The sequence below is a fragment of the Kitasatospora sp. NPDC059973 genome, assembly GCF_042737525.1.
Classification (GTDB): domain Bacteria; phylum Actinomycetota; class Actinomycetes; order Streptomycetales; family Streptomycetaceae; genus Kitasatospora.
The window spans coordinates 1-57,671 of sequence record NZ_JBHWUI010000018.1; the positions used below are offsets into that span (position 1 = coordinate 1).

General features: G+C 70.1%; 42 protein-coding genes (1 of these 42 running past the window's edge). 31 read left to right on the forward strand and 11 right to left on the reverse strand.

The window, feature by feature from the left end:
* Positions 1–137: 137 nt before the first annotated feature.
* Positions 138–542 (reverse strand): winged helix-turn-helix transcriptional regulator, encoded by a 405-nt coding sequence (locus ACFWA9_RS07750; protein WP_380384291.1) that lies wholly within the window; start codon positions 540–542, stop codon positions 138–140.
* 53 nt (positions 543–595) lie between these two features.
* On the opposite strand from ACFWA9_RS07750, the gene ACFWA9_RS07755 reads away from it, so the two are divergent.
* Both ACFWA9_RS07755 and ACFWA9_RS07760 read left to right on the forward strand, forming a co-directional pair.
* A complete protein-coding gene (locus ACFWA9_RS07755; RefSeq protein ID WP_380384294.1) occupies positions 596–1,483 on the forward strand; it encodes an NAD(P)-dependent oxidoreductase in 888 nt (295 codons plus the stop codon).
* Positions 1,484–1,780: 297 nt separating this feature from the next.
* The gene (locus ACFWA9_RS07760; protein WP_380384297.1) at positions 1,781–1,909 is read left to right on the forward strand and encodes a DUF6408 family protein; all 129 of its coding nucleotides are present in this window, start codon (positions 1,781–1,783) and stop codon (positions 1,907–1,909) included.
* A gap of 56 nt (positions 1,910–1,965) precedes the next feature.
* Here ACFWA9_RS07760 and ACFWA9_RS07765 read toward each other — a convergent pair whose 3' ends face one another.
* A complete protein-coding gene (locus ACFWA9_RS07765) occupies positions 1,966–4,041 on the reverse strand; it encodes a DUF2075 domain-containing protein (protein WP_380384300.1) in 2,076 nt (691 codons plus the stop codon).
* A gap of 450 nt (positions 4,042–4,491) precedes the next feature.
* Between ACFWA9_RS07765 and ACFWA9_RS07770 the strand changes: the two genes are divergently transcribed.
* Positions 4,492–6,408, forward strand: a complete 1,917-nt coding sequence (locus ACFWA9_RS07770; RefSeq protein ID WP_380384303.1) for a DNA/RNA helicase domain-containing protein — start codon at positions 4,492–4,494, stop codon at positions 6,406–6,408.
* 112 nt (positions 6,409–6,520) lie between these two features.
* On the opposite strand, the gene ACFWA9_RS07775 is transcribed toward ACFWA9_RS07770, so the two are convergent.
* Positions 6,521–7,393 carry a phosphorothioated DNA-binding restriction endonuclease gene (locus ACFWA9_RS07775; RefSeq protein WP_380384306.1) on the reverse strand — a complete coding sequence of 291 codons (873 nt, stop codon included), beginning with the start codon at positions 7,391–7,393 and terminating at the stop codon, positions 6,521–6,523.
* Positions 7,394–7,955: 562 nt separating this feature from the next.
* On the opposite strand from ACFWA9_RS07775, the gene ACFWA9_RS07780 reads away from it, so the two are divergent.
* On the forward strand, positions 7,956–9,161 hold the full coding sequence (locus tag ACFWA9_RS07780) for a PP2C family protein-serine/threonine phosphatase (RefSeq protein ID WP_380384309.1): 1,206 nt from the start codon (positions 7,956–7,958) through the stop codon (positions 9,159–9,161).
* A gap of 368 nt (positions 9,162–9,529) precedes the next feature.
* Positions 9,530–10,018, forward strand: a complete 489-nt coding sequence (locus ACFWA9_RS07785) for a hypothetical protein (RefSeq protein ID WP_380384312.1) — start codon at positions 9,530–9,532, stop codon at positions 10,016–10,018.
* Positions 10,019–10,570: 552 nt separating this feature from the next.
* On the opposite strand, the gene ACFWA9_RS07790 is transcribed toward ACFWA9_RS07785, so the two are convergent.
* On the reverse strand, positions 10,571–11,164 hold the full coding sequence (locus ACFWA9_RS07790) for a TetR/AcrR family transcriptional regulator (protein ID WP_380384315.1): 594 nt from the start codon (positions 11,162–11,164) through the stop codon (positions 10,571–10,573).
* Between the two features lie 123 nt (positions 11,165–11,287).
* On the opposite strand from ACFWA9_RS07790, the gene ACFWA9_RS07795 reads away from it, so the two are divergent.
* The gene (locus tag ACFWA9_RS07795; protein WP_380384318.1) at positions 11,288–12,397 is read left to right on the forward strand and encodes an FAD-dependent oxidoreductase; all 1,110 of its coding nucleotides are present in this window, start codon (positions 11,288–11,290) and stop codon (positions 12,395–12,397) included.
* Between the two features lie 301 nt (positions 12,398–12,698).
* Here ACFWA9_RS07795 and ACFWA9_RS07800 read toward each other — a convergent pair whose 3' ends face one another.
* On the reverse strand, positions 12,699–13,598 hold the full coding sequence (locus tag ACFWA9_RS07800; protein ID WP_380384321.1) for a ribosome-inactivating family protein: 900 nt from the start codon (positions 13,596–13,598) through the stop codon (positions 12,699–12,701).
* Positions 13,599–14,191: 593 nt separating this feature from the next.
* On the opposite strand from ACFWA9_RS07800, the gene ACFWA9_RS07805 reads away from it, so the two are divergent.
* The 21 genes from ACFWA9_RS07805 to ACFWA9_RS07905 all read left to right on the forward strand — a co-directional run bounded on the left by ACFWA9_RS07805 (position 14,192) and on the right by ACFWA9_RS07905 (position 38,609).
* Entirely contained in the window at positions 14,192–14,872 is a 681-nt protein-coding gene (locus tag ACFWA9_RS07805; protein ID WP_380384324.1) for a TMEM175 family protein, read from the forward strand.
* A 503-nt stretch (positions 14,873–15,375) separates the two neighbouring features.
* The gene (locus ACFWA9_RS07810) at positions 15,376–16,038 is read left to right on the forward strand and encodes a hydrolase (RefSeq protein WP_380384327.1); all 663 of its coding nucleotides are present in this window, start codon (positions 15,376–15,378) and stop codon (positions 16,036–16,038) included.
* A gap of 5 nt (positions 16,039–16,043) precedes the next feature.
* On the forward strand, positions 16,044–16,565 hold the full coding sequence (locus tag ACFWA9_RS07815; RefSeq protein ID WP_352291881.1) for a DoxX family protein: 522 nt from the start codon (positions 16,044–16,046) through the stop codon (positions 16,563–16,565).
* An 87-nt stretch (positions 16,566–16,652) separates the two neighbouring features.
* The gene (locus ACFWA9_RS07820) at positions 16,653–17,258 is read left to right on the forward strand and encodes a Dps family protein (protein WP_380384330.1); all 606 of its coding nucleotides are present in this window, start codon (positions 16,653–16,655) and stop codon (positions 17,256–17,258) included.
* Positions 17,259–17,289: 31 nt separating this feature from the next.
* On the forward strand, positions 17,290–18,033 hold the full coding sequence (locus tag ACFWA9_RS07825; protein ID WP_380384333.1) for an acetate uptake transporter family protein: 744 nt from the start codon (positions 17,290–17,292) through the stop codon (positions 18,031–18,033).
* Positions 18,034–18,094: 61 nt separating this feature from the next.
* A complete protein-coding gene (locus tag ACFWA9_RS07830; RefSeq protein WP_352291885.1) occupies positions 18,095–18,820 on the forward strand; it encodes an alpha/beta hydrolase in 726 nt (241 codons plus the stop codon).
* Between the two features lie 174 nt (positions 18,821–18,994).
* Positions 18,995–20,323 (forward strand): ABC transporter substrate-binding protein, encoded by a 1,329-nt coding sequence (locus ACFWA9_RS07835; protein WP_380384336.1) that lies wholly within the window; start codon positions 18,995–18,997, stop codon positions 20,321–20,323.
* Positions 20,323–21,288: a carbohydrate ABC transporter permease gene (locus tag ACFWA9_RS07840; RefSeq protein WP_380384339.1), complete on the forward strand. Its 966-nt coding sequence runs from the start codon at positions 20,323–20,325 to the stop codon at positions 21,286–21,288. The genes ACFWA9_RS07835 and ACFWA9_RS07840 overlap by 1 nt, the downstream gene beginning before the upstream one ends.
* The gene (locus tag ACFWA9_RS07845; RefSeq protein WP_380384342.1) at positions 21,285–22,199 is read left to right on the forward strand and encodes a carbohydrate ABC transporter permease; all 915 of its coding nucleotides are present in this window, start codon (positions 21,285–21,287) and stop codon (positions 22,197–22,199) included. The genes ACFWA9_RS07840 and ACFWA9_RS07845 overlap by 4 nt, the downstream gene beginning before the upstream one ends.
* Positions 22,196–25,009, forward strand: coding sequence for an ATP-binding protein (locus ACFWA9_RS07850; protein WP_380384344.1), 2,814 nt, complete (start codon positions 22,196–22,198; stop codon positions 25,007–25,009). The genes ACFWA9_RS07845 and ACFWA9_RS07850 overlap by 4 nt, the downstream gene beginning before the upstream one ends.
* Positions 25,010–25,074: 65 nt before the next feature.
* Positions 25,075–25,911 carry an alpha/beta fold hydrolase gene (locus ACFWA9_RS07855; RefSeq protein ID WP_380384347.1) on the forward strand — a complete coding sequence of 279 codons (837 nt, stop codon included), beginning with the start codon at positions 25,075–25,077 and terminating at the stop codon, positions 25,909–25,911.
* Positions 25,912–26,082: 171 nt separating this feature from the next.
* Positions 26,083–27,180: an LLM class flavin-dependent oxidoreductase gene (locus ACFWA9_RS07860; RefSeq protein ID WP_380384349.1), complete on the forward strand. Its 1,098-nt coding sequence runs from the start codon at positions 26,083–26,085 to the stop codon at positions 27,178–27,180.
* Positions 27,177–27,791, forward strand: coding sequence for an FMN reductase (locus ACFWA9_RS07865; protein ID WP_352291898.1), 615 nt, complete (start codon positions 27,177–27,179; stop codon positions 27,789–27,791). The genes ACFWA9_RS07860 and ACFWA9_RS07865 overlap by 4 nt, the downstream gene beginning before the upstream one ends.
* 115 nt (positions 27,792–27,906) lie before the next feature.
* Positions 27,907–30,750, forward strand: a complete 2,844-nt coding sequence (locus tag ACFWA9_RS07870; protein ID WP_380384352.1) for an AAA family ATPase — start codon at positions 27,907–27,909, stop codon at positions 30,748–30,750.
* A gap of 138 nt (positions 30,751–30,888) precedes the next feature.
* A complete protein-coding gene (locus ACFWA9_RS07875) occupies positions 30,889–32,136 on the forward strand; it encodes a helix-turn-helix domain-containing protein (RefSeq protein WP_352291902.1) in 1,248 nt (415 codons plus the stop codon).
* Positions 32,137–32,339: 203 nt separating this feature from the next.
* Positions 32,340–33,191 carry an alpha/beta fold hydrolase gene (locus ACFWA9_RS07880; RefSeq protein WP_380384356.1) on the forward strand — a complete coding sequence of 284 codons (852 nt, stop codon included), beginning with the start codon at positions 32,340–32,342 and terminating at the stop codon, positions 33,189–33,191.
* A gap of 88 nt (positions 33,192–33,279) precedes the next feature.
* Positions 33,280–34,152, forward strand: a complete 873-nt coding sequence (locus ACFWA9_RS07885; protein WP_380384426.1) for an AraC family transcriptional regulator — start codon at positions 33,280–33,282, stop codon at positions 34,150–34,152.
* A 19-nt stretch (positions 34,153–34,171) separates the two neighbouring features.
* Positions 34,172–34,885, forward strand: a complete 714-nt coding sequence (locus tag ACFWA9_RS07890; RefSeq protein WP_380384359.1) for an alpha/beta fold hydrolase — start codon at positions 34,172–34,174, stop codon at positions 34,883–34,885.
* Positions 34,886–35,037: 152 nt separating this feature from the next.
* Entirely contained in the window at positions 35,038–35,466 is a 429-nt protein-coding gene (locus ACFWA9_RS07895; RefSeq protein WP_380384362.1) for an SsgA family sporulation/cell division regulator, read from the forward strand.
* Positions 35,467–35,791: 325 nt separating this feature from the next.
* Positions 35,792–36,625 (forward strand): alpha/beta fold hydrolase, encoded by an 834-nt coding sequence (locus ACFWA9_RS07900; protein WP_380384365.1) that lies wholly within the window; start codon positions 35,792–35,794, stop codon positions 36,623–36,625.
* 73 nt (positions 36,626–36,698) lie between these two features.
* Positions 36,699–38,609 carry an amidohydrolase gene (locus ACFWA9_RS07905; protein ID WP_380384368.1) on the forward strand — a complete coding sequence of 637 codons (1,911 nt, stop codon included), beginning with the start codon at positions 36,699–36,701 and terminating at the stop codon, positions 38,607–38,609.
* A gap of 1,771 nt (positions 38,610–40,380) precedes the next feature.
* Here ACFWA9_RS07905 and ACFWA9_RS07910 read toward each other — a convergent pair.
* On the reverse strand, positions 40,381–45,711 hold the full coding sequence (locus ACFWA9_RS07910) for a sacsin N-terminal ATP-binding-like domain-containing protein (protein ID WP_380384370.1): 5,331 nt from the start codon (positions 45,709–45,711) through the stop codon (positions 40,381–40,383).
* A gap of 374 nt (positions 45,712–46,085) precedes the next feature.
* Here ACFWA9_RS07910 and ACFWA9_RS07915 point away from each other — a divergent pair, with 374 nt between their 5' ends.
* The 4 genes from ACFWA9_RS07915 to ACFWA9_RS07930 all read left to right on the forward strand — a co-directional run bounded on the left by ACFWA9_RS07915 (position 46,086) and on the right by ACFWA9_RS07930 (position 50,238).
* Positions 46,086–47,447, forward strand: coding sequence for a tyrosine-type recombinase/integrase (locus tag ACFWA9_RS07915; protein WP_380384374.1), 1,362 nt, complete (start codon positions 46,086–46,088; stop codon positions 47,445–47,447).
* A gap of 160 nt (positions 47,448–47,607) precedes the next feature.
* Positions 47,608–48,123, forward strand: coding sequence for a hypothetical protein (locus ACFWA9_RS07920; RefSeq protein ID WP_380384376.1), 516 nt, complete (start codon positions 47,608–47,610; stop codon positions 48,121–48,123).
* 10 nt (positions 48,124–48,133) lie between these two features.
* Entirely contained in the window at positions 48,134–48,961 is an 828-nt protein-coding gene (locus ACFWA9_RS07925; protein WP_380384429.1) for a helix-turn-helix domain-containing protein, read from the forward strand.
* 299 nt (positions 48,962–49,260) lie between these two features.
* Positions 49,261–50,238, forward strand: a complete 978-nt coding sequence (locus ACFWA9_RS07930) for a phosphoadenosine phosphosulfate reductase (protein ID WP_380384379.1) — start codon at positions 49,261–49,263, stop codon at positions 50,236–50,238.
* A gap of 36 nt (positions 50,239–50,274) precedes the next feature.
* Here ACFWA9_RS07930 and ACFWA9_RS07935 read toward each other — a convergent pair whose 3' ends face one another.
* The 5 genes from ACFWA9_RS07935 to ACFWA9_RS07955 form a co-directional block, all read right to left on the reverse strand.
* A complete protein-coding gene (locus ACFWA9_RS07935) occupies positions 50,275–50,793 on the reverse strand; it encodes a hypothetical protein (RefSeq protein ID WP_380384381.1) in 519 nt (172 codons plus the stop codon).
* A 190-nt stretch (positions 50,794–50,983) separates the two neighbouring features.
* Positions 50,984–51,817, reverse strand: a complete 834-nt coding sequence (locus tag ACFWA9_RS07940) for a phosphoadenosine phosphosulfate reductase family protein (protein ID WP_380384384.1) — start codon at positions 51,815–51,817, stop codon at positions 50,984–50,986.
* On the reverse strand, positions 51,814–55,425 hold the full coding sequence (locus ACFWA9_RS07945; protein WP_380384387.1) for an ATP-binding protein: 3,612 nt from the start codon (positions 55,423–55,425) through the stop codon (positions 51,814–51,816). Before ACFWA9_RS07945 ends, ACFWA9_RS07940 begins: the two co-directional genes overlap by 4 nt.
* Positions 55,426–55,427: 2 nt before the next feature.
* Positions 55,428–56,534, reverse strand: a complete 1,107-nt coding sequence (locus ACFWA9_RS07950) for a DUF4007 family protein (RefSeq protein WP_380384390.1) — start codon at positions 56,532–56,534, stop codon at positions 55,428–55,430.
* A 59-nt stretch (positions 56,535–56,593) separates the two neighbouring features.
* Positions 56,594–57,671, reverse strand: the 3' portion of a protein-coding gene (locus ACFWA9_RS07955) for a cysteine desulfurase family protein (RefSeq protein WP_380384393.1). Its footprint extends 101 nt past the window's final position; the window shows 1,078 of its 1,179 coding nt (coding positions 102–1,179); the start codon falls outside the window, past its right edge; it ends in the stop codon at positions 56,594–56,596.

Consider the following 57,671-nt stretch of genomic DNA (forward strand, 5'->3'; position numbering starts at 1 on the left):
ACACCCACTGCCACGTGCGGCCTCGCACGTGGCAGTGGGTGTGGTGCGACGCACCCCTACCCGGTAGCCACCTTTTTGTGCGTACTGGGCAGCGAGGCGCGACGCGAGGAGACTGGTTCCAGGGAAATGACAGCAAGTCAGAAAGCCGGCAGTTCGACCTGTCCGACCTGTCCGACCCGTTCCACCTGCTCGGCCTGTTCCACCTGCTCGGCCGCCATCCGGTCGAGCCGCTCGTGGCCCAGGTCGGAGATCGGGCCGAGCGCGTCGGAGAGTCGGCGGCCGAAGTCGGTCAGGGAGTAGACCGTCTTCAGCGGAAGGACGTCGTGCACCTCGCGGTGCACCAGGCCGTCGGACTCCATCTCGCGCAGGGCCTGGGTGAGGACCTTCTCACTGAGGCCGGGCAGCAGTCGGCGCAGTTCGGCGGGGCGCTGCGGGCCTGCCTCCAGCAGCCAGAGCAGGGATGTCTTCCACTTGCCGTCGATCACGGCGACCACGGCGGTCACCCCGCACACGTTCGGGTCCACGGCCTGACCGCGCGTCATCTCTTCCCCCCGGAGTCGTCGCTGTCCACCACCATGTCTACAGGAGATGAAGTATGTCGACCAACCTCACCCGGCCCACCGTCACCGTGCTCGGTCTCGGGCCGATGGGACGCGCCCTGGCCGGCGCCTTCCTGGACGCCGGCGCCCACACCACGGTCTGGAACCGCACCCCGGGCCGGGACGCCGCACTGGTCGCCCGGGGCGCGGTGAGCGCGACCACGCCCGAGGAGGCCGTGGCCGCGAGCGAGCTGACCGTCATCTGCGTGGTGAACTACGACGCCTCGGACGCCGTGCTGCACCGCGAGGAGGTGGAGGCCGCGCTCAAGGGCCGGACGCTGGTCAACCTGACCGCAGACTCGCCGGACCGCGCCCGGGCCACGGCCGCCCGGGCGGCGCAGCACGGCATCGGGTACCTGGACGGCGCCATCATGACGCCGGCCCCGAGCATCGGCACCCCGGAGGCGGTCTTCATCCACAGCGGGCCCGCCGACCTCTACGAGCGGTACGCGCCGGTGCTGGCGGCGCTCGGCGGCACCCACACCCACCTCGGCGAGGAGATCGGCCGGGCGGCCGGCTTCGACATCGCCCTGCTGGACATCTTCTGGACGGCGATGGCCGGCTTCGTGCACGCGCTGGCGCTGGCCAAGGCCGAGGGCATCACCGGGCGGGACCTGGCGCCGTTCGCCCAGGGAATCGGTGCGATCCTGCCCCCGCTGTTCGCCGAGTTCGCCGAGGACTTCGACAGCGGCAGCTACTCGGGCGCGATCAACCCGCTCACCTCGGCGGTCTCCACCATGGCCCACGTCGTGCACACCGCCGAGTCGCACGGCATCGAGTCCGGACTGATGCGCGCCGCCGAGGGCCTGGTCCGCCGCACCATCGCCCTCGGCCACGGCACCGACGGAGTAAGCCGCCTCGCCGAAATCCTGACCCGCACCTGACCCCAAGCACTCCGCTCCCACCCGCCAACGGCCCGGTCGCCGGCACCCACCACGACGGCCGCGATCGACGTGCTCTTGCTGATTTCGATCGCTGGTCCCCGACGCCAACGCGTCCATGCGATAAAATCGCTGCGCCGCGCACCTTCCCGGAGGGTACGAGGCCCAGGTTCTGTGCGCCCTCAACAGGCGGCGATTGACGAATGGTTGTGCTCGTCAGATGGTCAACATCTGACGTGAGCGTGGCTGCCCGGTAGGGCGCCCCCTGCCATTCCACTATCACTTCCTGGAGATGGCCGCATGACCTCGATCGAGTACAAGCCTGCGCGTCGTGGACGGATCCGCGAGATCCTCACCGACATCGCCGTCGGAGTCGCCTCCAACATCCTGGTGGCGGCGCTGACCTCGGTGGCGCACCTGCTCTTCTGACGCAGGTCAGTGGCGGGCCCGGTGAGCCCGCCACTTCCACCTTTCCACACCTTCTGTCAGAACAACCGAAGGTCGTTCTTGGGCTTCTTCCGTCCCCGCTTCGGACGGGGGTGATGCCATGGCAGGCTCTCCCGAGTCGGCCGCAGTCCGTGGATCTCGGTCTCCCCGACAAGGTTCTTGAGGTAGGCCCGGGTCTCCTCGTCCGTGGAATAGAGCACCGTCGCCCGGCTGGCCCGGGTCATCAGCACGTGGTAGGCGTGCCGAATCAGGCGGGCGAACTCCGCGTCACCGACGCTGCTCGCACTGACCTTCGGATCGAGCGAGCCTGGAACTCTCACTCGTCTCACACCTTCCGCCGACTTCTCCGTTTCCTTGCCTCGGCGGAACATCCACTGGTCACCTCGGCGCACCATGTCATCGCCCATGATCACTCCGCACCAGTCCCACTCGAGGCCCTGGGCGGTGTACACACAGCCGATCTGGCCGATGCCGTTCTCGTGCATCGACCACCTGACACCGGGCGGGACGCCGTCCGCGCAGAAGCTGTCGCTCTTCGCGTTCCACGGCTGGTGCCAGTCACCGATCCTGACATCCCGCTCCAGTCGCTTCTCCCGACCCAGAGGCTCGGTCCAAGGCCAGCAGTAGCCTGCAACCATCCGCGCGGATGCCCCGGCGCGCTCCTCGCCGAGGATGATCTCCCTGAGCGTGTCCGGCGTGTCCACCACCTCGACATGCATCAAGCCGTCCGGCGTCCAGGGCTCAGGTTCGTCATCCGAGATACCGAGCAGCGCATGCACCCAGCGGACGTACGCGTCACTGCCACCGCATCGGAACTGCTCGCGGAGCCCGTACGACACCACCTCGGCTCCGCGGCGCTCGGCCGCCCGCTGGATCAGGCCGACCGTACCGACCTCCTTCGGACGAACGACCTGGCCTTCGTCGAGGAAGAACACCGTCAGCCGGGACGCATCGAGGAGTTCGTCCACCTGCGGCCGAGACCCCTGCTTCTCCGGCGGCCAGAACCGGTTCTCGGAGCGGTCACGGAGTCGGTGCGCCTCGTCACAGATCAGCACATCGAGCAGCGGGTCGGGCGTCGTGCCGTAGTCGAAGAAGTAGGTGAAGGTCTCCTTGAACTCCCGGTCCCCGACACCTACGTGCTCCTGCATGGCCGCGTTGAAGGCCCTGCTCCCGCTCGCGTAGTTGACATTCCGACCGGTGGCCTCCAGCTCCGCCTTGATCTGCAGGCCGATTGCGCTCTTGCCGGTGCCTGCGCCACCGGTCACCAAGAAGACCACTCGTCGCTCGTCCGGAACCAGCGCGGCCTGCTTCGAGGAGGGCAGGACCTTGGCAGCCGTCTCCAGGATCTGATCAGCCACCTCCTTCTGCCGCCCACGCAAGGTGAAGACCGTGTCCGTGCCCCGGGAAACCATCATCGCGTCGAGCAGCGGTGTGTTGCGCACACCGATGCCCTGCAGCAGCAGCTCGGCCTCGGTGCCGCCGCCGTCGGCGGCAAAGTGTCCTTGCAGGTCGGTCAGCAACTGGCGGCGACGATCACCGGTGTACACGTGCGCATAAACACCCGTCGGCGCGTCCACGTCGATCAGCGGACGGACCGAGTCCTCGGTGGCGTTGTGCAGGTAGGCAAAGCCGCCGCACTCGATGTCGACCGTACCGAAGGGGCCTCGGCTGCCGGTGAACGCATGGTAGTAGTCGCGCAGCTGCAGCGCAGGGTGCTTCTTGGGCTTCGCCAGGCCCGCCACGTAGATCCGGTCCGCGATGGCCCGCTCGATCCTGGTCACCGTCGACCAACGCTTCAGCTCCACCAACTGGACGGACGGCCGATGCTCGCGCGGGTGGCGGCCCACCAGGACGACGTCCACGAGCCTGGGACTGCTTCCTTTGATGTCCTCGTCGGCAGTCGCCGCACACTCGACGACCATCTGCACATTGCCACGATCAGCGGCGACCAAATCGTTCGCCAGACAAATCAGACTCTCCGCCCACGCGAAACGCTCCGTCTCCGAAGCCTCGTGCTCCCGAAACTTTCGCCACCGTTCGGCGAGATGCGGCACCATCCGGCGACGTGAGTTCAGCGTGAGCAGGTCCTGTGCCGACAACTTCAGCAGGAGCATGGGCACGAAGGGACTCCCCAGACCAGACCACGAGTGATTCGTGCGGGTTGGGGGCATGTCCTCAGCGGAAGCCTGTCGGGCCGCAAACAGTACCGGCGATCTTATGTGCAGAAGCGGCCGTCAGTACACAGTGCTCAGCGGCGATAGCTACGTCAAGAGATCATTCTCATCCCGGGCCCAGGTCCGGCCGCGCAGGACCCCCAGTCATCTGGCGGATGAGGGGGCCTCCTCCCTGGGTAGGCGGGGATGCTCTGGGGGCCGGTCGACCACACAGGTCATCCTCGTCAGCCATCAGCGCCCTCCCTGCGTCGGCGAATACTCGGGCGTTCGGGTACGAGCCCAGAGCCCCCGTTGTAGGTTTGGCCCTGTCATCAGCGCGGCCCGCCGGGCTTCCCTCCAGGGACATGCCCCCACCCGCACGAGTTACTTCGTGCTGCCTGGGAGCATGTCTTGCTGTTCCGCGACTCCGTGTCCGCGGTCGCCGCCGAGAGCCTGGCCGGATCACTGTTCGTGCGCCTCATCGACCAGTTCGTTCACAAGCACGGCCACAGGCCGAGCCCGTCCGAGGTGCGTTCCTGGGAACGGAGCATCCCGGTCCTGACCAATGCTCTGCTGGACGCCGGGCTCGGCATGGTCGAGGTACTCCTCGAGTACTCGCTCCCGCTCAACAGCAAGCGCGCTGATGTCATACTCGCCGGCGTCCACCCGGGCACGGGCGAACCGTCGTACGTGGTGGTCGAGCTCAAGCAGTGGAGCAGCGCGCTTCCGGAGGACGGTGATCCGCTGCTCTGCCGGGTCGACGCCTACACCCGGCCCGTGCTGAACCCGATCGAGCAGGTCCGCGGCTACTGCGACTACCTCATCTCCTTCAACGGCGCACTCGCCGCCCATCCCGAGCGGCTGTCCGGCGTGGCTTTCCTTCACAACGCGACGGAGTTCGGCGTTCAGGGCCTCTACGAGGTGCCTCAGGACGAGCGCGGCCGGCTCTTCACCGCCGAGCGCCGCGGGGAGTTCGTCCAGTACCTCCGCTCGAAGCTGAAGCCGGCCTCCGGCGCGGAGGCGGCGGACCAGTTGCTCGCCGGCAAGGTGGCCCCGTCCAAGCAGCTGATGGCGGTCGCCGCCGACGAGGTCCGCGAGCGCGAGCAGTTCGTCCTGCTGGACGAGCAGCGCGTCGCCTACGAGCTGGTCCTGCGCGCGGTCCGCCAGGCGCAGCAGTCCGACCACAAGGAGGTTGTCGTCATCACGGGCGGCCCAGGGACCGGGAAAAGCGTCATCGCACTGTCCCTCCTCGGTGATCTTTACCGGCGTGGTGTCACGGCTCTGCACGCGACCGGCTCCAGCTCGTTCACCACCACCATGCGCCGCGTCGCCGGGGCGCGGAAGCGTGAGGTGCAGGACCTGTTCAAGTACTTCAACAGCTTCATGACCGCCGAGCGCAACGGTCTGGACGTGCTGATCTGCGACGAGGCGCACCGGATCCGGGAGACGTCGGCGAACCGCTACACGCGGGCGGCCCAGCGCACAGGGAAGGCCCAGATCGAGGAGCTGATCGACGCCGCCCGCGTGCCCGTGTTCCTGCTGGACGAGCACCAGGTCGTCCGGCCGGGCGAGATGGGCACCGTCGCCCAGATCCGGGCCGCCGCCGCGGTGAAGGGCCTGGACTGCCAGGTGGTCGAGCTGGACAGCCAGTTCCGCTGCGGCGGCAGCGACGCCTACCTGAACTGGGTGGTGCGCCTGCTGAACCTCGAGCCCGGTGGCCCCGTCGACTGGGAGCCCGACGGCAAGGTCGCCCTGGAAGTGGTCGACAGCCCCCGGGAGCTGGAGGAGTTCCTCGAGGCTCGGCGCGCGGAGGGGTACGGGGCCCGCATGTCGGCCGGGTACTGCTGGAAGTGGACGACGAAGGTGGCTCCGGGGGACTCGCTGCCCCTCGATGTGCGCATCGGTGACTGGGCTCGTCCGTGGAACGTGTACGGCGACCGGTCGGTCGCCGGCGCCCCGCCGGCCGCGCTGTGGGCCACCGACCCTGCCGGGTTTGGCCAGGTCGGCTGCGTGTACACCGCCCAGGGCTTCGAGTACGACTGGAGCGGTGTCATCCTCGGGCCGGACCTCGTCTGGCGGACCGATCGGTGGGTCGCCGACCGGACGGCGTCCAAGGACCCTGTGTTCCGCAAGTCCACCACCGATGCCGACATCGACCGCCTGATCCGCAACACCTACAAGGTGCTGCTGACGCGGGGAATGATCGGCACCGTCGTGTACTCGACGGACCCGGAGACGCGCGCCAAACTGCAGGAGCTGGTCACCGGACAGCAGGTAGGACGGATCGAGATGGCGCCGAGCCACCCACGGCCGATGACCGCTCACTGATTCCTGGCGGAACACACGGTGTCAGCCGGTCTGCACAGTCGGGAACGGGCCACCCGAAGTGGAGTCGAACGGCGCATGGTCGCTGACAAGTCAGCGACCATGCAGCCCTCTGTCAGCCCGTGTACGCCGGGGTCAGGGGCTCCCGGGCCTCACCCCGGAAGACCTGTTCAACGTGCCACTGCCGGTGCCGGCCCGCGACCGGAGGAACCCCCGCTTGCGGGCCGATGACCGGCCGTCCGGCCAGGGCGAGCACATGCTGCCTGCTGGCCTCGGTGCGCCCGACGAAGCGCTGTGAGACGAGTATGCGGCGGCCCTCCCCCAGGCCCAGGACGCCCTTGTCGAAGAGCTTGTGGTGCAGCGAGCAGAGGCCCAGGCCGTTGTCGACCTCGTCCGGCCCGTCGTACGACAACCAGCGTACGTGCGCCGCCTCCAGGCCGACCGTGCCCGCGCCCAGCATCCCGTCGTAGCCACAGAAGGCGCACTGGAACTCATAGGCGGTCAGGACGAGTTCACGCATCCGCCGGTCCCGCTGCCGTCGCGCCGCCCGCTCCCTCCCGCCCGGGCTACCGGTCACGTCCGCGGCCTCGGCCGGGTCCAGGTCGAGGCCGACGGCCTCGCACAGGTCGGCGTGCGGTGACGGCGGGAAGTGGAAGTCCAGGAGCACCCGCGCCAGACGGCCCATGAGCGCCGGCTCCCTCCGCAAAGCCGTTCGCAGCTCGGGCGCGAGGCGTCCGGTCGCGCCGCTGGAGCGCAGGACGCGCACGCCACTTCCGGGGCTCCCGAGTCCCTGGTCGGCCCTGACCTCCCAGACGCCGTCACTGACCAGCTGATGGAACGGGTACGCGGGGGTGGTCGGATGGGACGGCCCGTACTCCTCGAGCAGCCGCCTCAGCTCCTGCTCACCGGTCGCGGTGACGGTGGCCTGGGGCTGCGGGGCGTGGGCGCCGACGGGACCGGGAAGTGTGATCAAGTACGTCTGGTGCATGGCGGAACTCCGCGAGCGCGGTCGGCCTATTCACCGACCGGGGGGCCTTCCATTCTCCGCCTGCCGGGCGGGGCCGGAGCCCCGCCCGGCAAGCGGTGGTTCCACGCATCGTTGCCGGCCGACCGGGTAGAGGCTCTGTGGCGGCCGACGCTGTCGGAGCCCTTCATCAGCGCGGGCCCGGACCGCGTGCCCGGGCTCAGCGGTACGGACCGGTTCCAGATGGCCACGCGTGGGCCCACGCCGCCGGGCGCCGCATCCGCGCCTGCCGGCCCTGGCCGGTGACCGGCGTCCGCCCCGGTGACGCACGCCGGTCGCCGCGGCGGACGTCGAGCGGCGGCGGAAGGCAGAAGAGCGGCGGTGGCGGCCCTGAGGCACGGGTGCCGCCACGGACCCTTGGCGTGATCGGGGCCGGTCCGCGACGGGACCGTGGTCGCGCACCCCCACCGAAGCGGCACGGTCCGTACAGGTCACGACGGGGAAGGGGTCACCACGGTGGGGTGTGGCGCACGACGTGTGACGGTGAGGGGCCGGGAAGATGGTCTCCCGACCGAGGGAGGCTGATGTGGCGAGGGACCGGATCGAGCTGGCGGACGTACTGGCGGCAGGTGAGGCGGCCGCACCGGTGCGCTCCCTCGACGTGGTGGCACGCAACCTGCGCGAGCGGTTCCGCGCGAAAGTCGTGTCCTTCCTCTTCGTCGACGCGGTCGGACAGCGGCTGCTGCGCATCGACGACGACGCCGCCTCCGGCCCCAACCGCTACGCCGAGCACATCGCCCTCGACAGGGGCACTGCCTACGACGCCGTCCTGCGCACCCAGAAGCTCACCGTGGCACCCGCGGACGGCCAAGGACAGCGGGTGCTCGCCCCGGTCAGCAACCGGGGCGACACCATCGGCGTCCTGGAGATGTTCCTCACCCACCTCAGCGACGACGTGCTCGCCCAGGTCGAGGAGGCCGCCCACGCGCTGGCGTACCTCCTCCTCGCGGACCGCCGCTTCACCGACCTCTACCACTGGGGCAACCGCACCACCGAGGTGAGCCTCGCCGCCGAGATCCAGAGCCAGCTCCTGCCCTCCGCGTCCTGCTGCGAAGCACCCGAGTTCACCCTCGCCTGCGCCCTCGTCCCGGCCGCGGACATCGCCGGCGACACCTACGACTACTCCCTCGACCACACCGTGCTGCACCTGTCCATCACCGACGCCATGGGCCACAACACCAGCGCATCCCTCATGGCCACCCTCCTCGTCAACGCCTCCCGCGGCGCCCGCCGCACCGGAGCGGACCTCATCGAGCAGGCCCGACAGGTCCACCAAGCCCTCCTCGACCACGGCCACCGGACACTGGCCACCGGCCAGCTCCTGCGCGTCAACCTCGACGGCTCGGGCGCGCGCCTCGTCAACGCCGGCCACCCCTGGCCGCTGCTCCTGCGCGAGGGGACCGTCCGCGAAGTGGAGGTGCGCATCGACCTGCCCTTCGGTATCGACGCCCCCCGTCCCGACCGCTTCCGGGTCCAGGAACTCGACCTGCGGCCCGGCGACCGGCTGCTGCTGCACACCGACGGAATGCAGGATCGCGACGCGGGCAAGGTCGACCTGGCCGCGCTCCTGCTCACCACCGCCACCGAGCATCCCCGCGAAGTGGTCCGCGCCCTGGTCGTCGCCGTCACCGAAGCCTGCGGAGGTGACGTCAGGGACGACGCCACCGTCATGTGCCTGGACTGGCACGGACCCACCGCGCCGCCTCCGGTCGCGCCAGGGGCAGGAGGGTGACCACGACCGGGCGGAGGGCCGTCCGGTGCCGTGTCGGCCCGGCGTGGCGGCACCCTGCGAGAGTGTCCCGCTATCGGCTCGGGTGCCGCACCGGGTTCGGCTGCCGGGCGGGACTCCCGTCGGCACCGACCGCCTCGCCCCGCTCCTCGCGGTGCCGTGGGCCGAGGCCCGGTACGACCCGTGGCACCGGCCGTTCGGGCAGTTCGTCGGCGAGTCGCCCCCAAGCACGCGGAAAGTGCGTTCCCCCGCGCTGAACTGGGACGTCCACCGAACCGGTCCGTGCGAGACGGGCGGGACACACCCGAAGGGCCGCAGAGGGCCTGCACCGGGTGCCGTGCCCCGGCCCGTTCATTCCCCTGGGAGTACTCATGTTCCACATCCACCGAACGAAGCTGCGCGGCGCGGTGATCGGCGCGTGCACAGCGTCGCTGCTCGTCGGCGCCGGTCTGGCCACCCTCCCCGCCCAGGCACAGGACCGGGGGACGGCGGCGGCCGCCGCCCGTACGCTCAGGTCCTCGCGTCCGGACATGCAGGTCGCCACCTTCTACCAGGAGTACCTGGACGCCGTCAACGGCATCCAGCACGAGGGGAAGAACACCTACGCCATCCGCGAGGAGTACCTCTCCAAAGAGCTCGACGAAGCCCTCACCGTCTGGGGCTCCGAGCACCAGGTGGACCCGGTCGTCCGCAGGAACGAGATGCCCAAGACCTGGTCGACGACGGAGAGCGACAGCACCGAGACCCACACCAAGATCATCGTCACCGAGCGCTGGGAGGACGGCACCCAGCAGGACGTCTGGTACCAGGTCCGGCTTTCCGACCTGGTCATCGACAGCCTCACCGACCCGACCACCTGAACCACGCCCCACCCCTCGGACCCGTACGCCGCTCCGGGCATCCAGCCCCGGAGCGGCGCCAGACTTCCCCGACAAAGGCGTCGGACGTGTCGACGGGTGATCAGACGCGCAGCGAGGCGGCCGGCGCAGCCACGCGTCAACCGGCTTCGGTACTGCGGCCCGGAACCGGGGGTGGGGCGTCTCCGGCCGGAGCGCCGGTCGCAGACGCGATCGTCCACGCGGCGACCACCAGCGCCCTGCCCACCGCAGTGGCCGCCGGCTCCCCCGGCACCGAGCACCTGGCCGACACAGCAGCCGGCCACCCCGACCTCCTCGACGAGGACACCTTCCCCCGGATCACCCGGTGAACGGCCCGCGCCCGGGCCGGGTCCGACGCCGGCAAGCGAGGTGATCCGCAGCCCGAGCGAGCTCCGCAGGACAGGGCGGTGTCGTTCAGAGGTTCTGTCCGGCTGGATGCCGGTTCAGGTGGCTTGCGCGGCAGCGTAGTCACTCAGATTGAACCTGTGAGGCGCGCAACGCGTCCACGCACACCAGGGCTCCGCGCAGAGCGGGTCAGCTGCCCGGGTGGGAGCCCGCCCAGCCGTGTTCGAGCAATGCGAAGGCCTCGTCGGCGGCGCGGTTCGGCTCGGCGTGCCGCAGGATGAGGCCGCGGGCCTCAAGGGCGAAACGGGCCAGAGCGGCGCAGCTGATGTCGTCCTCGGGGGCACCGACAGCCTCGGTGATGGCTCGCGCCAGGGCCGCTTCGTGGCGCGTCCACATGCGGTGGGCGTAGTCGCGCAGCGCGGGAGTCTCCTGCACCATGCGCGTGAAGTCGGCGAACCGCGGGTCCGCGGTGTGGACGGCGAACTGGGTCTGTTTCAGCAGGATGTGGTCGCGCAGCGCCTGGGGGATCGACTGGCCCGGGGTGCGGTCGCGCACGGCGGCGACGAGCGCCGCTTCAAGGTCGTCGTCCTGGTCGAAGACCAGGGCTTCCTTGCTGGGGAAGTGCTTGAACAGGGTGGTTACCGAGACGTCCGCGGCGTCGGCGACGTCCTTGACGCCGACCTGGTCGTAGCCGCGGTCGAGGAAGAGTTCGAGTGCGGCGTCGGCCAGGGACTGGCGTGTCTGGGCCTTCTTGCGCTCGCGGCGCCCGGTCGGTTCGGTCACTCGCCCATGGTATCCCAAGATGCAGCGACTTCGAAAGTTTAGTCATTGCGCTTATTTTGCGAGTGTGCTTTCTTGATGATGCCGGCCCCCCGGCGGCTCACCCACCTCCCGAGGGACACACCCATGAACTCTGCTCGTGATCCCCGCATCGCGATCGTCGGCGCCGGCCTGGGCGGCCTCGCCTGCGCCCGAGTCCTGCAGCAACACGGCCGCTCCGCCACCGTCTTCGAACGCGAGGCCTCCGCCGACGCCCGCCCGCAGGGCGGCACCCTCGACCTGCACGCCGACACCGGCCAGACCGCCCTGCGGGCGGCGGGGCTCCTCGACCCGTTCCACGCCCTTGCCCGCCCCGAAGGAGAGGAGTGGCGCGTGCTCGACTTCACCGACGCCGCCCTCCTGGCGCACCAGGGGCCTTCCGCCGCCGGCGGCCGGCCGGAGATCGACCGCGGCCAACTGCGCGAACTGCTCCTGGACTCACTCACCGAGGGCACGGTGCGGTGGGACCGCGCCGTCAGCACGGTCACCCCCCTCGCGGACGGCACCTGCCGACTGCTCTTCGCTGACGGCGCCGCCGAGGACTTCGACCTGGTGATCGGCGCCGACGGCGCCTGGTCGCGCGTCCGCCCGGCCCTGTCGCACGCCGCACCCCGCTACACCGGCGTCACCTTCCTCGAGACCGGATTCGACCACTGCGACACCCGCCATCCCGACCTCGCGCGGCTGGTCGGCAACGGATCGATGCTGGCGAAGGGCGCCGGCAGGTCCCTGGTCGCCCAGCGCAACAGCAACGGCCACATCCGCGCCTACATCGCGCTCCGCACGCCACAGGACTGGCACACGGCCGCCGGTATCGACCTCGGCGACCAGCGGGCCGTACGCGCGCACCTGCTGAGGATGTTCGACGATTGGGACGAGAGCCTGCGCTACATCCTGCGCAACAGCGACAGCGGGTTCGTCAACCGGCCCCTGTTCGTCCTGCCCGCCCCGCACACCTGGCAGCACGTTGCCGGCGTCACGCTGCTCGGCGATGCCGCGCACCTGATGCCCCCGGCCGGGCTGGGCGCCAATCTCGCGATGCTCGACGGCTCCGACCTCGCCCACGCCCTCGTCACCGAACCCAGCATCGACGACGCCGTCCACGCCTATGAGAGCATCATGCTGCCACGCTCGATCGAGGCCGCGACGAGCAGTGCGCAGGGACTCGACCACCTCGTTCCCGCAGTGACTTCCTGAGCAGACTCCCCCGCCCCCGGCCCCCCGCGGCCATTGTTGCCCTCGTGCTCGTCCGGTACCAGGCGTCCGTCGCCGAGCTCGTCGGCGTCGTCGTACGCCTCGTCGGCCAGGATCGACAGCGCGGTGTGGAGGAGGTCGGATACAGACCGGCCTTGGCCCGCTGATCACAGCGGGCCAAGGGCGCCATCACCTCAGCCGCGAACTCCTCCGACCGACCCCGCCACCACGCAAGGTCGCCGGCCCTCCTACCAACGAAGAACTACCGGTGACACGATGCGACAAGCCTCCCGACAAAGCACTGCTAGCGGGGACGCGACCCGCTATAGAGGTCCAGGTAGCCCACGTACAGCATCAGCTGCTGCAACGTGTAGAACGTCTGACCACCGGCAACGACGGGCGGGGTGCCGGCATTGTTCATGACCCGGTAGACCCAGTTCGAGATCCCGGCCCAGTTCGTCTCCAGGTTGACGTTGTCCCGGCCGATCTGGGCGAGACCGTGGTCGCGGATGTTGCCGCGGATGTTGTCGAAGATCCGCCCGAAGCGCGCTGCCTCCGAGGTGGCCTGGATCATCATGATGAGGGAGTCCGCCAGGACGGCGCGCCCGCTGGCGGAGTTCTGGAGAGCGGAGATCTGACGGACCTGCCGCAGGGCGTTGTCGAGCCTCGGCCCGTTGATCTGCTGGTTGTACCGAGCTTCACCACCGGGCAGGCCGTTGTAGTTGCTGGACCAGGGGAGGGTGCTCGCCTGGACGCCCAGCACCCGGTTGAAGCGCTCCCTCGACGCGTTGCCGTCGTTGAAGACCCAGTGCGTGCCCCCGACCTGGTAGAAGCCGGCCAGGTACAGGTTGTGCGGCCAGAAGTAGATGGCCCCCTGGTAGGCGCCGCTCTGGAACAGGCTGATCTGGATGAGCTGGTCGTTGTCCGCCACGACGGTCTCGTCCAGGTCGGTCCTGAACCAGTCGTGGCTGCTGAGCGAGTGGAGCTGGGCGATCACGTCCCAGTACCGCTGGTGCGCCTGAGCGCCGCCGCCGCTCAGGTCGCTGATTTCCCAGTTGATGTTGCTGAGCCGGTTGTTCGTGTCGGCGTGCGCCGCGGGCGGCGTCATACCCATGAGCCCGACCGCCAGCGCCAGGGCGACCAGTGAGCCGACCAGCCGTCGGCGCACGCGTACCAGTGCACCGGGTCCGTTCATTGTGAGCATGCGGGAATCCCTCGATCGTGTAACGACAGGTCGTCAGCGCGCCCGCCCGGCCACCGGCCTTCGCACACGGCGAGCATCCACGGCGCGCTGTCGGCACGCTAATCGACCCTGTGATCCACTGATGTTCCGTCAGAGCAGCGGCCCTTGACCAGCAGTGCACTGCCGCGGAACTCTTCGGCACCTCACCCGACGAGGCGGGATCCCATGCGGCGGACAGGCGGACCTTCGAGGGACGTGACCGCAGGATCGTCGCCCGGCTCGCCACCGGACACAGTGGTATGCGCAGCCGTCGGAGGGTGAAGCCCTCCGGCGGCTGTTCGCGCACAGGCCAGAACCGGGGCACGGATGGACCAGCCGGCTATGACCGGCGGACGTACGGTGACGACCGGAGTCGACCTCGCCTGCCCGTGCAGCCCGGTCCATGCCCCGTTCGCCCCCGTAGGGCGCGCCGCGGCCTCCGCCTTCCCCGGCGGAGGCCTGGTGGATGTCGACGCGCAGCGGCCAACCGCCCGGAGCGCTCCGCTGTGCCGTCGGTGGCACAACGACCCTCGGGCTCATCGGGTGGTGCGGCCGGGACCAGAGGAGAGAACGACATGACGGACGACCACGGCCTCCCGCGGGGGTTCGCCCGCTCCGAGACCGCCCGTGCGGAGGCGTTCAGCGACGGCGTGCTGGCCATCGCCGTGACCATCCTGGTCCTCGGGCTCACGGATCCGCCCCACGAACCGGGCGGACTCGGGCGGGCCCTGCTCCGCCAGTGGCCGGTCTACCTCGGCTACCTGGCCTCCTTCAGCTATGTGGCGGTCATCTGGCTGAATCACCATCAGGCCTTCGTGCGGATACGTGCCATGGATCGCGGGTTGCACGCGGCCAATCTCCTCCTGCTCTTCACCACTGCGGCGCTCGCCTTTCCCACCGCGGTGCTGTCGGGCGCGCTGCAGAACAGCGTCATCGACAGCGACGCTCGCGTGGCCGTCGCGCTGTACGCCGGGATCGCGGCAGGCATGTGCGGCAGCTGGATCGTGCTCTACGGCCATCTGGACCGGCGCCCGGAACTGCTGCACCACGCTGTCGAACCCTCCTACGTCGCTCATGGCAGGCTCCGCTCGTGGGCCGGCGTGATGGCGTATCTCCTCGCCGGTGCGGTCGGCGCGCTGACCGCCCCGGTCGTCGCACTCGCCGTGTTCGTCGTGCTGCCTGTCTTCTACTTCCTGACCAGCGAGGGGCTGCGGCTGCCCGGTCGCGGCCGACGGGAAGCGAATCGCCAGGAGTAGGCGGGAGAACCGGTGAGCCGTCCGGCCGGCACACCTGGTTGCATGCTTGGGGGCCTTCCACGGATGAGATGCACCGTGGGAGGCCCCCGCGTCTATGTCGAGGAACCGGTCCTCGCCGAGCAGGAGCCGGCCGTCCAGGGCGAGTTCGGTGGAGGTACGGGCACTCGGGACGGGTCGCGGTCTGCCGAGCAGGGGCATCACCGGGTGGGCGGGCCCTCGATCGACAGCTGCGCGCACGTCTTCCCGGTCACGAGCGTCGACCCGGCAGGCCCGAGGACCCTTGACGGCGTTCAGACCAGGAGCCCAAGCCGGCTCGGATGTCCTGACAACGCACCGGCACCCGATGGGAAGTGCGCCGCCCGCCTGGCGCGGAGCAGTGCGCTGTGGTGCCAATTCCTGAGCACAGAGGGAGGATTCGGCCGATCGATCCGACCGTAGTTTCGGGGTGTGCCGAAGCCGCGAATGCGGTGAGCACCCTACCGATTGCTCCGAAAGGATCCCTCATGTTCGACATCACCAAGGTTCAGGCCGCCCCGAGCTCGGACCTCCTCACGCCCGACAACGCGGTCATGCTCTTCGTGGACCACCAGCCGCAGATGTTCTTCGGCACCGGCAGCGATGACCGCACCGCGATCATCAACAGCACCGTGGGGCTCGCCAAGGCGGCTCGGGCTTTCGACGTGCCGGCCGTCCTGACCACGGTGGCCGCCGAGTCCTTCTCCGGGCCTCTGCTGCCTCAGCTCGCCGAGGTGTTCCCCGAGCACGAGATCATCGACCGCACGAGCATGAACGCCTGGGAGGACGAGGCCCTCGTCGCCGCCGTCAAGGCGACCGGGCGCAAGAAGATCATCCTCGCCGGGCTGTGGACCGAGGTCTGCCTGGTGCTGCCCGCGCTCTCCGCGCTGGAGCAGGGGTACGAGGTGTACGTCGTCTCGGACGCCTCCGGTGGCGTCAGCCCGGCCGCCCACGAGCACGCGCTGCAGCGGATGCTGGCCGCCGGCGCGGTGCCGGTGACCTGGGTGCAGGTGCTCCTGGAGCTGCAGCGCGACTGGGCGCGCCAGGAGACGTACGGCGCGGTCATGGAGATCGTCAAGGCCCACGCGGGCGCGTACGGCCTGGGCGTCGTGTACGCGCAGAGCGTCATCGGCGCGCACGCCGCAGGCTGACGCCCGTGGACACCGGCATTCTGATCCTTCGTCTGCTGGCGGGCCTGCTCGTCGCCGGACACGGCGTGCAGAAGATCAGCTCCCACCTGGGCGGCAAGGGACTCGAGGGCGGGACGGAGGAGTTCCGCGCCGACGGCTTCCGCGGCGGTGTCGTCACCGCCCTGGCGGCGGGCGGCGGCCAGATCGGCTCCGGTCTGCTGCTCGCCGCCGGCTTTCTGACCCCGCTCGCCGCGACCGGCGTCATCGGGGTCATGACGGTCGCGCTCACCGTGAAGTGGCACCACGGACTCTGGGTGCAGAACGACGGGTACGAGTACCCGCTCGTCCTCATCGGCACCGCCGCCGCTCTCGCCGCCACCGGCCCCGGCGCGTGGTCCTTCGACGCGGCCCTCGGCCTCACTCCGTACCCGCTGTGGTGGGCCGCCGTCGCCCTCGTGGCCGGCCTCGGCAGCGGGCTGCTCACCCGGCTCGTACTGCACGGCCGGGCCCCGGCGGCGGCGCGGACCGCGGCCCCCGGCGGCCGCTGAGCACGAGCCGCCACAGACCGGGTCCGGCCGCCCTGCGACCCCCGCGCGGGCGGCCGGGCCCTCCCACCTTCCACACCAGGAGTACCGATGGAAACCGCGACCACCGCGACCACCGCATCCACCACCACACCCTCGCGCGGCGGCGGTCAGCCGCTGCTGCACCAGAAGGGCGGCGAGACCCAGACGTTCGGCACGCTGAGGCAGCTGCCGATCGGCCTCGGCCACGACACCCGCATGTACGCCTGCCAGCGCCTCAACCGCGTGCTGGCCGATACGCAGATCCTGTACTCCCTCTACAAGAAGCACCACTGGCTCATGCGCGGGGCGACCTTCTACTCGCTCCACCTGATGCTGGACAAGCACGCGGAGGCCCAGCTGGCCGTCGTGGACGCGCTGGCCGAACGAATCCAGAGCCTCGGCGGTGTCGCGGTCGCGGACCCGCGCCACGTCGCGGAGCTGACGGCCATTCCGCGACCGCCGAACGGTGTGGAGAAGGTCCCCGTCATGCTGTCGCGGCTCCTCGACGCGCACGAGCGGATCCTGATCGACGCGCGGGACGCCGCCGCCCGGATCTCGGCGGAGGGCGACGAGGGCAGCACCGACCTGCTCGTCTCCGAGGTCATCCGCCCCGGCGAGGCGCAGGTGTGGTTCCTGGCCGAACACCTCGTGGACACCCCCCTGGTACAAGGCTGATGAGGACAGGCACGAACGGGAGATCCACAGCATGAGTACAACCTCCCCCTCCACCACCGGCGGCGCCGACGACGTACAGGGCAGCCGGCCGGACGTTCCCCCGGAACGCCGCTTCGAACCCGACCTCCGGTCGATGACCCGGATCAACCTCCGCCCCATCGCCTCCCCCATGCCGCTGGGCTTCTTCACGGTGGCGATCGCCTCCGTGATGACGGGGTGCATGCAGCTCGGGCTCTTCGACACGGAGGCCCGCGGCGCCGTCGCCCTGTGCGTGCTGCCGGCCTTCGCGCTGCAGTTCCTGGTGAGCATCCTGGCGTTCGGCGCCCGGGACGTGATCGCGGCGACGCTGATGGGCGTCTTCGCCGGCAGTTGGCTGGCCTACGCGCTCGTCATGTTCAGCGGCTCGGCCGACGGTCTGCGCGTGCTGGGCGTCTTCAACCTCGCGCTCCTGGTCTTCGGGGCGCTGATGACCGCCGTGACACGGCCCAAGCGCGCGCTGTGGCTCGTCGTGCTGGTCTCCCTGCCCCGCTGGGCGACCACCGGTCTGTCAGGTCTCACCGGCGCCGAGTGGCTCACCCGCACGTCGGGTGCCCTCGGCCTCGTGGTGGCGATCGTCGCGATGTACACGGCCTTCGCCCTGATGCTGGAGGACATGCGCAGTGAGGAGGTCCTGCCCATCGGCCGCAGCGGGCCGGCCCGCAACGCTGTCGAGGGCGGCCTCGCGGTCCAGCTCCGCAACCTGGAACGCCAGGCCGGCGTGCGACGAACGCTCTGACCGTCCCGCGCCCATGAACCCCGCAACCGCACCGTCACCCCGACCGAACAGGAGTTCCCCCATGTCCCGATCCGCCGAACCCACCGTCGTGCTGGTCCACGGCGCCTTCGCCGACGCCTCCAGCTACGCCCGCGTCATCCCGGAGCTGACCGCCGCGGGCCTGAAGGCAGTGGCTCCCGCAGTGCCCAACCGCGGCCTGGTGGAAGACGCCGCGTACATCGCCTCGGTGATCCGTGCCGTCGACGGCCCCGTCGTCCTGGTCGGCCACTCCTACGGCGGCGCGGTCATCACCCTGGCCGGCGTGGAGGAGAACGTCCAGGCACTCGTCTACCTGGCGGGCTACGCGCTGGAGGAGGGCGAGAGCCTGGGCGAGCTGCAGGGGCGTTTCCCCGACTCCGGCCTCGCCGACGCGCTCGTCTTCACGCCGTTCCCCGTGGCCGGATCCACCGAGGCCGGCACCGACGTCTCGGTGGATGTCGAGCGGTTCCCCGCCCTCTTCGCCGCCGACGTCGACCCCGGGCTCGCCGCGGTGCTCGCCGTCTCCCAGCGCCCCCTGGCCGCGCGGGCCTTCTCGGAGGCAGCCCCGGTCGCGGCCTGGAAGAGCAAGCCGTCGTGGGGCCTGGTCGCCACCTCCGACCGGACCATCAACCCCGACGTGGAGCGCTACGGCTACGAGCGGGCCGGCATGACCACCGTCGAGGTCGAATCCTCGCACCTGGTCATGCTCGCCCGGCCCGAGGCCGTGGCCGCACTGATCCAGGACGCGGCCCGGTCCGTCACCCGCTGACCCGCCCGGGCCGCCGGTGCCCGTGCCCGTGCCCGTGCCGAGCCCGCCCCCGGTGGGGGCTCGGCACGGGCGCACGAGCCTCTGACCTCGAACGATTGGTTGATTATGTTCGAACGCTGATAGCTTCGGTCCGCCCCCGGGAACACTCGGCGGGCGAACGGAGGAAGCACACCCATGAGGTTCGGCGCGAGGCTCGCGCTCGCCGTTATCGCCATCGTCGTCACGGCCGCCGCATGTGTCGCCCCTCCCAGCGCTTCCTCGTCCGGCGAGGCCGGGGACTGCGGGCCGTACGCGCGGTACGGCAGCCACCCTGGAACCCACGTCACCGTCTACGCGCCCAGCCGGGACCGGGAAGCAGACCTGTTCGAAGAGACCTGGGCCGGCTTCGCCGCCTGCACGGGGATCGACGTCCAGTACGAGGGGAACGGGGAGTTCGAGGCCCAGATCCAGGTGCGGGTCGAGGGCGGCCACGCCCCCGACGTGGCGTTCTTCGCCCAGCCCGGGCTCCTGGAACGTTTCGCGCGCGGGGGAAAGCTCGAACCCGCGAGCGCGGAGCTCGTCTCCCTGGCCGAACAGGGCTGGTCGGCGGACTGGAACGGCTACGCGACCGTGAACGGCACCCTCTACGGCACTCCGCTGGTCGCGAACGTGAAGTCCTTCGTCTGGTACTCGCCGAAGCTCTTCCGCGACAGGGGGCTGACCGTCCCCCGCACCTGGGCCGAACTGATGGACCTGACGGAGAAGGTCGCCGCATCGGGGGTCAAACCGTGGTGTGCGGGCCTCGAATCCGGCGAGGCCACCGGTTGGCCCGTGACGGACTGGATCGAGGACGTCCTGCTCCGCCAGCAGGGGCCGGACGTCTACGACCAGTGGGTCTCCCACCGGATCCCGTTCAACGACCCGCGAGTGATCCGGGCCATGGACACGGTGGGGTCCGTCCTCAAGAACGACCGCTATGCCAACGGCGGCTACGGACCGGCCCGCTCGATGGCCTCGATCTCCTACCAGGACGGCGGCACGCCGATCCTCTCCGGCGACTGCGCGATGCACCGCCAGGCGTCGTTCTACGCCGAGCACTGGCCGAAGGGCACCCGGATCGGACCGGACGGGGACGTGTTCGCCTTCCTCCTTCCGGGGGCGGACACCACCAGCAAGCCCGTCCTGGGCGGAGGGACGTTCGCCGCGGCATTCTCCGACCGCCCCGAGGTGCGGGCCTTCCGGGAGTACCTGGCGAGCGCCGACTTCGCCCACGCGCGGATGAAGAAGGGCCCCTTCGTCTCCGCGAACAAGGGAGTGGATCCGGCCGACGCCGCCGGCCCGATCGACAAGCTCTCGATCCAGCTGCTCCAGGATCCCCGGACACAGTTCAGGTTCGACGGTTCCGACCAGATGCCCGCGGCAGTCGGCGCGGGCACGTTCTGGAAGGGGGCCGTCGACTGGATCGGCGGCAAGGACACCGAATCGGTGGCGGCGGCCGTCGAACGGTCCTGGCCGAGCCACTGATGCCGTTCGACGTCGTCGCTCAGCAACCCAAGCTGGCCCACCTTCTCCAGGGCGTCGCCGCGTTCTCGGCCGTGGTCGGCCTGATCCTCCTGGCGCTGCACCGGGGGCCGGTACGGCGGCGGGGCGCGGCCTTCCTGCTGCTGGCCCCCGCCCTGCTGCTGCTCACCGTCGGCCTCCTGCTGCCCGGCCTGCACACCCTGGGCCTGTCGTTCACGGGCGACGAAGGGGACACCTGGGTCGGCGTCGACAACTACGTGTGGATGTTCACCGACCCCGAGGCGCTGATCGCGCTCCGCAACACCCTGGCGTGGGTGGTGCTCGTGCCCCCGCTGGTGACGGGGATCGGTCTCCTCTACGCCGCGGCCGTCGTACGGGCGCGGTTCCGGGCGCTCGCCCTGTCCCTCGTCCTGCTGCCGATGGCGATCTCGTTCGTCGGCGCCGGCCTGGTCTGGAAGTTCGTCTACGCCTACCGGCCGGCCGGCGCGGAGCAGATCGGGCTGCTGAACGAACTCGTCGTGGCGTTCGGCGGCGAGCCGAGACAGTGGCTCGTGGACTCCCCCTGGAACATCCTGTTCCTCATCGTGGCGATGGTGTGGAGCCAGGCGGGCTTCGCGGCCTTCCTGCTGGCGGGCGCGATCACGGCGGTTCCCGGCGAGATCGTCGAGGCGGCCCGGCTGGACGGCGCGTCACCGCGGCAGATCTTCCGGCACATCACCGTGCCGTCGATCAGACCCACGCTGCTGGTCGTCGTCCTCACCGAGGTGATCGGCACCTTCAAGGCGTTCGACATCGTCAAGACCATGACCGCCGGGCAGTTCGACACCGGTGTCATCGCCCACGAGATGTACGACCAGTCCTTCCGCTACGGCCGGACCGGCCACGGCGCGGCCCTCGCGGTCCTGCTCTTCCTCCTCGTCACCCCGGTCGTGGCCTACAAGGTCCGTGCGCAGCGGAGCGCGGCGTGAACGGCGTGAGCGGGGAGCGTGGCGTGCGCGGTGTCCGGGAGCGGCTGTCCTCCCGCGTGTTCTCGCTGGCCGCCGTGGTGATCGCGATCCTGTGGACCGTGCCGACGCTCGGTCTGTTCCTCTCCTCGTTCCGTCCCGAGGCCGCGATCAAGACGACCGGCTGGTGGACCGTGTTCGGCTCGCCCCACCTCACGCTCGCCAACTACCGCGAGGTGCTGTTCGGCACCGGGAACGCGTCGGGCCGGCTCGCCGACCACCTCGTCAACTCGATCGTCATCACGCTGCCCTCGGTCCTGTTCCCGCTCGTCCTGGCGTTCCTCGCCGCGTACGCCCTGGCGTGGATCGACTTCAGGGGGCGCGACGCGCTCGTCGTCGGCATTTTCGCGCTCCAGATCGTGCCCCTCCAGATGGTGCTCGTCCCGTTGCTGCGGCTCTTCTCCCGTGGATGGCTGTTCCTGCCCGCCTGGAACGCCACCGGAGCGGCTCGGTTCAGCCAGGTGTGGTTCGCCCACACGGTGTTCGCGTTGCCGGTCGCGGTGTTCCTCCTCCACAACTTCCTGGCCGGACTGCCCCGCGACCTGATCGAAGCGGCCCGGGTCGACGGCGCGTCGCACGCGACGCTGCTGCTCCGGATCGTCCTGCCGCTGGCCCGCCCGGTCCTGGTGACGTTCGCGGTCGTCCAGTTCATCTGGGTGTGGAACGACCTGCTGGTGGCGATGACGCTGTCGGGCGGGACCGCCGAGACCGCTCCGGTGACGGTCGCGCTGGCGGCCATGGCCGGGACGCGCGGCAACGAGTGGCAGCGGCTCACCGCGGGGGCGTTCGTGTCGGCGTTCGTCCCGCTGCTCGTGTTCCTCCTCCTCCGGCGGCACGTCGCCCGGGGTCTGCTCGCGGGGTCCGTCAAGGGATGACACCGGAGGAGACGAGCACGGGCGCCCGGCTGAGCCGGCCGGGTCTGCGCGGCCGGGAAGCCGAGCTGGGACAGCTGCGGGCCATGGTCGATGCGGTGCGCGACGGCGACGGCAGTGGGATGGCCCTGCTCCTCGGCGAGCCGGGGATCGGGAAGACCGCCCTGCTGGAGGAGACCGTCTCGATCGCACGCGCCAGCGGGTTCACCGTCAGCCGGGGGCGCGCCGAGGAACTGCACGAGCTGGCACCGCTGGCGTCGCTGGCCTCGGGCCTGCTGCACGGCGACCCGCCGCTGCTGGCCGCGGAGGACTTCGCGCACCTCGCGGGCCACCACGACCAGCGGGTCTGGCTGGTGGAACGGCTGGCCCGGCTGATCGAGGAGCGCTCGACGGGCGCGCCCGCGCTGATCGCGATCGACGACGTCCAGTGGACCGATCCGCTGAGCCGCTTCGCACTGAACGTCATGCCGGCACGGCTGCTGGCCTCCCCGGTCCTCTGGCTGCTCGCGGGAAGGGAGAACCCGGACCTGCGCGGGGGCGCCACCCGGACGGCGACGCTCGCGCTGCGGCCGCTGTCCGGTGCGGCGCTCGCCGAGGTGGCGCGGGACGTACTCGGCGGGACGGTACCGGATCGCGTCACCGGGCTGCTCGACACGGCCGGCGGTAACCCCTTCCTCGCGGTGGAGGTGCTGGAAGGCATCGCGGCGTCGGGTGCGGACGGGGCCGAGCCGCCGGAGCGGCTGGTGCTCGGGGTCCGCGGCAAGCTGTCCGCGCTCCGACCGGGCACCCTGGAATTCCTGCGGATCGGCTCGGTCCTGGGCCGCGCCTTCCACCTCGCCGACGCCGCCGCCCTGTGCGGCAAGCCGGCCTCGGGCCTCATCGGCGAACTGCACGAGGCGATCGGCGCCGGGCTCGTCGAGGACGACGGCGAACGCCTCGTGTTCCGCCATGATCTGCTCCGGCAGGCGGTCTACGCCGACCTCGCGCCCTCCGCGCGGCGGGCACTGCACCGGGAGGCGGCGAGTCGGCTCGTCGCGGCGGGCCGGACCTCGGCCGACGCGGTCCCGCACCTGCTCAAGAGCGCCGAACCGGGTGACCGGGAGGCGATCCGGCTGCTCGGCCGCGCCGCCTCGGACGTGCTCACCGTCATGCCCGACCTCGCCGCCGATCTGTCCGTGCGCGCCATGGAACTGGTGCCGCCCCACGATCCCGCGGAGTTCGACGTGGGTGAACGGGCCATCACCGCTCTCACCCGTGCGGGCCGTTACACCTGGGCGCGGGAGATCGGCGACGTCCTCCTGGCCCGGCAGCCCCCGTTGGACGTCTTCGCCCGTCTGCAGTCGGTCCTCGGGGACACGCTGTGGCACCTCGACGACATCCACGAGCTGACCCGCCGCTCGACGGCCGCCCTGGGCGTCGTCACCGACCCGGCGGTCCGCGCCCGGCTGACCGCGCGACTCGCGCTCGCCCAGTCCCGCGGCCGCGACCTCGGCAGCGCTCGCGGGACCGCGGAACGGGCGTTCGCCGAGGCGGAGTGCGCGCAGGACCGGGAGGCCCGCGTCGTCGCGCTGTGGGGCCTGGGCGAGATCGCCCTCAACGCGGGCGAGTGTGCGTCCGCCGTCGACCACCACACGGCGCTCAGCGCGTTCGACGCGGCGTTCCTGCCCGAGGAGGTCGTCGCCCGGGTCCACCTGGACGACTTCGACACGGCCCGGCACCTGCTGCGGACGGCGGGCGACGACCCGCTGCGACCCGCGATGCTGATGTGGGCGCAGGGAAGCCTGAATCTGGGGCTCGGGCGGCTCGACGACGCGGAGGCCGACCTCGTCACCACCGAGCGGCTGGAGGCGGACATCCAGGTGCCCGCGAACCTGGTCAACATCCGCGTCCACCGGGGCTGGCTGGCGCTGCTGCGTGGCGATCGCGAGGCCGCGGAGGAACACGTCGAGGTGGTCAGGGCGGCGGTGGCCGGCCGGCCGAACCCGGGGAACCACGCCGCCCACCAGTACCTGGAGGCCCTCCTCGCCGACACCGACGGCGACCACGCGGCGGCGGCCGAACGGTTGCGATCCGCCCAGCGGGACCACCCCTTCGTCCGCTGGAGGCTCCTGCGCACCCGGTTCGTCGAGGCCGTGCAGATCGCCCTGCGGGCCGGAGACCGGGCCCTGGCCGTGGACCTCGCCGCCCAGGCGGCCGACTACGCCTCCCACAACCCCGCCGTGCCGACGGCACAGGGGACGGCCACGCACACGGCGGCACTGGTGAACGCCGATCCCGGCCTCCTGGAACGGTCCGTCCGGATCCTTCTCAACGGGCCCCGGCCGCTGCACCTCGCGGCGGCCCGCGCCGACCTCGGCCGCGCGCTGTCGGCCGTAGGAGACGCCGCCGCGATACCCGCCCTGACGAGGGCCTACGAGGCGTACGCCCACGCGGGGGCCGGCTTCGCGGCCGACCGGGTCCGGGCGGAACTGGACCGGGCCGTGACGGGCTCCGGCCGGCGTCCGGCCCGCCCCCGTCCCAGCCAGGGGTGGGGCGCGCTCACCGCTTCGGAACGCAAGGTCGCCCGGCTCATCGCCGCAGGACACACCAACCGGTCGGCCGCTGCCGCCCTGGTCGTGTCTCCGCACACGGTCAGCACGCATCTGACGTCGATCTTCCGCAAGCTCTCGGTGAACTCCAGGGTCCACCTGACCCGGCTGGTACTCGCGCAGGCCGACATCGAGGCGGCTGGCCCGGCCCTGTCCGCGCACTCTGCGCCCGGGGGCAAGGCCCGGGGCGCCGCACGACAATCGCCAGCGCCTCCCCCGCCATAGCGTGACGGCATTCCGCGCCGCGACGACGCGCGGACCAGCCGAACCGAAGCGAGGAAGACACAGCTATGCCGTACATCACCGTGGGCCAGGAGAACACCACCACCGTCGAGGTCTACTACGAGGACCACGGCACCGGCCGGCCGGTCGTGCTCATCCACGGCTTCCCCCTCGACGGCCACTCCTGGGAGCGCCAGAGCGCCGCGCTCCTCGACGCCGGCTACCGCGTCATCACCTACGACCGCCGCGGCTTCGGCCGGTCCTCCCAGCCGACGACCGGCTACGACTACGACACCTTCGCGGCCGACCTGAACACCGTGATGGAGACCCTCGACCTGAACGACGCCGTCCTCGTGGGCTTCTCCATGGGCACCGGCGAGGTCGCCCGCTACGTCTCCGCGTACGGCACCGCCCGCGTCGCCAAGGTCGCCTTCCTCGCCTCGCTGGAGCCCTGCCTGCTGAAGAGCGACGACAACCCGGACGGTGTCGCCCCGCAGGAGTTCTTCGACGGCATCGTCGCCGCGGTGAAGGCCGACCGCTACGCCTACTACACCGCCTTCTTCGACGACTTCTACAACCTCGACGAGAACCTGGGCACCCGCATCAGCGAGGAGGCCGTCCGCAACAGCTGGAACACCGCGGCCGCCGGCGGTTCCTTCGCGGCCTCGGCGGCGCCGTCGACCTGGTACACCGACTTCCGCGCCGACATCCCGGCCGTCGATGTCCCCGCCCTGATCCTGCACGGCACGGCCGACCGCATCCTCCCGGCCGAGAACACCGCGCGTCCCTTCCACAAGGCGCTCCCGTCCGCCGACTACGTCGAGATCGACGGCGCCCCGCACGGCCTGCTGTGGACCCACGCGGAGGAGGTCAACGCCGCGCTCCTCGCGTTCCTGGCGAAGTGAGGCCGCTCCGGGCCGCCCACCCGCAGTGAGCCCCCCGCCCGCAGTGAGCCCCCCGCCCGCGGCAGCCGGAGGTCCGGCCGCCGCGGGCGCCGGCGCCGGACGGTCAGGACTCCTCCGGCCACGAGGCCCGCGACCACCGCATCCAGACAGGTTCAGGAGAGCAGAAGCACCATGCAGTTCGGCATCTTCACCGTCGGGGACGTGACACCCGACCCCACCGACGACCGCGTCCCGACGGAACACGAGCGCATCAAGGCGATGGTCGCCATCGCCCTCAAGGCCGAGGAGGTCGGCCTGGACGTCTTCGCGACCGGGGAGCACCACAACCCCCCGTTCGTCCCGTCGTCCCCGACCACCCTGCTCGGCCACATCGCCGCCCGCACCGAGAAGCTGGTCCTGTCCACCGCCACGACCCTGATCACCACCAACGACCCGGTGAAGATCGCGGAGGACTACGCGATGCTCCAGCACCTGGCCGACGGCCGGGTCGACCTCATGCTGGGGCGTGGCAACACCGGACCGGTGTACCCCTGGTTCGGCCAGGACATCCGCCAGGGCATCGACCTCGCCAGGGAGAACTACGCGCTGCTGCGCCGGTTGTGGCGTGAGGACGTGGTGGACTGGGAGGGCAGGTTCCGCACGCCCCTGCAAGCCTTCACGTCGACGCCGCGGCCGCTGGACGGCGTCGCGCCGTTCGTCTGGCACGGGTCGATCAGGTCGCCCGAGATCGCGGAACAGGCCGCGTTCTACGGCGACGGTTTCTTCCACAACAACATCTTCTGGCCCGCCGACCACACCAGGCGCATGGTCCAGCTGTACCGGCGCCGGTACGCCCACCACGGCCACGGCCGTCCGGAGGACGCCATCGTGGGGCTGGGCGGCCAGGTCTTCATGCGCAAGAACTCGCAGGACGCGATACGGGAGTTCCGTCCCTACTTCGACAACGCGCCGGTCTACGGCCACGGCCCGTCGCTGGAGGAGTTCACCGAGCAGACCCCGCTGACCGTGGGCTCTCCCCAGCAGGTCGTCGAACGGACCCTGTCCTTCCGGGACAGCGTGGGCGACTACCAGCGCCAGCTCTTCCTGATGGACCACGCGGGTCTGCCCCTCAAGACCGTCCTCGAGCAGCTCGACATCCTCGGCGAGGAGGTCGTGCCCGTGCTGCGCAGGGAGTTCGCGATCGGACGTCCGGACGACGTGCCGGACGCCCCCACCCACGCGGCACGGGTCACGGCCGCCGCGACCGTGCGGGAGGTGGGCGCCGCGTGAGGCTGGTCGCCGTTTCCGCGGGGTTGAGCACCCCTTCCTCCACCCGCCTGCTCGCGGACCGGCTGGCCGAGTCGGTCCGCGACGAACTCGCCGTCCAGGGCCGAGCCGTGTCGTCCGAGGTCGTGGAGCTGCGCGAACTGGCCGGCGATGTCGCCAACCACCTCCTGACCGGCTTTCCGGCACCGCGCCTGGCCGCCGCGATCGACGCGGTGACCGGAGCCGACGGCCTGATCGTCGTCACCCCCGTGTTCACGGCCTCCTACAGCGGCCTGTTCAAGTCCTTCTTCGACGTGATCGCCCCGGACGCCCTCGCCGGCACACCGGTCCTGATCGCGGCCACCGGCGGTACGGCTCGCCACTCCCTCGTCCTCGAGCACGCCGTGCGACCGCTCTTCGCGTACCTGCGCGCCACCGTCGTCCCCACCGCGGTCTACGCGGCGTCCGCGGACTGGGGATCCGGAGGAGACCAGTACGCGGACGGCCTGCCCGCCCGCATCCGCCGCGCGGGCGGCGAGCTGGCCGCGCTCCTGGCCGACCGCCCGACCCGGGCCGAACCCGAGGACGACGTCACCGCCCTCGAACGGCAGCTCGCCGACCTGCGCTTCGACTGAAGCCGGTCGCTCCGAGGCGCCGCCTGCCCGGGCGGACCAGCCGTGCCGCATACTGATCCGCCGTACCGCATGTGGACAGCTCTCGTCCCGTGCGGCCCCGGCCGGCGGAGTGAGTGTGAACCGATTGACGACATGGCCCTTCCCCGAGGACGCCGAGGGCGGGGGGACCCCGGTCCGCGGCAGGGAGAAGGAACTGGCGTTCGTCGAGGCGCGGCTCCACGCCCTCGCCCGGGGGGCAGGCGGGATCGTCCTCGTCGAAGGCCCCGCGGGAATCGGCAGGTCGAGGCTGCTCGTGGAGGCCTCGGCCGCCGCGGAACGGCGCGGGACGAGGGCGTTCCGGGGTGGCGCCGACCCCGACGAGCAGTTCGTGCCGCTCAGCCCGTTGCTGGACGGGCTGTTCGCGGGCGAGGAACCGCTCGCGGGCGCCGACCGGCTGCGGGACCTCGCCGCGACGCCCGGCCAACGGTTCTGGCTGCTCCAGGAACTGGGGGACCGCCTGCGGGAGGCCGCTCGGAGCGCGCCGCTGCTCATCGTCCTCGACGACCTCCAGTGGTGCGACGAACTGACGCTCCTCACCTTCCACACCCTCGCGGCCGCACTCGCGCCGCACCCGATCCTGTGGCTGGTCGCCGTACGCCGCGGGAGCGTGCCTCCCCGGGTCCGCACGACGCTGGACAGGATCCGGCAGGCCGGGGCGCACGACTTGCTCCTGGGGCCACTTGGTGACGCGGCGGTCGCCCGGATCGCCGAGGACGCCCTGGGCGCGGTTCCCGACCCGGGCGTCCTCCGTGTCGTGCGCCGCGCCGAGGGTGTACCGCAGTTGCTCAAGGACCTGCTCGACGCGATACGGGACGAGGGGCTGGTGACGATCGAGAACGGCACGGCCCGACTGCCGGCCGGATCCCTCCCCCTGCCGCGACTGCCCTCCGTCGCAGGCCGGCTGACCCGGCTTCCCGCCCCGGCCCGCGAACTCGTGGAGACGGCGGCCGCGGTGGGACGCCCCGTCACCGTGGACCTGCTGGCCGAGCTGCTCGGCAGATCACCGGCGGCGCTGATCGGCGCCGTCCAGGAATCCCTCGACTCCGGTCTGCTCGTCGAAAGGGACGACCGTCTGGAGTTCCGCCACGAGCTGGTCCGTGAGGCCGTGGAAGCCGGTCTCCCTCCCACCTTGCGCGCCACCCTGCGGGGTCATGCCGCCGAGGTGCCACCGGCGCGTACGGCGCCCCCGGTCGCCCCCTGCGCGCCGGTGCCGGTGGGTGGGCGGCTCAGCGACCGGACGGCCGTCGAACGGCTGCGTGCCGCCGCGGCCGATCTCGCGGCCACCGCGCCCGGAGCGGCGGCGGAGCTCAGCCTCAGAGCCCTGGAACTCACCATGGAGGACCCGGCGCAACGGCCGAGGGTCATCGCCGAGACGCTCCCACTGCTCTGGCAGATGGGGCAACCGGCCCAGGCACACGACCTGGGGGCGTCGGCCCTGGCCGCCGGTGGTCTCGGGCCCGACGACGAGGCGCGAATACGCCTCGCCATGGCGCGCCTCGCCAGTCACTTCGATTTCGCCGAGGCCGTCCGCCAGGCCCGCGCGGGGGCGGCACTGCCCGGGATCCCGGCCGCACTGCGGGCCCGGCTGCTCGCCCTGTTGTGCCTGGGCCTGTCGCTGGCGGGTGACCCCGAGGGTGCGGAGCAGACCGCTGCCGAGGCGCGGGAGGCCACCGATGCGGCCCGGGACGGCATCGCCCAGGCCACCATGATGGTGGTCGACTCGGCCCTGTGCTTCTACCGGATGGACTGGAACGAGGCGCTCCGCCGGGCGAGCCGGGCGGCCGCCCTGGCGGCCGGACTGGGCATCACCCCTTCGGTCTGGATTCCGGAGGCGCTGTGGCAGTGCCTGCTGCTGACCGTGGCCGGCCGCACCGCGGAGGCGCTCGCGCTCGCCGAGGCCGGGGTCCACGACACCCGCCACCGGGGCCGGGCGGCGGCCGCGCGCATGTGGCTCATGCACCGCGCCCGGGCGCTCCTGGACGCCGGGCGGCTGGCGGAAGCCCGGGCCGATGCGGAAGCCGCCGCCGACATGAGGGGTGCGTTCGACGGCGGAGACCTCGCCGAACTCATGCTCCTGTACACGCTGACGCGAGTGGCGATCCACACCGACGACCGCGAAGCCGCCCAGCGGTGCGCGGCGCAGGCGCGGCGCGTGCGGGGTACGGGCGCACCGCTCGCCCGTAGCGTCAGTGCCTGGATGCTGGTTCAGCTGGCGGACTTCGACGGCCGGCCCGACCGGGCCCTGGCGGAACTCCACGAGGTGCTGGCGGCGCTCGCCGAGGAACGGCCGGCCCTGGTGAGCCCGGTCGACCCGATGGACACTCCCGCCCTCGTCCGCATGGCCCTGCGCGCCGGCGCGTCCGACCGGGCCGCCCCGGCCGTCGAGGTGGCCGAGCGGCGAGCCGCGCGCAACCCGGACTTCACGATCCTCGCCGCCAGTGCCGCGCACGCCCGCGGGCTGCTCGACAACGATCTGGCGCACCTCCGGCACGCCGTCCGGCTGTACGAGGGGTGCTCACGCCCGATCGCCCGGGCGTCGGCGCTGGAGGACGTCGGACGCAAGCTCGCGACCACCCGCAGGCCCGAGGCGGTGCCGTACCTGGACAAGGCGCTCGTGCTCTACGGCCAGGCAGGCGCCGAGCGGCACGTCGCGCGGGTCCGTCGACGCCTGCGGGCCGCCGGAGTGCGCCGACGCCCCTCGCCGGCCGGATCGGCCAAGGAATGGCCCGAGCTGACGGCGTCCGAGCTCCGGGTGGCGCGGCTCGTGGCCCAGGGGCTGACGAACCCGCAGGTGGCCGCAGAGCTCTCCGTGTCGCCCCACACGGTGGGCTCGCACCTGCGCCGCGCCTACACCAAGCTCGACATCGCCTCCCGGGCGGAGCTGGCCCGACTGGTGGAGAGGCGCGACAGCGGAGAGTGATCGCTTCGTATCCCCTGTCGGCGCCGTACCTATGGACCCTTCATGCGATGTGCGGACATCGCCGTCTCCTCAAAATGATCAACAGCTGCGGAAAGGAAGCGTTCCGCGGGGAACAGTTGGTCGAGAGAGGAACAGCGCATGACCGCAAGGCTCCAGCGAGCCCGCCCTGGCAGCCCTGGACTCCAGGCGCTCGTCGACGAACTCGCGGAGCAGCTCGGCCGGTCCGTCGCGATCGATGATCCGCTGGTCCGGGTGGTCTGCACGAGTCGCCATTTCGGCGACGAGGACCCGGTACGCATCGGCACGCTGCTCCAGGGCCGTGCCGACAACGCGACGATCCGCTACGTGCTCGCCCAAGGAGTGACCCAGTGGCCCAGGGCCGGATTCATCGAGGGCCGTGACGACCTCGGGCTCCTGCCCCGCTACGTCGTGCCGCTGCGCGAGCGCGGACACCTCCTCGGGCTGCTCATGGTGGTGGCGCCCGAGATGACGCTCGAACCGAAGGAGACCGAAGCCATCGGACGGGCCGCCGGCCTGATGGCCGCCCAGATGTACGTCGAGCAGCTCGGCGCCGACACCCGGAAGACCGACGAGCAGACCCTGGTCCTGGAACTCGTCGACACCAACGTCGTCACCCGCACCGCCGCGCGCCGGCGGGCCGTGGAACTCGGGCTGCTCGGGGAGGCCGAACACGTCCTGGTCACCCTGGTCAAGCTGCGCCGCGGCACGGAGCCCGTGCGGCAACGCGAAGCGGCTCTGTGGGGGGCGCTGGAGGGCTTCCGGCACACACGTTCGGCGCACGGCGCCCTCGCGGTCGACCAGGACCGGGCGGTCCTGCTCCACGTGCGTGAGCGGCCTCCCACCCCGCCCGAGGTCGCCGCCCAGTCGGCCCGCATCCTCGACGAACTCGCCACCTTCCTGGAACCGTCGGCGGCTCCGGTCATCGGTGTCGGCGGGCGTCACCCGGGCCTGCAGCACGCCTGGCGGTCGTACGAGCAGTCCCTCGTCGCGGCCCGGGCCGCGCGCCGGATCCCCTCGCTGCGAAGCATCGGCGACTGGGACCTGCTCGGGGAGTTCGCCGTGCTCCTCCAGCTCCCCGAGCACGCGCTGAACTCCTCCCTCGTCCCCGAGCCACTGCGCACCCTGAACGAGGCCCACGGCGACGACCGGCTCCGGGACACCTTGCGCTGCTTCCTCGAACACGCCGGATCGATCCCCAGGACCGCCGAGGCGCTGCGGCTCCACCGCACGTCGCTCTACTACCGCCTGCGCCAGATCCAGGAGATCACCGGCCTCGACCTCGACGACGGCGGTCACCGGCTCACGCTGCACCTGGGGCTCAGGATCGAGGAACTCCTCGCCACCGGGGACGACCGGGCCGCCTGATCCCCCGCCGGCCCCTGCCGGCCCCCACCGGTCCCCGGGCGGCCCTCGCCGGTCCTCGCCGGTCCTCGCCGCTTCGACAAAGCGAGAAGGATCCGCGACCCGATTCCTACAGCGCGCGGTGGTGGCGGCGAAGGGCCGTGATCGAAGATGTGAGAGACGGCGCGGGCACGACCACAGGCCCGTGGCCAGGGAAGGAAGAGGTCATGAAGGAACTGATCACCACCGACGGGACACGCCTCGCCTACCGGGACACCGGTGGCGAGGGCATCCCCCTGGTCATGCTCCACGGCTGGGGCCAGACCCAGGCGATGTTCCGCCACCAGGCCGAGAACCTGTCGCCCGGCCGTCGCGTGATCACCGTCGACTTCCGGGGCCACGGGCTGTCCGACAAGCCGAAGCACGGCTACCGCATCGCCCGGTTCTCCCGCGATGTGCTCGAACTCGTCGACCATCTCGGGCTGGCGCGGTTCGACGCCCTGGGGTGGTCGATGGGCGTCTCGGTCTGGTGGAGCTTCATCGATCAGTACGGCACCGGACGCATCCGCCGCCTCGTCGCCGTCGACCAGCCGGCGGCCGTCGCCGCCGTCCCCTGGACGACCGGGGAGGAGCAGCAGCAGTCCGGCGCCATCTTCGACGTGTCGCAACTCCTCGAACTGCTCGCCGCGCTCGCGGCCCCCGGAGGTGACGTGGTCCGCGGCGACTTCGTGCGCGGCATGTTCTCGGGCGAGCCGGACCCGGAGATCCTCGCCTTCGTCGCACAGGAGATCACCTCGACGCCCGCCTACGCCGGCGTCCCCCTGCTGTTCGACCACTGCACCCAGGACTGGCGCGACGTGCTTCCCCGGATCGATGTGCCGACCCTGGTGATCGGCTGCGAGGGAAGCCATGTGAACCCCGAGTCGCAGCGCTTCATCGCCCGCCAGATTCCCGGCGCCCGAATCCATGTGTTCACCTCCGAGGCGGCGAATTCGCATTTCCCGTTCCTCGAGAACCCGGCGGCCTTCAACGCGGTGGTGGAGAAGTTCCTCGCCGAGGAACCGGACCTGAGAGCGTAGACCGCCTCCGTGTCCGTTCCGGCAGCCGCGCGAACGGCTGCTCCACCGCAAAGAACCTAGGCCTGGAGGTCTCATGACCCAGTCAGTGATGTCACGCGCGCCGGAAAGGGAGGAACACCGACCAGCCGCTCTCCGGCCGGTTTCCTCCTCCGAATGGCTCGTCGAGATTCGTTCCGGTATACCGAGCGAGGGGGACGGCAACTTCCTCTATCTCGGGATGCACGTCCGGGGGTCGGCGACCAGCGTCCGCGAAGGGGCCAGGACGGCGCTGGAGCCGCACGACCTGGTCTTCTGCGACCCGGCGAGGCGCCACCTCCTGCAGTTCGGCGACGACTGCCGCATGATCTTCTTCCGGGTGCCCCGCGGCTATCTGGGAGTCACGAAGTCGGAGCTGGACCAGGTGGTGGGTGTTCCCGTGCCCGGCGGCGACGGGCTGGGGGCGCTGGTGTCGGACTTCCTGTCCGCGCTCGCCGACAAGGCCGACTTCCGCCGGTCCAGGCCCGGGGACCGGCTCGCCCGTACGGCCGTCCACCTCCTGTCCGTCCTGCTCATGGAACTCCTCGGGACCGGGGCGGAGGGCGAGGAGGCCGAGGCACCGACGGTCGGCAGCGAGATGCTGTCCCGGATCCGGTGCTACATCGAGGAGCACCTCATGGACCCGGACCTCTCGCCGGAGTCGATCGCACGCGCCCACCACATCTCCGTCCGGTACCTGCACAAGCTCTTCCAGCACGAGGGCACCACGGTGAGCCAGTGGGTGCGGCGACGCCGGCTGGAGTCCTGCAGGGTCGAGCTGAGCCGGTCCAACCGCCGGTTCACCGTGGCGGCGGTGGCCCACCGCTGGGGCTTCAGCAGCCCCTCGCACTTCAGCCGCACCTTCCGGGGCGCGTACGGCATGACCCCGAGCGAATGGCAGTCGTTGGCGACCTCGGCCGTCGCCAGCGCCCCGCACGCGGCCTGACACCGAGAAGAGAACCGCCATGACCACCCCCACCGTCGTCCTCGTACACGGCGGCTTCGGCGACGCAGCGGCCTGGATAGGCGTCATCTCGGAACTGCGCAGCCGCGGCATCCCGGTGATCGCACCGCCGAACCCCCTGCGCGGCCTCGCCTCCGACGCCGCCTACGTCACGTCCCTCGTCTCCCAGATCGCCGGCCCCGTCCTTCTCGTCGGCCACTCCTACGGCGGTGCGCTGATCACCGTGGCCGGCGCCGCGGAGAACGTCGTCGGACTCGTCTACATAGCCGCGTACGTGCTCCACGAGGGCGAGTGCCTCGGCGATCTGGAGAGACGCTTCCCCGACTCCTCACTCACGGGCAATCTGAAGAGGTGGACCTACCCGCTCGTCGACGGCGATTGCGCGGTCGAGGTCACCATCGACGAGGCGGCCTTCCCCGCCGTCTTCGCCGCGGACGTGACGGAGGAGGTCGCCGGGGTCCTGGCAGCGGCCCAACGCCCGGTCGCCACTGCGGCCTTCACCGAGACGGCATCCGCCGCCGCCTGGCAGCTGAAACCGTCCTGGGCCCTGGTGGCCGGAGCCGACCGCGCGATCAACCCGGCGGTCCAGCGCTTCGGCGCCGAGCGGGCCGGGTCCGTCGTCGTCGAGCTCCCGGACGCCTCCCACGCCGTCGCCCTGTCGGAGCCCAAGCAGGTCGCCGATCTGATCCGGGACGCCGTGCGGGCGACGAGCTGACCGAAACGCACCGAGTGGCGCGTACGAATCCCGGTTCGTCCGCGCCACGTCGCTTTTCGAATCGCGTGCACCAGAGGTCAAGAACGCGTGCGTGGAACGGCTCGACGACATCCGGAACACCGGTAATTTCCATGAAGGCGAAAGGAACCGCAATGCAGCTCCCCCTCGAAAAGACGATCAGCGCGAGACTGATGACAGCAGCGTGCGAATGGCATGACATGACCTTGCGCATGAGGCATTCACCGGACGACGCACTGGCAGTCCGAATGGACCTTTTCGCAGCCGAGGACGATCCACCGGCCGCGACCTGGGTATTCGGCCGGGATCTGCTCGCCACCGGGCTCATCCTGCCGACAGGTGAGGGAGACGTACGCGTCCGGCCCCACGGCGAGGACGAGACGGACGTCGAGCTCATCTCGGGGCAGTCCTGGTGCGTCGTCAGGATGGCGTCGGCCCATGTGCGCGACGTGGTGGCCAGGACGCAGTGGGCCGAGGAGCGCTGGGAGGACAAGGCACAGGCCGAGCTCGACGGGGTTCTGGCGGAGATCCTTGCCAGCGGTATCAGGAATGCGGATTCCTAGGCTTCAAGGACCGCCCGCGCCCGCGCCGAAACGCTGACCATCCGCGTTCGCACAGCCGCTGCCCCGCCACGCCCCCGGCTGCTCCCCGCCCCGCACTGGCGCAGCCCCGCCCGGTCCGCACCGCCCCGCCCGGTCCGCACCGCCCCGCCCGGTCCGGCCGGGAAAACGACCGGCCGGCGTCTGATCCGGAACTGCCCGGACGGGCCAGAACCGGTGCGTGCAGAGGAAAGCCGCCTCCCCCCGGCTCCCTAGATTCGTCCGTACCGCGTCCGCACCGTGCCGGCCTTCCGATGTCGGCAGGACCACACCTGCACGGAGTGCACCCATGCCTTTCCTCCCCGTCGACGAGGAGAACTCCAGCGTCATCAACCTGTACTACGAGGACCACGGCACCGGTCGGCCCATCGTGCTCATCCACGGCTGGCCGCTCAACGGCGCGTCCTGGGAGAAGCAGGAGGCCGCGCTGCTGGCCGCCGGCCATCGCGTGATCACCTACGACCGCCGCGGCTTCGGCGCCTCCGACAAGCCGTCCTTCGGCTACGACTACGACACCTTCGCGGCCGACCTCGACGCCGTACTCACCCACCTCCACCTGCGCGACGTGGTGCTCGTCGGCTTCTCCATGGGCAGCGGCGAAGTCACCCGCTACCTCGGTACCTACGGCTCGGAGCGCATCTCCAGGGCCGTGATGCTCGGCGTGGTGCCTCCGTTCCTGCTGAAGACCGAGGACAACCCGGACGGTGTCGACGGCATCGTCTTCGAGGAGATCCAAGGCGCCATCCGCGCCGACCGCCCCGCCTTCATCGCCGGATTCCTCGCCGACTTCTACAACGTGGACGTGCTCGGCGGCGACCGGGTGAGCGACCAGGTCGTCCAGTACAGCTGGAACATCGGTGTTTCGGCCTCCGCGAAGGCGACCGTGGACTGCGTCCCGACCTGGCTCACCGACTTCCGCGCGGACCTGCCGAGGATCGACGTCCCCGTCCTGATCATCCACGGCGACGCCGACCGCACCCTGCCGCTGCGCTCGACCGCCGTCCCGCTCTCGAAGGCCATCGCGGGCGCCCGCCTGGTGGTGCTCGAAGGCGCCCCGCACGGTCTCATCTGGACGCACGCCACCGAGGTCAACAAGGAGTTGCTCGCCTTCATCGGCGAGTGATCGACCGCTCCCCCGTGCCCTCCTCCGCCTTTTCCTCCGCTCCCCTCTTCCTGCTCCCCGAAAGCGAGATCGCATGTCGAGCATGCCCGTCGCCGGGATCCGTCCCGGCCCCTCGGCCCCCGACGCCTCCCCCGACCACACCGCCGACCTGGTCGTGCGCAACGCCAAGGTCTACACCGGCGACCCCCTGCGCCCCCGGGCGAGCGCGGTCGCGATCCGCGCCGGACTGATCACCGCCATCGGCGACGATGCCGACGTCCTGCCGCAGGTCGGCCCGCGCACCCGCGTGGTCGACGCCCTCGGCCGGCGAGCCGTCCCCGGCCTCAACGACTCGCACCTGCACGTTATCCGGGGCGGCCTCAACTACGTCATGGAGCTTCGCTGGGACGGCGTGCCGACGCTGCGCCAGGCACTGGCCATGCTGCGCGCCCAGGCCGAACGCACCCCTCCGGGCCAGTGGGTGCGGGTGGTGGGCGGCTGGTCCGCCGACCAGTTCGCCGAGCGCCGGCTTCCCACCCTCGCCGAACTCAACGCCGCCGCCCCCGACACCCCGGTGTTCGTGCTGCACCTGTACCAGTCGGCGCTGCTCAACCGGGCGGCACTGCGGGCCGCGAGCTTCACCCGGGACACCCCCGACCCGGTCGGCGGGCAGATCGTGCGCGCACACGACGGTGAGCCGACCGGCATGCTGCTGGCCGCCCCGGGCGCCCTGCTGCTGTACTCCACCCTGGCCAAGGCACCGACCCTGGACGAGGCCGACAAGGCGACCTCCACCCGGCACTTCCTGCGCGAGCTCAACCGCTTCGGGCTCACCTCCGCCATCGACGCGGCGGGCGGCTTCCAGAGCTTCCCGGAGAACTACGGCACCGTCACGGAGCTGGCGAAGAACGGCCAGCTGACACTCCGGATCGCCTACCACCTCTTCCCGCAGACCGCCGGGCAGGAGCTGGACGACCTGCGGCGCTGGGTGGAGACCGTCCGCCCCGGCGACGGGGACGAATGGCTGCGGCTCAACGGGGCCGGGGAGAACCTCACCTGGGCGGCCGCCGACTTCGAGAACTTCTCCGAACCGCGCCCCGAGCTCGGCCCGTACGAGGCTGGGTTCGAGCAGGCGGTGCGCCTGCTGATGGAGCACGACTGGGGCTTCCGGCTGCACGCGAGCTACGACGAGACGATCCGCCGCGATCTGGCGGTCTTCGAGCGGCTGGCCGCCGAGGGCCTGTTCCCCGGTGGGAACCGCTGGCTCTTCGACCACGCCGAGACGGTCTCCACCGCGAGCCTGGACCGGATCGCGGCGCTCGGCGGCGCCGTCTCGGTGCAGAACCGGATGTCCTTCCAGGGCGAGGCGTTCGTCCGACGCTACGGCGCGGCCGCGGCCGCCGACGCCCCGCCGGTGCGGGCGATGCTGGAGCGCGGCCTGACGGTGGCCGCTGGCACCGACGCCACCCGGGTCTCCTCCTACAACCCGTGGGTGGCCCTGCACTGGCTGGTCTCCGGACGCGCCGTCAGCGGACGTACGCTCCGCCCGGCCGAGGGCCGGCTGAGCCGCGAGGAGGCGCTGGAGCTGTACACCCTCGGCGGCGCCCGACTCACCGGCGAGGAGGACGTCAAGGGCCGTCTCCGGGTGGGAAGTTACGCCGACCTCACGGTCCTCAGCGCGGACTACCTCACCGTCCCCGAGGCGGACATCCCGCACATCGAGTCGGTACTCACCGTGGTCGGCGGCCGCATCGTGTACGGCGCCCAGGAACACGAGGGCCTCGCCCCGGAGTTGCCGGCCGTGGTCCCGCTGTGGAGCCCGGTGGCCCGCTTCGGTGGCTACCAGGCCACCCCGGCGCCGAGCCTGTCCGGTGTCCGGCAGGCCGAGCGGCTGGCCGAGGCGGCGGCCGACTCCGACGAGCAGCGCGCCTGGCGCGCGGCCCGCGGCCAGTGGGTGCCCGGACAGGCCGGCGGCCCCGCGCTCGACGACCCCTGCTTCCTCTGAGTCGCCCGTTCCGAACCACCCGCTTCCGGGCCCGACCGTTTCAACGCCGTGCGCCGCCGGGCCTTGCCGCTCGGGCGGCGCACGGCGCTGCCCGGCGCGAGCCGCGGGAGGGCCGCCTTGCGACGTCCCTCGCCTCCCCCGCCCCGTCTCCGTACCCGCCGCGCGGATCCACGACCGCCAAGCGCCCCGCCCGCGACCTCCTCGACGCCGAGCACGCCGGACAGCCGCACGACCCCAGCCGCAGCCACTTCGCCCGGCTCGTCCGCGAAGCCGCGGCCACCCACCGCGACCCACTGATCTGACCGCCTGCCGCACCACCCGCCCACGGATTCCCCGGAATTCCGCCCGCACCCGGGCCGGCCGGCGCCCACAGGACACCCACGGCCGACACACCTGGCCCGACACACCTGGCCCGACATTCAGTGACACTACGTAGCCGCATCGACGGCAGGAGACGTCCGACGGCCATGCCGAACGCTCGCCGGAGGAGCCAGTCCCTGTATCACGAACGTGAGTATCCAGAAATAGCACCCCCTGATACCCCACCATGGCCCCAGCTCCAGACCCGCAGGCGGTTACGTACCGGGCCACCTGACCTGGGACGTCGCCAGAGCCGCCGTGAACACCATCGAAGCAAGGCTCCACCTCGTCGAGGCCCGCACCCAAGGCGGCCGGGACACCACCGACCTCGACGTCGGCTCGCCGAACCCGCTCTTCAGCCACGCGGCCTGACCAACGCACTCCTGAGGTCGGCTCAGCGTTCCGAGCCGCTCCGGCCTCCGGGGCCGACAAGCACCCGGGATTCCCGGCCCACAGCTGACACCCCATAAACGTGCGCCCGTCGCGACAGATGACGCCGCAGGTTCTGTCGGCATGCCCATTTCCTGCGAATCCGGGCCCATTTCAGCGCCGAAGAGGCGACCGGTCCGCGATCGACGGCACACGGATTCCCAGCGAATGAACAAATGCCCCGTCACAACCAGGCCAGAGGGGCCAGGCCTCCGGAGACGTGCTCAGCGAGGCGGTGTGAACGAGCGTTCACGACCACCTTGCGACCACAAAGGAAAAGGCCGTTCTCATCATTTCGATAAGAACGGCCTCCGACCTGCGAAATTGCTGGTCGGGACGACAGGATTTGAACCTGCGACCCCTTGACCCCCAGTCAGGAAGGGTTCCCCTATTCCTGCCTGAAATGCGCCCGCACGCACGTCGTGCGTGTGCAGATGAGCATGTTTCGCGCACCTCGTGCGGCAGCGCGCATGACGTGTGGTCCCCAGCTGGTCCCCAGGTCAGGGGCTTGACAGAGGGTCCGAGTGGCGTTCATGTCTCCAGGGTAGCGCCACTCCGACCGTGGTTCCAGTGATTCCCGCGGATCGCCCAGAAAGTCACCGCTCAGGCGTCCAGCACTGCCGGGCGAAATCAATCCGACCCGACCGAAGTCCAGGCAGAGAATACCCATCATAAATCCCGGCATCCCTCACCCCCTTCGAGCTCAGGGAAATTATTGACGCTCGCCATCGTGCATTCCGAAGGCCGGTCTGGGGCTCGCCACCACCGCACCGTGCGTGCTCCGTGTTGTACGAGCCCAACAATCCACGGCCGACCGGCGGACGCCTTCTCCCGACCCGCGGCCCTCTCTTGCGAGCAGCGACCCCGTGCGGGCTGATGCTGCGCGATCAAGCTGCCCTACCCACCGAACGGGCTCCGAGGTCACCCTCGCGGCGTGTCGCCAGCGCGCGTCCCAGTCGATCGCGAGCCTCTCCTGCCCGGATCACAAGTGGTAGGTGAAGCGCAAAGCGCCGCCCTCCTCGCGGTAGTACCCGCGTCCCCGCGCGCCGAAGGGGTTGGGGAGCATGTGCACCTGGAGCCCTTCGGAGTCGAGGACCGAGGTGATCACCAGCAGCCGCCAACGGTCGTGGCTGGCATGCTGCTGGGCTGCCCGGACCTCGCTCTCCCCGAGTTCAATCTGTCCGCCCTGCCCCTGCGTCGCCTTGACCTCGAACATCAGGGGCTGCTTGCCGGAGCCGACCCGGAAGTCGAAGCCCAGACCATCGTCCCCCGGTGTGCCCGGGAACGCACCGCGACGGTTGGTGGAGACCCAGCTGCTCTCGTCGGTGCCGGGGTACTGTCGGCACAGCCAGTGGTAGGCATACCACTCGCCCGCGTAACCGATCGCTGTCCGCTGAGCCTGGGAGAGTCCGCTGTCCGCCCGGCCACGGCCGCCGCCCAGACGGTGCCTCGCGCCGCTCCCCCCGCTCCGCGGCGCGACCGGGGTGAGCTGGGCGAAGTGGTGACGACCGCCGACCAGTTCGGGCCGGGCCTCCAGCGCTTCGCGCAGTACAGCGGTCAGTTCGGTGAAGTCGCCGGAGTGCACATCGAGCTCCCGGCTCCCCACCGAGATGAGCCGTCGGGCGCGCTCCCTCGCTGCACGGGCCCGGTTCGCCTCGTTCCGTACCTCGTCCAGGTCCTCCGGAGTCAGCCCATGGCGGTCGAGGTCCGCCGTACAGGGCAGGTCACCCGGCCACTGCCCGAGCGCGGCCAGCCAGGCGACCACATCGTCCGGGCCCAGCAGTCGAAAATCGAGCGCACCTGCCGCCTCCAGCCGGGCGGTGACCTCCTCTCCCGGGTCGAGGGCCGACAGCGCGTCGGGCAGCGTCCGGCCGGACGCCGTCACCAGGGCGACGAGGTCCTCCGCCTTGCCCGCGATCACGCTCTTGTTCCGGCCGCGCGCGTGGTCGATCGGCGGCAGCGGGTCCCCCTCCTCCGGGACCGGCCCTCCCAACCGTACGACGAGTGCATCCTCGACCTGCGCCCGCAGCAGTCCGGTATTCACGACGTCGACGTCGAGGGCCCAGGCCGAAGGCGCCGTGATCCAGTCGAGGGTACGGAGCTCCGGCCAGTCGGCCAGCGGTCGCCTGGCGTCGAACTCTCCCAGGGCCGACCAGCGGAGCCGGTTCAGCAGCTCCTTCCGGTGCAGGTCCACAAACGCCCGGAGCGCCTCCTCGTGCGCCTCGCCGTGACTGATCGGCTGGTAACGCGGAGCCAGGGCGGCCAGGGTGTGGTTCAGCGCGCCGAAATCGATCCCGAGCGCCGCCCTGAGTTCGTCGGTCGACCGGGCCGCGCGGGCCTCATCGACGAACTGCTCCGCCGTCACCGGAAGTTCGCTCACACAGGAGCGCAGCGCAGCCGTGAGGTCCTGGGTGTCCCGGGGCGTCGGCTCGGTCAGCTCGTCGGCCTTCGGCCGGCCGAGAAGGTGCACGAGCAGCGGGTAGCCCCGCTGCAGGACACCACTGACGGCTCCGTCGATCCGGCGGCCGGTCTGTTCGAGCTGGTGGGCGGAGAGGCCGAGGGCTCTGGCGAGTTCCTCCTGCGCTGGGGCCCGCAGGTCGGCGTGGGCGTCCCCGAGTTTAAGAGCGGCCAGCTGTAGCCGGTCGCCGAAGCTGCGGTATCCGAGCAGGTCGGCCATCGCGACCGCAACCCGGGCGACCTCTCGCCAGCTTCGGTCGCTCTCCCGGGTCAGCAGTAGCGGGTGCTTGGCATCGGGCAGTGGCAACACTCCGTCCAGCCGGTCCGGCACGCTGACCGGCTCCTCGTCGAGGGTGACCTCCCAGTCGGTGTAGCGATGCAGTCGAACCTCACGGAGCGCGGCCGTCAGCTCGGCAAGGGCGGTGTCGCTCGGCCGGGGCGCGTGCGGATCGTGGTCGGCCAGTGCGGCCACCGCCAGGGTCAGCCAGGGGAACTCGTCAGCCAGCGGCTCGCCCATGACCGCCGGGTCCACCAACTCGCCGTCGACGGTCGCCGCGAACTCCAGGGAGTCCACGGCTCGGACCGCACCGGGGCAGGTCTTCTCGAGCAGGTCGCAGACCTGCCGGGCGATGCCGGGAAGCACGAGCAACGGCTGTTCCATCTCGCGGATCAGGCGGGCGGCCAGGTTGTCCCGGTCACCGGTGACGTACAGCACCGCGCTGTCGTCGACGAGGTCGGCGAGGGGTACAGCCACCATCCGGTCCCCGGCTTCGGCGAGCAGGACGCCGTCCTCCGGGAGTTCGGGGTCGGGCTGTGCGACGAGTTCATTCCAGGCACGCTCGTTGGCACGCTGGGCCAACGGCCAGTCGTCACCTCGGACCGCGCCGTCCTCCAGGAACCGGCCGAGTGCTGCGACCAGGCGTGCGCTGTCCTCCGGTTCACCCCAGGTGGGCAGGCCAGCCTCGCCCAGGCGGTCGCGGACCGGCTTCGGCTCGAGCAGTTGGCGCAGCCGCCGGTCGACCGTCGGCGCGAAGGCGGGCTCCTCCTCCGCTCCAGGCGGGCAGTACCAGGCCTCGGCTGGGCGCACCCAGCGAACCGCGCGGTCGGCGCCCCGTACTGGCAGCCAAGGCTGCCGGTGGACGAAAGCCTCCAGCGGCGTCCGCACGTACTCGTGGTTCGTCTTGCGGCTGCTCTCACTCGTCCAGACCGTCCTGAAGCGCTCCGGCGTCCACGTCGCCAGCCCTCGCAGCACGAGCCGGGCGTACGCCAATCGGGCCGCCTCGCCGAGCTGCCCCACGACCTCCTGGCCCGGCAGCCGATAGGCGTGGCCACCGTTATAGGGCGTCTGGGGGTACCACGCGGAGGACCATCGTCGCTCCAGGTGCTGCTCCCACTGCTCGTCGACCCCCTTCGGGAGGTTCGCCATCCTGAGAAGGTTGGCCGTCGTCAGAGCGCCGCCGTTGGCACGCCGCCTGGCCCCCTCCGTGACGACGGGTATCAGTCCGTCGGTGACCCCCACAGCGGTCAGGAAGTCGCGCCATTCGTCCAGGGTCTCGCCCCGCTTCGCCAGTGTCTCCGGCGGCGCGATCAGGCGCTTCGCGATCCACCGGAGCGCGGACGACAGCTCACGCCCGTCCGCCACCACCGTTGCAAGATCGTCCCCGGTCGTGCCCGTCCATCCTGTGCCGAAGGCCGCCCCAGAGGCCCGGATCAGCGCCCCGTCGGCCGAGGGTACGTAGAGGCCCACCGAGGACAGCGCCAGCTCTCCTGCGAACTGCCTCGAGCGCCACAGCCGGAAAACGAACCGGAGGGCCTGGAGACGCAGCTTCTGATCCGCACTCTCGACCAGAGCCAGCCGGACATGCTCCAGCAGGCCCTTGGCGTCGAACGGCCGGACGAGACCGGCCGACTGCAGGAAGAACCGGACCCGCTGCCGGCGCCCACCGTCGTCGTTCTCGGCCCAGCTCAGATCCGCGTGCAGGCAGAAGAGCCGCTTGCCGAGCACAGCGGGCACCGCGAGCGTCCCCTCGTCAGCCCGCTCGACGTTTCCGGGCTGGAAGAACGCCTGCCGCCGCTTTTCCCGCTGCCCTGGCTTATCGTTGTCGCCACCGCCGTTCGCGCACCGGAGCGTCCCGTCCTCGGCCAGCAGGATCTTCCGGCCGCGCAGCACCTCCCCGTCGTACTCGAAGAGCGTGGCGAGGTCCGCGTACAGGGCTTCCCAGTCCCGGACGGACTCGCCAGCCCGGGGCAGCGGCATCGTGGCCACGATCCGTTCCACCAGGTCCGCCAGCACCGACCGCGGGGGATCCAGCGGGTACCTCAGCGCTCGGCACATCGCCGCCAGTCGCCTGAGCCGCTCGGTGCCGACCTCCGGATCCACCACCGCGATCCCGGCCGCGTGTGCCTTCTCCGGTGTGAGCAGGGCGAGTTCGGATTCCGGCCAGAGAGTGGCACTCCGCGGTGTCGTCCAGCCGGCCTCCTGTGGAGCCCCCTCGATCCGCACCGCCGGCACGATGGCTACCTCGCCCAAGTCGCGGTCGTGCACGCGCCGGGCCGCCGCCGGCAGCAGTCTCGCGGTCGGGCCCGTCGACTCCCAGCTCACCAGGTCCACCGCCATCTGCCGCATCCGCGGCCCTGGCAGCCTTCGTAGCTGCTCGGACGCTGCCAGACAGGTCTCGGCCGCCACTTCGAACAGCAGCCTGTTCAGGGAGTGCTCATGGTCCAGGTCGGTGCGGTCCATCTTCGTGTAGAAGGGGGCGTTGAGGTGGCCGGGAAAAGGTGCAAGGACTTCTTCCCCCAACGGCAGGAAGGTGAAGGTCTGCCCACGCCTCGGTCTGGCGGCTGCCACCGGCAGCGCCACCTCCACCACTGCCGGCTCGGCCCATTCCCGCCAGGACTCGTCCAGTCGGCCCTCCTTGACCGCCTCCTCGACGGTGGACCGGAGGCGCTCGTCGTCCACGGTGTGACGCGCGATCACGAAGAGCCCAGCCGGGCCGAGATCGACCTCAGCGAGCGAGACGGCAAGGGCAGCCGTGCCGACGACCGAGGAGGGGGCAGCTGGCTTCAGTGACCGCTCGACGCGGGTCAGCTCGCTGACGGTCTCCACCGCACCGGCGACGCGCCGCTCCAGCACCAGACTGGACAGCCTGTCCAGGAACAGCATCACCGGAGCCTTGGCAGAAGCCAACTCCTGCATGCGGCGCCGGACTTCATCGAGCGAGGCCCTATTGCGCAGCGGGAGCCGGACCACCGTGACGCTCCCGGCTTCGGCCAGCTGCGCACAGGCCTGCGGCACCTCAGCCACCGGGTAGGGAATCTGGAACGGTGGCAGCTTCTTCACCGCTCGCCGGGCGGCCTCCCGGTCCCCCAGCAGAGCCGCCAGCTCCTCCTCCAAGGCGAACCGGAAGCAGTAGCCGTCCAGCACTGCCGGGCCGGTCCCCTCGCTGCGGGCGCTGTAGATCTCCGGTGCGTCCGTGATCTGCAGGACGCTCCGGAACCCCACCCCCTTGTTGCCTATGCCCTCGCCGATCACCTTCTCGCTGATCGCCAGGTTGCACACCGACTCGACCCTGGCCCAGGTGAAGGGGGTGCCACCGTTGCCGACCAGTAGAGTGCCGAACTCGCCGTCGTCCTCGTCGAGGAGAACGTGCACCCGACCGTCGTGCCGCTGCCTCGGGTGCGCGTCGTGGCCGTTCTGCAGCAGCTCCAGCAGGAAGCGACCGGCGTAGTCCCGCGCGGTGCTGAACGAGGCTGCTCGCAACTGCTCCGGCCCCCGCCAGCGCTTCATCCCCAGCGAGTCCCCGAGCACCTCCAACGAGTATTCTCGCAACTCGGCCGCATGCGCACCGTCGGTCACCGAACCCCCTCGACTCAGAATCCATCCGAAAGCTATCGCACGCTGGCGACAACGGGCGGCGTGAGCTGCGAGTTAGCTGACCAGCGCCCTCACGGCCATGGCTACAGCCATCTTGGCTCCGGCGTGCACAGACCGCCTCCTCAGCGCCCCGGCAACCCTTCCGAGCAGCGACCCCGTGCGGGCCGATGCTGCGCGATCAAGCTGCTCTACCCACCGCACGTGCTCCGTGATCACCCTCGCGGTGTGTCGCCGGGCGCGTGTCCCGACCGGCCGATCTTGCCTGTGCTCCACGCCCCGCCCCGCACGCTCTGCCGCCATACCCTCCACTCCGTAACTCTGGACACTCCATCACCAATCGGTTCGAGGAGGAGCCCATGGCGCAGCGTCCCAAGCGGGGCAGGGTGTACCGGCGGTGCGGCTGCACGAACGGGAGCAGCGGGAAGCAGTTGGGTTCGTGGTGTCCGCAACTGGCCGCCGACACCTCTCACGGCCGGTGGACGTACGCGGTGGACCTGGCGCGGGAGGAGGGCAAGCGTAGGACTCGGCGGCGGGGCGGGTTCGCGAGCCGGGCGGAGGCGGCTCGGGAGATGGCGCGGGTGTTGGATGCCGAGTACCGGGGTGTGTTCGAGGACCGGACGCTGCGGGTAGGGCTGTTCCTGTACGAGTGGCTGGAGGCGAAGCGGCCGGCGCTGGCCCCGAACACGTGGGCCGGCTATCGGGCGTGCATCGAGCGCGACCTGGTCCCGGCGTTCGGCGGCATGCTGCTGCTCGACCTGCGGCCCAAGCACGTCGACACCTGGGTGAGTACGCAGCTCGCTGCTGGCCGCGGGCGCACCACCGTTCACCATGCGGTGGCCATGTTGCGCAACGCGCTGAACCACGCGGTGCGGACGTGGCGGCTGCGCTACAACCCGGCCAAGTACTCCGTGCCGGCCAAGCCCCGTGCCGCCGTACGCGCCTGTTGGACCCCCGACCAGGCTGCAGCGTTCCTACGCCACAGCGCGGAGCACTACGCCGACCGCCTCACTGACCTGTTCGAGGTCATGCTCGGCACCGGCATGCGCCGCGGCGAGATCCTGGCTCTGCACTGGTCAGATGTGCATCTCATGGACCGCCAGCTCTTCGTCCGCTGGACCTTGACCGCCGTGAACAACGGGAAGATCCGCCTCGGCGAGCCCAAGACCGAGTCGAGCCGCACATGGATCAGCCTATCCTCCAGGGTCATGGCCGCCCTGCACCGCCAGGCCGCCCTCCAGATGGCTGCCCACCCCGACGGCCGCCTCGAAGGTCTGGTCTTCGCCCGCCCGGACGGCGAGCCCCTTCGGCCCCAGTGGGTCCTCGACCAACTCCGCAAGCGGACTGGCGAACTCGGCCTCCCCCTGATCGGTCTGCACGATCTTCGGCACACCGCCGCCAGCATCATGATCGCCGCCGGCGTCCCCCTGGCCGTCGTGTCCAAGACGCTGCGCCACTCCAACCTTGCCATCACCGTCGACCTCTACGGGCACCTCCTCAAGGACTCCGCTGACGACGCCGTCGTCGCCCTGGCCACTGCCCTTGACCGTGCGGATGCCCGCTGCGAGGTCGCCTCCATCGCCGCCGGCCCAGCCGCGCGCCGGATGCCTGAGCCCGTGCCAGCCCGAAGGAGGGCGGGAGCCGTACACGGCAGCGCCCTCGACCAGGCCGAGACCCAGCGCATGGCTGACCGTCCGGCCACCGCGCGCTGCGCTGCGTAAGGCTCTCGCTTTCCGTTTGAGCCTGGCCCGAGGTCTGTCGCCTGTCTGCGGTCGGAACTGGTCGGCTCGACCTGCTGAACGCGACGGCGCCTGTGGACGTACCGACGCCCAGGCGCCCCTGTCTCAGCTCAGCGAGGGCCCTGCCCGATGCTGCGGACGAATGCGCATCAACTCCGGCCGGCTCGGCAAGATCAAATCTGCCGACCTGGGCAGATGTGTCAGCGCCCCCATTTTCGATCATGCTTCAAAAAATCCTGGACGCTCGCCCCGCTTTGAGACGAACCCACATCAACGCACCACCCGGACCATGATCATCATTGCTGGAGCAGCCTCCCCGGCAGCAGGATCGTGGACACACAGGCGGCCTGACGGACCGACGCGTTGGCATCGGTCGACCGCTCCAGCCCGCCTCGCCGCCAGGGAGGAAATGATGAAGAACAACCGCCAGAACCTGACCCGGCTCCGTTGCTCCACCGGGACGCCCCGTTGGCGCAACCGAAGGATGCTCCAGCCGGCTCCAGTCGTCATCGTGCTTGTGATCGTGCTCCTCGCCGCGGCTCTGGCTCTCGCCGGCACCCCAACCACCAGCACCCTTGAGCTGCTGGCCGGTGCGGTCGCCATTGCGATGCCAGCGGCCAGGGAGATCGCGACCCTGCCCCGTGGTCGTCGTCGCTGAGGCGGCCAAGATGGGCCGACCCCAGAGAAAGCTCCACGCAGGTGCATGGCACCACAGGGCTCAGCTGGCACTCTGGCTCCGCGAACACAAGCGCCAGTCCGGACTGACATATCGCGAGATGGCCCAGCAGGCCCCGTTTTCTGCAACCGTTTTCTCTCGCGCAGCCTCGGGCCAGACTGTGCCCACGTTGGAGATCGTGGAAGCGTTCGCGGCGGTATGCAGAGTTGATCCCACACCCGGCCGTGAATTATGGAAGCGCGCACGGCACGAGAGGGCACGGGCGGCTGGGCGCGGGGTCAGCTCGCCTCAGCCAATGCGGCCCGAGTACATCAGAGACCACGCCACGCTTCGCCTTGCCTTGATCGAACTTCATCAAGCGATGGGAGAACTATCGTTGCGAGAGCTGGAGCGCCTCGCTCAAAGCTCAGGCGATAGGCTCTCTCGCGGCACGATCCACGGCGTCCTGAAGGGTCGCCGCGTGCCGACCAGGAGATTCGTAGGCTCCTTCGTGAGAGCGTGCGGGATCCCTGAGAGCGCAGCTGCCACATGGCTCGCCGGCTGGGACCGTGCGGAGCGCAGACGATCCTTGCAGGCCATGGCAGATAAGCCACGGACGTTTACAGAGGGGAACGCCGTCCGGTCATTTCGATATGACGCAATCCGCCTCCTAGAGAAATATCGAAAGGATGGCCTTCAGCTTGATCTCATGGAGGAAATCATCATTCGACACGCGGAAGAGACCCGCCGCCGAGACATCCAAATCGGCGAGTCGCAAATTCGCGGCCATGCACATGAGTCAGCCCCGCCCGCAATATCAACCATGGGCGAGACTGAATAATCGCCACAAATACCGACACCCCCGGCGCATTATCCGATCAATCGGGCGCACTATCAAGGGGGCCGGCCGCCGACCAGTCTGGAGATTCACAGGGCATGACCTGCGGTCGACACCGACACATCTCGCTCGACCGCAACCCCCTGGCCGACCCACAGGCCCGGCCCGGCCATGACCGGCCCGCGACCACGGGCGCTCGCTAGCTAGCTGGCGGCCGACCCCGTCGCCGGGCCAGCACCTTGAGACAGTCCGTCGGTAGCGCCAAGCCGGGCAGCCGCCTTGCGCACTCGCAGGTCCACTCGATGTCCCGCTTCGCCATCCAAGGGATCGGCGGTGCGGGACATCGAGTCACGCGAGATGAACACTTGATTTATTTGATCATCATCCATAGAGTATCTCAGGTTCGAGTGATCAACCTGGGAGTCTCCATGGGTCAACCGTCAGTAGATGCGATGTCCGGGCTTACCGACTGGACGGCCGGTCCGTTGAGAGCGGTGTCATACGGGGGCGGCGTTCAGTCCACCGCGCTACTCGTCCTCGCAGCTCGCCGAAAAATCGACTACCCGACGTTCTTGTTCGCGAACGTCGGTGACGATAGTGAGCACCCGGCCACACTCGCGTACGTGCGAGATGTCGCGGTTCCGTTCGCTGCCAGCGCCGGGATCGATCTCAGGCAGCTCCGACGGGTGCGGCGCGATGGCGAGTCCGAAACGCTGGTACAGCGCCTCAGCAGACCCGACACTCGTTCCATTCCGATCCCCGTGCGCATGGCGAACGGGGCGCCGGGAAGGAGGTCCTGCACAGCCGATTTCAAGATCAAGGTGATCGGACGATGGCTTCGCGAACACGGAGCCACGACCGGTGCACCGGCGCACGTGGGCATCGGAATCTCCGTCGACGAGGTCCACCGTGCGAATCGCAGGCGTAGCGAGCCGTATGAGCTGATCGAGTATCCGCTCCTGGACCTCGGGCTTCGGAGGACGGACTGTGTGCGCCTCATCGAGGAAGCGGGGCTTCCCGTCCCTCCGAAGAGTTCGTGCTTCTTCTGCCCATTCCGCACCGTAGGGGATTGGCGCCGTCAACGGTCGCTGGAGCCCGAGCTCTTCGCCAAGTCGGTGCGCATCGAGGAACTGGTAAACCGCCGCCGGAAGGCTCTCGGCCGCGATCCGGTGTACCTAACCCGTTACGGCCGTCCGCTGGCCGAGGCGGTAACAGTGGAGCCTCCAGTCGCCGTCGTCGACGACGACGGGTTGTGCGACTCCGGCTGGTGTATGACGTAACGTCATCGACGTCCCCGGCCGCGGCGTCCTGCCTGACTAATTTCCCGAGGCTGCCTTTCGGCCTCGCGGCTTCTGACTCAGCCGCTCACCGGCGAGCAGCCTTGCGTGTGCTTCTGCGTCAACCGTTCGGCCGCGGGCTTGAGCATCAGCGATGAGCGTGTCGAGCAGCCAGAGCGGTGACCCCGACAGCTTGAGGTCCTCGTCCGCAATCGTTCGCCGGTTTCGCCATCGAGCAATGGCTCGTTCGTCGACCCCCAGCACGAGAGCCGCTTCCTTGCTCCCGACGACCGCCGGAAGATCCTTCGGGTCCGCGAGACTGTATCCCCCCGGGATCGTCGCCTTGTACTGTGACAGCCGCCCTTCGGTGATCTCCCGACCACTGTGACCGTGGAGCTGAAGTACCGTGGCGAGCAACCAGTAGGGGTTTCCGGACGCGATGATGTCGGGCTCGCGGAGGATGCCGTCGGTCCGCCACTTTTGAGACGTCTGGCGCTCGATGCCAAACAGGGCGGCGATCTCAGTGTGGCCGACCAGGTACGGCAGCTGTGCGGCCATGACCAGTGTTTCTCCGGGGGCATCGTCTACTCAGGCCCGGCTCACGTGCGGGCCCCCAAACGATAGCGCTCTCTGGCGTGCCGTACTGGATCTTGGCGGCGCGGCCGAGTTGCTCCGAGCGCCATGGGTGCACCTGAGCCCCGTTGCGGACGGCTGTCGCCGGTCACAGCGGGGGCTCAGGTGTTATTCCTCAGAGGTGGCAGACCGAGCAGCCTGCCTCGTCGTCGTCCTCGTCGTGGGCATCGGCGAGGATCTCGAGCAGCGGTCGGTTCGGCTTTACGCGGGTGGCCGCCCTCTCCAGAGCTGCTTGGTGCTTGGCTTCGATCTCCTCGCGGCGATCGATCAGGTCATGCAGGGATTCGCCCTGGGACCAGGTGTACTCTCGGCCCTGCATCGCAGTGTGCCGGTAGTTGACCTTCTCCTCGTAAGCTATGGCCTTCTCGAAGAGGTCCGGGTGACGGTCCTTCAGCCCGACCCACTCGTGCTTGCGCTGGAAGAAGCAGAAGTAGCAGCCCGAGCGAGTGCGCCACTCGTAGTAGGCCGGCAGGCCGATGCCGGCCTCGTCGAGGATCTTGTCTACGCCGGCTCGGTCGATGCCGTCTTCGCGGAACGGGAAGACGGCGGTGATGTTCGGCTTGGTGCTGACGTACCCGAGACGGTTCTCATCTGCTCGGATGGCGACGTAGGAGATCACCTCATCGTCGCCGACCCACTCTTCCAGCGGCTTGATCTTCAGATTCTTGGTGCACCAGCGCATCTGAGGGCTGGGGAGGGTGCCCTGGTAGACCTCAAGCCAGTGGTCGAAGTCGCGGCTGGCGTTCAGCCGGACGATCGGCTTGCCAACTGCGGCTTCAAGGCGGTTGAGGTATTCGTATGTCTCGGGCAGCTCGGCGCCGGTGTCGCAGAAGAAGTACTCCATGTCGGGTACCCGGTCGCGCATGTGGATGGCGAGGGCTGAGGAGTCCTTGCCCCCGGACAGGCCGAGTACGTGGCGCTTCTTGGTGCCGGAGCTGGTGTCGCTCACAGCTTCTCCTTCGTCTCGGGGGCCGCGTCGGTGCCGGCGGCGGCCAGGCGTTCGGCAAGGGCGGCGAGCAGAATGCGGGCGCCGTCCGGGCCGAGCGCCTCTTCAGCCTGCCTGATGACACTGACAACGAGCTTGTCAGCTGCCTTGCGTGACTGCTTCGGCACGTGGATGAGGGTGCGTTCCTCGGTGCCCTGGGGGGTGGTGAGCGTGAGAAGGCGGGTGTCGATCTGCCGCGGGGAGGCCGGCTTCTGGGCGACCTCCGGCTCGTCGTTTGTCTCGTAGAGGTGGCTGACTCGGTCGAGGGCGCGGGCGACCTCCTTCACCTTGGCCGGGAAGGCATCCGTGTCGCGGTCGGTGAAGTTGACGAGGGCCTTGTTGAGGAGACGGATGGTGATCGGCTCGAGCCAGTCCTCGTCTAGCAGGTTCTCGTCGAGTACGCGCGAGACGAAGCCCTGCAGGCTGAGTTCGAGGGGCGCGTTGGCGAATCCGCGAAGCCGTTCGGCGAGACCAGCGCGGAGTTCGCCGATCTCGGCAGGGAGGCGGAATTCCTTTGCAAGCGCCACGACGAGCTGCTGGCGCAGGGCAGCGCTCGCGCCGGACAGCTCATCGAGGGTCGCGACCAGGCCCGCGACGTACGTCTTGGCTGTCTGTTCGTCCTTGGCGGTCTCGGCCAGGACGGGCTCGACTCCTTGGGTGAGGGGCAGGGCGGTGAAGATCAGCTCGTCGGGGTCAGTGGCTTCCTTCAGAACGTCCCGGAGCTCTAGCGCTGGCGCGCTCAGGCGCTTGGTGGCCTTGGCGAAGTCGTCGAGGGCCATGTAGCGGCCCAGGATCGTCCGGGTGACGGCCAGGAGCATGGGGTTACGGGTCGAGCGTGATCGCGGCGCGGTGATATTCAGGGCCTTAGCGAGTCCTTCGACCACGAGGCGGCGCTGACCGCGGCCGACGGGTGCGGCCTTAACCATGAAGCGGTCCGGGTTGACGTTGAGCCGCTCGATGATCTCCGGGGTCAGCCGCTGGCAGTAGTTGCCGTCCTCGAACAGCGCGATGTCGTCACTGCGAAGGATCAGGGCAGTGACCATGAGGATCGGGACGACGCCGGCCTTGACACCGTACGGCGGGGCCATGAGCTGCTCGTAGATCTCGCCCAGAGGGGTCGGCCGGGTGGCCTTGGTCAGCGCTGCCTCGAGGGTGTCCCAGACTTTGGTGACGTTGGCCTCGGCGTTGGTCTCCTTGCTGGGCCTGGAGATTCCGTGGGTGAGGATGGTGTCGGAGTCGACGGCATTGCCGCTCTCCCCCGCGACGCGGTGGAGGCCGAGGTACTCGACGACTCCGTGGTACATGGCGCGTTCTGCGGAGTAGTTGTCGGGGTCGAATCCCAGGAGGTGCACGCCCGATCGCTGGATCATGGCGGTGAGCACCTCGCGGCGGGCTCGCGAGCCGTTGCTGGTGAGCTGGTGACGGCCGGCCATCTCGTTGCGGATACGCGGAGTGTGCGGGTAAACGAGTTCGCATGCCTGGGAGGCAAGGCTGGCGTAGCTGCGCGCTTCGAGAGCTGCGTCGGGCGCGTTGGTGACGTCGGCGGCGGTGTTCCAGAGGTGCCAGGTGGCCTGCGGGCTACGAGGGTTGAACGCCTCGTCGAGCTGCGCTCCGATGAGCTGGGAAATCTCTGCTGCGCGTTCGGCGATCTCCCGGGATGCGACGTGGTCGATGGTGTCGTCATCGAGGAGTTCCTCGAGTGCGACGAGGTCGATTCCGGCTTGAAGGACCCGCTCGGGGTTCTCGGTGACGCCGATCAGCACCGGAAGGGGCGAGTTGACGGCAGGCCGAGTGTTGAGGGCGCCGAGGTGGTAGACGATGAGGCCGTCGGCGGCGTCCTTGACCACCTCGGGGCCGTCGATCTTCTCGCCTTCGTGGCTGACCGCTGTGACGAAGTAGCGCAGCATTCCGGTCTGCTGGCTGTGCTTGCCGGCCACAACTGCGGCGGGAAGGACGGTGCCGAGATGCTTGCTGACGTAGTCAACGACGTCTGCGGGCTGGATCCGGGTGGCGACTTCGCGGACCCGGGCGTCGATGTCGACGTCGGTGCCCTGCCAGACGCGGTACTCGTTGCTGTAGGCGCGGTGAACCACGAAGCCGGCTTGGACGAGCTTGTCCAGCTTCTTCTGCAGGGCTGCGAAGCGGTCCGCATCGTTGGCGTCAAGCGGGTCGTTGAGCGCGAACTGGATCATGCCGGGCGTTGCGCGCAGGAGACCGTCGGCGTCGATGAGGTTCAGGATGCCGATGACCTTGAGAACTTCCTGGTCCTCGTTGGGTAGGCCGTGGGCCTCGTTGAGCCGCATGTCGACCTCGAGCCAGCGGCTGGCGTTCGACGAGGCCAGGATGGTGGTGCGGCCCGATGCGAAGAAGTAGTCATACAGCTGCGGCAGGCGAACCGTCGAGGCGCGCTCGGGCGTGTCCGAGGACAGCGTCTCCAGCGTCCGCCGGACCGTGTGGGGCTCGTCGCTGGCCAGGAAACCGGTGAGGCTGCGGTCGTGCTGCCCGATCTGCGATGCGAGCAGCGGGGCCGCGACAGCGGTCAGCGGGTGCAGGGGGTAGAGGCCGGCGAACATCTCGGCCGAGATTTCGACGACGGAGTTGAGCGCGTGGCCCTCCCTCCACGCCTTCGCGGCAGCCTCTGCCTGGGCCTCGATAAGAGCGTGGCCCGGCTCGGCAACTGCGGACAGGTCGAGACGGCGGCGCATGAGGTGGACGGCGTCGCCGAGGTTCGGCGCGAAGGTGATGTCCTCGAACCGGCCCTGGATCTTCGCCCATTCCTGGGTCTGGACGGAGCTGGATCGCGCCGCGTAGTCGGTGAACGCCAGGTGCTGGAGCGTGAAGATGAACAGCGGCAGACCTGAGCGGCTTGCTCCCTTCTCTGCCAGCATCTGGAGCAGGAAGACATCGCTGTCGGCGTCTCCGGTGTCGCCGGCCGCGGCGAGGTACTCGAGTGTCTTGCCGAACTCGTCGAGGATCAGCAGGACGGGGGCAGCGTCACACAGCACGGTGACGGCATCCAACAGGCTCTGCGCAGTCGGGACCTCCCGTTCGGCGCACGCGGCGAGGGCCTGGGCGACGGCCTTGGGGGGCCGCTTCTTCCACCTGCGCTCGACGGCGGTCTGCAGAGCCCGGTGAATCGTTGCGGCAAGAGGTTCACGACGCGCCGTGGCAACAGCGCCGAGGAAGCCGTCCGCGGTCAGCTCGTCCCGGACGCGGGACAGCCGCGCGGCGTATCCGGGGCTGGTTGCCGCAACGGCCGCTTCTGCCTCGGCACGGCGAGCCTTGTCGTGTCCGAGGAAGGCGTCGAAGAGGTTGGAGAGCGTGGACTTACCTGAGCCGTAGGGGCCGGTGAATGACCACGCCCGGGTACGTCCGAGGTCACCGACGGCGTTGGTGACGCGCTCGAGGACATCGAGGGCGCGCGCGCCGACGTAGGGCGAGTTCAGGTGGCGCTCGCGGACGTCACGTTCGAGGTTGGTGGACCGGAGCTCCGATCCGACCAGGGCGATGCCCTTCGGGAGCTGGAAGCTGTCGGTGCTGTGGCGGGAGCGCTGCTTGGTCTTCGTCGTCATGATCAGGAGTTCTCCTCGCCGAACACCAGCTCCTCGGCCTGCTGGGACGTCTTCTTGCGCGGGCTGCTCACCGAGGGCTTGGCAAGCCCGGGGTAGATCTCGATCCATTGCTCCGGGCTGGGGAAGCCTTCCCGATCCCGGACTCGGCCGTAGTACTCATCCAAGATGTCCCACGCGAGTGCCTGCGGGGGCTTGGTGTAGGCGAGGCTCCTCTGGCCGAGGGCCTCGACCAGTTGGAGGTCGGGGTGGTCATTGATCACGGACTCGATGGCCTTGGTCAACTCAGGCTCCCGCATACGGAAGGCGCGGCCCGGTGATCCCTCCTCCGCCGCGAGCCGTGCCAGCGTGATCGAGCCAGCGTTCGGGGCGAGCCGAGAAGCGTAGTCCAGGCAGGCGTAGGCGAGCACCGGCGCGGGCAGGTTCGACCGGGATCCGCTGGTGAAGCGCCAGGTCCGCTGCTTGCCCTTGCCCTGCCCCTCCAGCAGTCCGAGCTCCCTGAACGGGGACATGAGCAGGTCCTCGAAACTCCCCGGAGACAGCGGGTTGAACTCCTGGTCCAGGGCGTACATCTTGACCAGGCAGTCCACGTCACGATTGACCGACTCCGCAGCCCGCCACTTCTCTTCATCGAAGTTCTCATGCACGAAGCGTGTGATGACGCTCGTCATCTCTGCGGTCGTGACTCGGGAGCGGGATGCCAGGTTGAACATCACGTACCAGCTGGGTGCTTGGCACTTGGAGTCCGGTTCGGCGGAGAGCAGCCACCAGTGCAGCAGCCAGAGACTGCCGGTGTCCTCGAGGTACGGGTCCGCGCCGTGATCGTCGAGCAGCCACCGGGCGCGCCATGTCGGCGCGGACTGGCGTGCCTTCTTGGACGGGTCGGTGTGCGCGTGCTCCTGGGTCAGCTTGAACGCCTTCGACCAGTAGCGCATCGCGTTGACCATATTCCGACCGACGCCGAGGAGGACGGGCGCGTCCTCGCGGTAGAAGATGTCGGGGTGCTCCTTGACCTGCGTGTAAGCCTTGTGCATCCAACCGAACCGCGGCGCGAAGGTCTCGTGGCGGTTGAAATTGAGCTCGACGGCCTCAGCGAGCCGGCTGTCTGACATTCGGGGATGCCTCTCGGTGGTCAATCGCAGGAAAGAAGGGCTAATAGGGGATAACGTCGTCACTGTTCGGCGGTAGCGGCCATCAGCAATCGGGTTTGCTTAACTGCGGCAGAAGCGGCGTCGATTGCGCAGTCGACGTCCTCTGCGGTGGTGGCGTATCCCAGGGAGAAGCGCACGGTAGAGTCCGCGTCCCCACGGCTGCGGCCCATTGCCAGCAGGACGTGACTCGGGCCCGGCGCTCCCGACGAGCAGGCGCTGCCGTCCGATGCCGCCACGTGTGGCATGGCGGCGAGCACCGCATCGGCCGGCACTCCCGGAAAGGTGACACTGGTCACGCCTGGAAGGCGAGGCACCCGCGCTGCGTTGATCTGGCAGCCCGGCACGCGGGCGATCAGGCCGGCTTCCAGCTTGTCACGCAGCTCGGACACCCGGACGGCTTCCAGGGGCAGGCCGCATCGGGCAGCCTCTGCCGCGGCGCCGAGCGCGGCGATGCCGGCCACATTGAGCGTTCCGGCTCGCCATCCGCGTTCATGGCCACCTCCAATCAGAAGGGGGCGGTGCGGAAGGCTGGTGCCGCGGCGGACGAACAGCGCCCCCACTCCTTGCGGGCCGCCGAACTTGTGAGCGGACAGGGACAGCAGATCGACGTCCAACTCGGCAAGGTTCAGGGACAGCCGCCCGACATACTGCGTCGCGTCGGTGTGGACCAGGGCGTCGGCTTCGTGCGCGACCTTGGCGATGGGGGCCAGATCGGTCAGGACTCCGGTCTCGTTGTTTGCGAGCATGACCGACACCAGGGCAACGTTCCGCCGGCTGAGCGCCTCGTGGAGAGGCCCCAGGTCGATGACGCCATCGCCGTCCACCGGGAGTACGACAAGATCACCGGGTTCCTCTTCAGTGATCGCACGCGCCGCTTCAAGAACGGCAGGGTGTTCGACCGCGGTGGTCACCAACACGCCACCTCGGGCCCGCGCGGCCCGCAAGGCGAGGTTGTTCGCCTCGGTCGCTCCCGAGGTGAAGATGATCTCTCCGGGGGAGCAGTTCAGCAGATCGGCAAGTTGGCGGCGCGCGCTAACGACCCTGGCGGCGGCGTCTCTGCCGAAGTGGTGCATGCTTGAAGCGTTACCAACGCTCTTG

Coding starts and splice junctions, on each gene's coding strand:
- ACFWA9_RS07765 (WP_380384300.1), bottom strand. CDS start 4,041: ATGCTCCTGCTGAAGTTGTCGGCACAGGACCTGCTCACGCTGAACTCA.
- ACFWA9_RS07890 (WP_380384359.1), top strand. CDS start 34,172: ATGACCACCCCCACCGTCGTCCTCGTACACGGCGGCTTCGGCGACGCA.
- ACFWA9_RS07855 (WP_380384347.1), top strand. CDS start 25,075: ATGCCGTACATCACCGTGGGCCAGGAGAACACCACCACCGTCGAGGTC.
- ACFWA9_RS07925 (WP_380384429.1), top strand. CDS start 48,134: ATGGGCCGACCCCAGAGAAAGCTCCACGCAGGTGCATGGCACCACAGG.
- ACFWA9_RS07880 (WP_380384356.1), top strand. CDS start 32,340: ATGAAGGAACTGATCACCACCGACGGGACACGCCTCGCCTACCGGGAC.
- ACFWA9_RS07935 (WP_380384381.1), bottom strand. CDS start 50,793: ATGGCCGCACAGCTGCCGTACCTGGTCGGCCACACTGAGATCGCCGCC.
- ACFWA9_RS07945 (WP_380384387.1), bottom strand. CDS start 55,425: ATGACGACGAAGACCAAGCAGCGCTCCCGCCACAGCACCGACAGCTTC.
- ACFWA9_RS07785 (WP_380384312.1), top strand. CDS start 9,530: ATGTTCCACATCCACCGAACGAAGCTGCGCGGCGCGGTGATCGGCGCG.
- ACFWA9_RS07840 (WP_380384339.1), top strand. CDS start 20,323: ATGCCGTTCGACGTCGTCGCTCAGCAACCCAAGCTGGCCCACCTTCTC.
- ACFWA9_RS07750 (WP_380384291.1), bottom strand. CDS start 542: ATGACGCGCGGTCAGGCCGTGGACCCGAACGTGTGCGGGGTGACCGCC.
- ACFWA9_RS07920 (WP_380384376.1), top strand. CDS start 47,608: ATGCGCATCAACTCCGGCCGGCTCGGCAAGATCAAATCTGCCGACCTG.
- ACFWA9_RS07830 (WP_352291885.1), top strand. CDS start 18,095: ATGTCCCGATCCGCCGAACCCACCGTCGTGCTGGTCCACGGCGCCTTC.
- ACFWA9_RS07915 (WP_380384374.1), top strand. CDS start 46,086: ATGGCGCAGCGTCCCAAGCGGGGCAGGGTGTACCGGCGGTGCGGCTGC.
- ACFWA9_RS07820 (WP_380384330.1), top strand. CDS start 16,653: ATGGAAACCGCGACCACCGCGACCACCGCATCCACCACCACACCCTCG.
- ACFWA9_RS07775 (WP_380384306.1), bottom strand. CDS start 7,393: ATGCACCAGACGTACTTGATCACACTTCCCGGTCCCGTCGGCGCCCAC.
- ACFWA9_RS07760 (WP_380384297.1), top strand. CDS start 1,781: ATGACCTCGATCGAGTACAAGCCTGCGCGTCGTGGACGGATCCGCGAG.
- ACFWA9_RS07885 (WP_380384426.1), top strand. CDS start 33,280: ATGTCACGCGCGCCGGAAAGGGAGGAACACCGACCAGCCGCTCTCCGG.
- ACFWA9_RS07895 (WP_380384362.1), top strand. CDS start 35,038: ATGCAGCTCCCCCTCGAAAAGACGATCAGCGCGAGACTGATGACAGCA.
- ACFWA9_RS07900 (WP_380384365.1), top strand. CDS start 35,792: ATGCCTTTCCTCCCCGTCGACGAGGAGAACTCCAGCGTCATCAACCTG.
- ACFWA9_RS07905 (WP_380384368.1), top strand. CDS start 36,699: ATGTCGAGCATGCCCGTCGCCGGGATCCGTCCCGGCCCCTCGGCCCCC.
- ACFWA9_RS07950 (WP_380384390.1), bottom strand. CDS start 56,534: ATGTCAGACAGCCGGCTCGCTGAGGCCGTCGAGCTCAATTTCAACCGC.
- ACFWA9_RS07795 (WP_380384318.1), top strand. CDS start 11,288: ATGAACTCTGCTCGTGATCCCCGCATCGCGATCGTCGGCGCCGGCCTG.
- ACFWA9_RS07800 (WP_380384321.1), bottom strand. CDS start 13,598: ATGCTCACAATGAACGGACCCGGTGCACTGGTACGCGTGCGCCGACGG.
- ACFWA9_RS07805 (WP_380384324.1), top strand. CDS start 14,192: ATGACGGACGACCACGGCCTCCCGCGGGGGTTCGCCCGCTCCGAGACC.
- ACFWA9_RS07825 (WP_380384333.1), top strand. CDS start 17,290: ATGAGTACAACCTCCCCCTCCACCACCGGCGGCGCCGACGACGTACAG.
- ACFWA9_RS07860 (WP_380384349.1), top strand. CDS start 26,083: ATGCAGTTCGGCATCTTCACCGTCGGGGACGTGACACCCGACCCCACC.
- ACFWA9_RS07755 (WP_380384294.1), top strand. CDS start 596: ATGTCGACCAACCTCACCCGGCCCACCGTCACCGTGCTCGGTCTCGGG.
- ACFWA9_RS07875 (WP_352291902.1), top strand. CDS start 30,889: ATGACCGCAAGGCTCCAGCGAGCCCGCCCTGGCAGCCCTGGACTCCAG.
- ACFWA9_RS07810 (WP_380384327.1), top strand. CDS start 15,376: ATGTTCGACATCACCAAGGTTCAGGCCGCCCCGAGCTCGGACCTCCTC.
- ACFWA9_RS07850 (WP_380384344.1), top strand. CDS start 22,196: ATGACACCGGAGGAGACGAGCACGGGCGCCCGGCTGAGCCGGCCGGGT.
- ACFWA9_RS07930 (WP_380384379.1), top strand. CDS start 49,261: ATGTCCCGCTTCGCCATCCAAGGGATCGGCGGTGCGGGACATCGAGTC.
- ACFWA9_RS07835 (WP_380384336.1), top strand. CDS start 18,995: ATGAGGTTCGGCGCGAGGCTCGCGCTCGCCGTTATCGCCATCGTCGTC.